Genomic DNA, 57,671 nt, shown 5'->3' with positions numbered 1-57,671 from the left:
AAATAACATCATTAGAAGCATAATTTTTATTTTGTTCATTTTGTTCACGGTAGTTAATTTGAATTTTTAAAAAGTAAGCTGCTTCTCGTAAGAATGGTAGAATAAGATGAAAATAGTGAAGTGTGAAATAGGGAGTAGATGTTATATGAAAACGAGAATTGAAGAGATTTATAGCTCTTATGAAGGAAAAGTAGAGGAGATTTTTATTAATGAATCTTCTTACGTATATGAATGGGAAAAATTACTGATGATCCGAAAAAATGACGGTGAGCTTAAAAAAATTGCAGTCGGGATTAGTGGAAATATAAGATTGGTAAATGTAGAAGTTGGACAGGAAATTAGTGCGGATACATTATTAGTTAAATTAGAAGATGATTTGTTAATTACAGGTTGCGAGTGATGAGAGATGTGTAGAAATAACTACACATCTTTTTTTGTTTCCTATATTACAAAAAGCACATTGTTTTTTCACAAATCTCACACAACCTTTTGGTATTCTTTTCGTGGAGTATACGGTTTCTAGGGAGGAATATTGATGAAAGTAAAATATGTCGTACTTGCTATATGTTTATGTTTCGTATTTACGGTAGTCGGGTGTGGGAAAAAGGAAACAGCAGCTGTTGCCATTGATGAGAAACATGATAAATGTGATATTTGCCAAATTGGGGTAACAGATAATCAATTTGCAACAGAAATTATTTTAGAAAATGGAAAAGCGTTAAAGTTTGATGATATCGGTTGTATGTATAAATGGATGGAGATCAACTCAGATGAAAAGACGAAAGAGAAATTTGTCCGAGATTATGATTCGAAAGATTGGATTTCGTTAGAAGACGCTACTTACGTATATGATAAAACAATAACGACACCGATGGCTTATAATGTCATTTCATTTAAAAATAAAAAAGGTGCAGAGAGCTTTGTATCTAACTATAAGGGGAAAGTTCTTTCGTATAAAGAGCTAGCAGAGCATAAATGGGAAATGAATAAAGAGATGATGGGGAAACCGAAAGCAGGAAATCATGGTGGACATCATTAATAGAAAAAGACAACTATGTAGTTGTCTTTTTCTATTATTACTCAGGTGCAAATATAGAAAAGGTGTAAAATTTTTAGCAGAACGGTTACAATGGAATATAGTAACCTAAAGCAATCATTTATGTACTTTTTAGAAATGTATACAAATGCGGTAAAAACGTGCTAAACTAATTGCTTCATAATGTTAATGATGGGGCCATCAGGCGTATCATTTCAATAGGTTGAGAAACATAGTATAAGCTTAAGATAATCCGATTAAAGAAGGAATCTAAAGGGCTTATGGATAAATGTACTCAAGAAGAGTTATTGTATGTGATGGAGGAATGGTTAAGAAAACATTATCTTTCATAGGAGCTGTAGTTGTGAGAAAACAAAAAATTTTATTATGTATTTTATTAGGACTTTTAATGACGGTAGTGGCTTGCGATAAGCAAGAAGAACCAGAATCGAAACCGGTTCATGTGAAAAATGAGAAGAAAAAAGAGAAGCATAAAGAACAGGAAGAATCTAAAGAAGAGAAAAGTATAAATTTAATGGACAAACAGTTGTTACTTTCAGCTACTCTTGGAGACACAGAGACAGCTATGAAGTTGATTCAGGATGGAGCGAATATAAACGTAGAAGGTGACAACGGAGAAACGCCTGTCCTTGCAGCGACGTACCAAAATCATGTAGAGACAGTTAAAGCATTAATTGGTGCAGGTGCTAATATTGAAATTAAAGATGAGAAAAAAAGTAATCCACTTCTTTATGCAAGTAGAGAAGGATATACGGATATTGTAAAAGTATTAATTAATGCAGGAGTTAATACGAAAGAAACGACTAGGTCAGGTGGGACAGCACTTATTTCTGCATCTGAGCGTGGCCATGTAGAGGTTGTTAAAGAATTATTAGAGCATACAGATATTGATGTGAATTATAAAAATGAACGTGGTGGAACAGCGTTATTAGAAGCAATTGTATTAGGAAATGGTAGTGAAAATCATAAGAAAGTAATTCAATTACTTATTGATCACGGTGCAGATGTAAACATGGCTAACAAGGAACATCTGACGCCACTGCAATACGCTGAAAAAAGAGGTTTTAAAGATATTGTAAATATGTTGAGGGTAGCTGGAGCGAATGAAGTAGTACAGCCACAACAACCAGTAGAGTAAAAAACGAAAAATAATCCCATTTAGATAGACAGAATGAAGAAATCAGTTAGTATGATGGATTCAGTAATGTGTATTTGAATGGGATTTTTATTTTGAACATGAAAAATAGATTATGAATGGATGGTAAATGGAGTAAATAAGGAGGCAACCTTATTTGGCAATTGTAAAAAATGAAAAAGTAGTTTCTGTTTGTTGCAGTGCCAGAAGTACGCCCGTAGCTGCTGAGGCAAGTGTGGAAACTTTAGCGGAGTTTCAAGGGAACGGATATGGTACTGATGTTGTTACAGCCTGGGCCATATCAATACAAGAGAAAAGGCGCATTCCACTTTATAGTACTGCTTGGGATAACTTTAGTTTGCAAGCAGTGGCAAGCAAACTAAAAATCATTAACTATGGAATGAATTTACATATTGATTGAATTTTAAGTATTGTTTCGTTCTATTTATTTATATTTTAATATCTAGATTAATGTAAATAATGATATGGTGAATATTAACATTCGATTAACACCTAATTAACAATCTATCAAAACTGACTTAATAAATGCGTAATATAGTAAAGGTAACAAAATAACTAGGGTAGAGAACATTTGAGAACACCCACTTACATATAATGTGCCACTTTCTTAGGTGTGCTCTATTCCCTAGAGTTCAAATAAGGAGAAAGGCGTTCTATGTAAGTAGGTGTTTTTAGTTTGGATAAAAATAGAACAGTTAGGTGGAATAAATGTTTAAAGAACCTTATATTGCGATGATAAAGGATTGGAAAGGATACAAAGCATACAAAAAATTGCCGAAAACAGTTTTTCTTATGACTGGTTCAATGCTGGAATTACCAGAGCGTGTATATGAATTGCAGAAACATGGACATGATGTATTTCTTCATTGTGATTTTATACAAGGCTTAAATACGAATACAGAGGAAGCGCTTTTGTATATTCAAGATGTTATCGGGGCACAAGGTATTATTTCAACAAAGGGTTCAACAATTCGAAATGCTAATAAAATTGGATTGAAAACAATTCAACGTATTTTTATTGTAGATACTTTATCTCTTACTAAATCAATTGAAAATTGTAAAACGACTAAACCAAATGCAGTAGAGATTATGCCGGGGATTATGCCTTCTATTATTAAGCAGCTAGTAGAGGAAATAGAGTTTCCTATTATTGCAGGAGGGCTGATTCAAACGCGAGAAGATGCGGAAATTGCAATTCGTGCAGGAGCAAGTGCGATTTCAACAAGTCATTATGAAGTATGGATACAAGAAGAAAAAAGGAGTGCAACCTTGTGATTGAATTGAAAAATGTTTCAAAGGTATATAAAAATGCAGAAGAGACAGCGGTTAAAGGCGTATCGGTTCATATTAAGAAGGGTGAATTTTTTGTTTTAGTTGGACCTTCGGGATGCGGGAAAAGCACATTATTACGAATGATCGCTGGCTTAGAAGAGATTTCTTCAGGAGATTTAATTATTAATGAACGTGTTGCAAATGATCTAGAGCCGAAAGACCGTAATCTATCAATGGTATTTCAAAATTATGCATTATATCCACACTTATCTGTAGAAGAAAATATTTTATTTGGACTTAAGGTAAGAAAAGTACAAAAAGAAGAGCGACAAAAGCGATTAATGGAAGCTATTGAAATGGTAGGACTGAAAGAGTATGTGAAAATGAAACCAGGCCAATTATCAGGCGGACAAAGACAGCGTGTTGCACTTGCCAGGGCAATTGTGAGTCAAGCGCCAATCTGTTTAATGGATGAACCACTTTCGAATTTGGATGCGAAATTACGTGCGCAAATGAGAATTGAAATTAGAGAAATTCAGCAGCGATTAGGAATTACGATGATTTACGTTACCCACGATCAAATAGAAGCGATGACTATGGGTGATCGTATCATGGTTTTAAATAAAGGAAGTATACAGCAAGTTGGAACACCACTTAACATATATAACGAACCAGCAAACGAATTTGTTGCAAGCTTTATAGGTTCTCCTTCTATGAATATAAATGATGGGGAAGTAAATAAAGAAAAAGGTGTATTACATATAGGACAATTGCAAATTCCATTATCTATTAGACAGTTAAAGCAATTACCAGAAGGAACAATTCGCATAGGCATGCGCCCTGAGCATATTGCACTGTCTGAGGAGGGACAAGAAGTGACGTTGCAATCTGTAGAAGTATTAGGGAATGAATCTATATTGAACTTTGCGGTAAATGGAACAACTTGGAGTGCGAAAGTTATCGGACAGTTACTCCTGAACAAAGGTGACAAAGTAAAATTATTATTCTCGCAAGAAAAGTTATGCTTCTTTAACGAAAACACGAATGAACGCTTAAAAGTGGTAGCTGAAGAAGAGTTGAAAGTGGTGGCGAAATAATGATCGAAGTAAGTAAGTTACCAGTTCAAACAAAGGTGTCAAAAAAGAAAAAATTATGGGAGAGAACGAAAGATTTAAGAATAGGATTATTGTTTTTGGCGCCATCTATTTTGCTATTTTCGATTTTTCTGTTCTATCCATTGTTTAGGACGATTTATTATAGTTTTTATTTAACCGATATACATGGAGAAGCTAATCTTTTCGTTGGCTTAGAAAATTATCAATATTTATTCTCTGATCCAGCCTTCTACAAAAGTATAAAATCAACTTTATTATTTGTTTTATATACAGTTCCTACGAGTATTATATTTGCTTTGTTTCTTGCATTGATTGCAAATGGAAAGGTAAGAGGTATTGGGTTATTCCGAGTTCTGTTTTCTTCGACGATGGGAATATCAGTAGCTGCTAGTGCAGTGATTTGGCTATTTTTATTTCATCCAAGTGTAGGATTATTTAATAATATATTAGCCTCTATGAACCTTCCTGCAATCGCATGGTTAACGAGTCCGGACTGGGCACTATTCTCTGTATCAGTTACAACAGTTTGGGTGAATACAGGTTTTGCATTTTTAGTTATATTAGGTGGTTTACAAAATATTGATACGTCTTTATATGAGAGTGCATCTATAGATGGTGCTAGTTATTTATATAAGCTTCGCCGTGTTACATTACCGATGCTATCACCAACTTTATTCTTTATTGTAACAGTAACATTAATTAGTGCGTTCCAAAGCTTTGGACAAATTGATATTTTAACGCACGGTGGACCAAATGATGCAACGAATTTAATTGTGTACTCGATTTACAAAGAGGCGTTTGTGAATCATCAATTTGGAACAGCAAGTGCACAAGCGATGGTATTATTTGTTTTCATTTTCGTTGCTACATTACTTCAATTTAAGTTTGCTGAGAGAAAGGTGCATTATAAATGATTGTTAAACAGTGGAAACAAAATTTCCTATTATACATGCTACTCATTATTAGTGCAGTGATGGTATTTTTTCCTGTACTGTATGCATTTTTAATAAGCTTTATGACACCAGACGATATTCAAATGAGAAGGTTATTTCCGACCCAGTTTACTTTTGATAATTTCATTAATATTTTTCAAAAAGTACCGCTTTTTACATACTTATATAACAGTTTAATTGTATCGACAGTCGTTATGATTGGACAACTTATCGTATCAAGTTTAGCAGCTTATGCTTTTGTTTTTCTTCAGTTTAAAGGGAGAAACTTAATTTTCTTCCTGTTTATTTCAACGATGCTTATTCCGTGGGAAGCAACGATGGTGCCTAACTTTTTAACGATTCAAAACTTTGGCTGGATCAATAGTTTCGCCGGGATGACAGTGCCGTTTTTTGCAACAGCTTTCGGTATTTTCTTGTTACGTCAACATTTTATGACACTCCCGAATGAACTGAAAGAAGCTGCTTTTATTGAAGGGATTGGAAATATAAGATTTTTATTCAGCGTTGTAATACCGTATTGTAAAACGAGTTTTATTACGCTTGGAGTATATAGCTTTTTAACAACATGGAATATGTATTTATGGCCACTTTTAGTGACCACTGATGAAAAAGTAAGAACAGTGCAAATCGGTGTAAAGCAGCTTCAGTCTCAAGAAGTTGCAACTGATTGGGGAAGCGTAATGGCCGGTGTTACGGTTATCGTTATTCCAACATTGATTTTACTATTTTTAGGGCAAAAGCAATTACAACAAGGATTAACAAAAGGTGCAATTAAATAACTAAGAGAAGGTGAGATTTAAATGAGTCTAGTTAAAAAAGGTGCTGCTCTATTAATGGTAGCAACAATGGCATTATCTAGTGCAGCTTGTTCAAATAGTAAAACAGAGGGAAAACCTGAAGTACAGGCAAAAGTAGCACCAGTTGAAAAAAATGGTGATAAAACTGTAATTCGCTTCTGGCATGCGATGGGTGGAAAAACACAAGGAGTATTAGATGGTCTTGTTGCAGACTATAATAAGTCGCAAAATAAATATGAGATAAAGGCAGAGTTCCAAGGGACATATGAAGAGTCTTTAACGAAATTTAGAACGATGTCTGCAACGAAAGAAGCGCCAGCTCTTGTTCAATCGAGTGAAATTACAACGAAATATATGATTGATAGCAAAAAAATCACACCAATTGATAGCTGGATAAAAAAAGATAAGTACGATACGTCAAAATTAGAAAAAGCAATTACAAATTATTATTCAGTTGATGGAAAAATGTATTCTATGCCATTTAATTCATCTACACCAGTATTAATTTATAATAAAGATGCTTTTGCAAAGGCGGGCTTAGATCCAGAGAAAGCTCCAAAAACATATGCGGAATTACAAGAAGCAGCGAAAAAGTTAACGATTAAAGAAGGCGGAAATGTAAAACAATATGGATTCTCCATGCTTAACTACGGTTGGTTCTTTGAAGAATTGTTAGCGACACAAGGTGCTTTATATGTAGATAACGAAAACGGCCGTAAAGATGCTGCAAAGAAGGCGGTATTTAACGGTAAAGAAGGACAGAAAGTATTTGGAATGTTAGATGATTTAAATAAAGCTGGCGCACTTGGAAAGTATGGAGCAAGTTGGGATGATATTCGTGCCGCGTTCCAATCTGGACAAGTTGCTATGTATTTAGATTCTTCAGCAGGTGTTCGTGATTTAATCGATGCATCTAAGTTTAATGTAGGTGTTTCATATATTCCGTATCCTGAGGATTCGAAACAAAATGGTGTTGTTATTGGTGGAGCATCATTATGGATGACGAATATGGTTTCAGAAGAAACGCAACAAGGTGCTTGGGACTTTATGAAATATTTAACGAAGCCAGACGTACAAGCAAAATGGCATACTGCAACAGGTTATTTCTCAATTAATCCAGATGCATATAATGAGCCATTAGTAAAAGAGCAATATGAAAAATATCCACAGTTGAAAGTAACAGTAGATCAATTGCAAGCGACGAAGCAATCTCCAGTAACACAAGGGGCTTTAATTAGTGTATTCCCAGAATCACGAGATGCAGTTGTAAAAGCATTAGAAGCGATGTATGACGGGAAGAATAGTAAAGAAGCGTTAGATGAAGCTGCCAAAGCAACAGATAGAGCAATTAGCATTTCAGCTCGTACGAGTCAAAAATAAGAGAAAGCCGTATCCTTAAAAGGGATACGGCTTTCTTTATAGGGAGATAAGGGATCAAAGAAATGATGAAGTCTTATCTCTTTTATATGAGTAAAGGGTCTAGAGTGAATGTTGTCCTTTTCATTATTTATTTAACTCCATTGCGACTTGTTTACCATTTACGAAAACCTCTACTACCGCTACTACAACTTCCATTACTTTTTGCATCTCTCATCTCTCCTTATTTTTTGTTTCATTTCTTACTCTCAGTATAAGGAAATACAGTAATTACAACTATCGAATTGGATGACAAGAGACTTACATTGTTGTAAGGATAATAGTTTAGTTTGTAATAAAGTGAAACTGTAATCAGTGGGGGGCTTACTGCCCGTTAATGCGGGATTTCAATTCTGAACTTTCTGTCGTTTTGAACTATAATTAGAAAGAGGGGGGATAATATGAAAAGAATTCTTGTTATTAGTGATATTCATGGAGAGATAGAAAAGTTCGAACATTTATTGGAAGAAGCTCAATATGATGCGAAACAGGATCAATTAATCTTACTGGGAGATTATGTAGATCGTGGTCCAAATGCGCGTGCTGTAATTGAAAAGGTAAGAGAATTGAAAAAAGATGGAGCACTCATTTTAAAAGGAAATCATGAAGATATGATGATTAAGGCGTTAACGACAAATGAGGAACGTTCATGGAACCATTGGGTAAAAAGAAATGGTGGAGATAAGACATTATATAGCTATGGATTTGTAGAAGAAGATATTGCGGTTAATGAGAAAGACTTCCAAAAACCGATTTTACACTCTCGTGTATTAGAGGAACATATAAAGTTTATTCAAGAATTAGATCATTACATTGAAACAGAAGAGTATATATTTGTACATGCTGGGGTTGAACCGATGAAACGAGTTTCTGAATCTGAACCATATACATTAATGTGGATCCGTAATGAATTTCATAATGGATATAGCGGTGAAAAGGTTATTGTATTTGGGCATACGGAAACAAAAACGCTTCATGGTAGTGAGGATTGCGGAGTGTATTTTGGTAGTAATCGTATTATTGGGATTGATGGCGGGGCTGTGTATGGCGGTCAGCTAAATTGTTTAGAGTTGCCGAGTAAAAAGGTATATGTAATAAAAAATTGAAAGAGATAAGAGGAATCTTATTTCTTTCAATTTTTTATTAAGCTAAATTTAAGACAAAGTTTTTATAATAAAACTTCAAAATTTTAGAAGGAAATAGTTAAAAATGAAATTACGTAATGTAACTACATTCTTTTGTTATGAAGAGAAGAAATGTAATAATAAATAGAATTGAACTATTTGATGGAAGGTGAGAGCATGCGTTTACTTGTAGTCGAAGATAATGCTTCGTTATTAGAGTCTATCGTACAAATTTTACGTGATGAATTTGAAGTAGATACGGCAATAAATGGAGAAGATGGATTGTTTTTAGCTCTTCAAAATATATATGATGCAATTTTGCTGGATGTGATGATGCCAGGGATGGACGGATTTGAAGTGATTCAAAAAATACGAGATGAAAAGATTGAAACACCAGTCCTGTTTTTGACAGCGAGAGATTCTTTAGAAGATCGGGTGAAGGGATTGGACTTTGGTGGAGATGACTATATTGTTAAGCCATTTCAGGCCCCTGAATTAAAAGCGAGAATTCGTGCTTTACTACGCAGAAGTGGTAGTTTAACAACGCAGCAAACAATTCGCTATAAAGGCATTGAATTGTTCGGAAAAGATAAAGATGTTCAAGTAGATGGAAAAGGTATGAAGTTATCATTAAAACAATATGAGCTTCTAGAGTACCTTGTTCAAAATAGCGGAAAGATTTTAATGCGTGAACAAATTTTTGATCGTGTTTGGGGATTTGATTCAGATACTACAGTAGCGATTGTAGAAGTGTATGTGCATCATTTACGTAAAAAATTAGAGCCATTCGGTTATCAGAAAGATATTCAAACCGTTCGAGGTATTGGATATATATTAAAAGAACAATGAAAAAAGGAAGTATGTTTCAAAAAACACGCATTCGTTTGACTATAGTGAACTCATTAGTATTTATTCTATTAATAGGTATATTAGGCAGTATTATTTATTCGTACACATACAAGCGTATTTATAGTGAAGTAGATCAATCTATAAAAATGATAGCTCAGTATAGAGAAAAATTAGATGTTAAAGTACCACCAAGAAAACGCATGGAGAATATCCAAATTGGAGATCCGCGAGTAACTAGAATAACTTGGAATGGGAAAATAGTGAAAATAGAGGGCGATAACCGTAAATTCCGTTCTATTTTTGAAGAGAATTTGGAAAGTTTTTCTCCCGAAAAATTAGAGGAGTTACAAGATATTGAAGTACAAGGACGATATTTTAGAGCATTTTCGCTTCAAAAAGATGGAGAAATAGTTCAAATCGTGCGAGATATAACAGCGGAAGAAGGAATGTTAAATACTTTATTTTTAATTCTCGTTATAGGTTGTAGCATAGGAAGCCTCTGTGCGATAGGTATTGGCTTTTTCCTAGCTGGTAGAGCACTCGTACCTATTCAAAGTTCATGGGAGAAACAGCAACAATTCGTTTCTGATGCATCACATGAACTCAGGACACCACTTGCAGTTATTCAATCAAAAACGGATGTTTTATTCCAGTCACCATCCGCTACGATAGAAGAAAAAGCGATGGATATTTCTACAATTTCAAAAGAATGTAGGCGGTTATCGAAACTCGTTAGTAATTTATTATTGCTAGCACGTTCTGATTCTAATCAAATTGAGATGGATAAGAAAACATTTGAACTTGATAAATTGTTAGAAGAAATAGTAGCTCCATATAAAGAGATTGCTTCTTATCAAGAAAAAGAAATGATGCTAAAAGTAGAACGTGGTGTATCTTTTATGGGGGATAGAGAGCGGATTCATCAAATGATGGTCATACTGTTAGATAATGCGATGAAATATACAAACGAAGGTGGGCATATTCAAATTGATTGCACGCAAACGAGTAGTTCAATTCGCATACAGGTGAAAGATGACGGGATAGGAGTGAAAGAAGAAGATATTCCGAAATTATTTGATCGTTTTTATCAAGGGGATAAAGCAAGAAGTACGTCAGAAGGAGCTGGATTAGGTCTTTCAATCGCAAATTGGATTGTAGAAAAGCATTACGGAAAAATATCAGTAGAGAGCAAATGGGGAGATGGCACTTGTTTTGAAGTGATTTTCCCTAAAAACCAAAAAATATAAGTAAGAAGACGACCTTGTTTTTACAAGGTCGTCTTTTTTTAAGGGAAAGTTAAGAAACTATTTATATTATGTATGGCATAAAGAAAGTTCGTTACATGAAGAAGAGACTAGGTGTATGTGAGTGGGGTTTATCAATCATAATGTTATCTCAAGCAGCGATGAGATGTATGTATAGTATTAAAAAAACTAGGGGAATGATGGGAAAGAAAGTATAAGAGGGAGGAATTAATTTTGAAAAAGAAAATGATGACGGTATTCACTATTGGAGTAATGAGTTTAAGTATATTAGGGGGTGCCTCTCCTTCTGAAACACAAAAAGGAAAGACAGATTACACGCAGCGCAGTAAAGAACAATTGAACAATGGTAAGATACATGCAGTGCATACAGAAGAAAAAGCAGAGAAACTAGGTATTGAAACGGAAGGAAAAGAACAAATTATACTAGAAAAAGAAATTCATGAAACAGAAGTAGGAAGGGAAGCAGAGCAGTTAGGCATATCGGTTGAAGGAAAAGATGTTGGGACGCTGTCAGAAGAAATCTATGAAACAAAAGTAAAGCAAGAAGCGTTAAAGCTAGGTATATCTATAGAGAATACATCAATTGTAGATTTAATTACTCAAATTAATGCGATTAAAATTAAAGATGAAGCAGATAAATTAGGTATTTCGACAGACGGAAAAGAAATCGAAGACATCGCGGAAGAAATCTACGGAAAGAAAGTAAGAGAAGAAGCAGAAAAGCTAGACATTTCTCAAAAAGGAAAAGAAATTGAAGAGTTAGCACAAGAAGTGTACGAACAAAAAGTACAAGAAGAAGCAAAAAAACATCATATTGATTTGTATGGTAAAGATATATATCAAATATTAAGAGAAATTAATGAACAAAAGGTGCTACAAATGGCAGATGAGCTTAATATGGATAAAATGAATATGAATATTCAAGAGTTAGCGGAAAAGATAAAAAAAGATCAGCCTGAAAAAGGAAAAGAACTAAATTTTGTACCGATGGTACGAACGGATGCTGACGCATTTTATTCTTATTTAACGAATTAATAAGGGTGTGAAAGCGATAAGAAAATTGAAGTGGTATATATGTACAGCTTTACTAGGTGCAGCAATATGGAGTGTATATACAAATGGAATTCCAAAGTATGTAGAGAAGTTAACATTCTCAAATATACAAAGAGGAAAAGAAACGGAGTTTAGTAATAACGATGAAAAAGTCATCTTATCAAATGTTCCCTTAATTCAGCAGTTACCAGAATTGGATAGAGGCTGTGAAGTGACGAGTTTAGCGATGATGTTACAATACGCTGGTGTTTCAGTGGATAAGATGACATTAGCAAATGAAATAAAAAAAGTTGATTTTATAGACGATGGTGTGCGCGGGAATCCAAATGAAGGATTTGTAGGTAATATTTATACATTTTCTGAATCGGGATATGGTGTATATCATGGGCCACTCTTTCAGTTAGCGGAAAAATATTTACCTAATAAAGCTGTAGACTTAACAGGGAAGAATATAGAAGAAATTTATAAGAGTATAAAAGCAGGGCAACCTGTAGTCATGATCACAAATGCAACATTTGCACCATTAGATGCAGATGAATTTACTACATGGGAAACAAATAGTGGAGATGTTTCTATTACGTATAATGAACATTGTATTGTACTTATCGGGTATGATCAGGAATCTGTATATATTCGAGATCCACTTGAGGGTAGCTTAGATGTAAAAGTACCGAGAGAAACCTTTGAACAGGCATGGGCGCAAATGGGAAGTCAGGCAATTAGTTATGTAAAGAGCGTCAAATAAATTAGGACGAAGAGTTTTAGTAATATGACTATAAGGCGAAGGATAAAGATTTGAGGATTATAAGAGAAGTTTTATAGAGTATAAGCTGTTAAGAAATAAGAGAACTTTAGTATATATAATGCTAAAGTTCTCTTATTTTTATGATTAAAATACGTATAAGGAGTGAATATGCAAAAATGCATAATTGACGAAAAATTTACATGTTATCATTATATATTGTTTTATATATGTTAATTGTATAAAATGACACAAGTATCCACATTACATAAAGGAGGCTTATTATGCAAAAAATATTTAACTGGGTTAAATGTATGAGTATCAATAAAAAATTAATCATTTCATTTTTTATTATTTTAACTATACCAGGAATTATTATCGGTGGTGTTTCATATCAAACTGCCAAAACAAATTTTGAGCATCAAATGACAGATAAGGCAAAGGAGAATATTTCGATTTTAAATACTGTTATTTCTCAAAATATAGAAGAGAAATTTGTTGATGCGACGTACTTTGCAGACATCTTAACAGAGGATACATATCTAAATGGACAAGAAGAAATAGTAAGAACGAAGTTAGCACAATATATAAAGCTTCATCCAGAAGTAGAAGGTATTTATATTGGAACAGAGACGGGAAAGTTTATAAGAGAACCATTTATTCAAATGGCTGATGGGTATAATCCAACAGATAGATCTTGGTATAAAGAAGCACATGAAAATAAAGGGAAAGTAATTGTTACTGCGCCATATCAGTCAGCATCTACAAAAAATATGGTAGTGACGATTGCGAAAGAAGTAAAAGATGGTAAAGGTGTTATAGGAATTAATTTAAATTTAGATAACATCTTAAAAATTTCCAAAATGATTAACATTGGTGAAAAAGGTTATGCAGTTATTTTAGATCAAAATAAGCAAATTGTTAGTCATCCATCTAGAAAACCAGGTGCAAAAGTTACTGATCCTTGGATTAAACCAATTTATGAAGATAAACAAGGAAATGTGTCTTATACAGAACAAGATGATAAAAAGAATTTAATCTTTGCAACAAATGAGAAAACGGGCTGGAAAGTAGTTGGCGTTATGTTTGATGAAGAAATTACCCAAGCTGCGAATCCAGTATTTTACAAGACTTTTATTGTTATTGCTATCGCTATTGCATTTGGTAGTGTATTAATTTATTTCATTACAAAGTCTATTACAAGGCCATTACGAAAAATAGCCGAATCGGCATATAAAATTAGTAAGGGAGATTTAACAGAGAAAATTACAATCCATTCCAAGGATGACATAGGGAAATTAGGGAATTCATTTAATGAAATGTCTACGTCTTTACAAGATGTTATTACCCAAATTAGCTTTTCAGCAGAACATGTTGCAGCATCGGCAGAAGAGTTAACAGCGAGCGTACAGCAAGCAAATGATGCGACAGATCAAATTACAATTGCAATGGAACAAGTATCAGGTGGGGCTGAATCACAAAGTCAAGGTGTTGAAGAAGGTGCGGCTACATTGCAACAAGTAAATACAGCAATTCAAGATGTAACTGGAAGCGCAGAGTCAATTTCTATTTCTTCATTACATGCGCGAGAAAGAGCTGAAGAGGGAGAAGATTTAGTTGAACAAACTGCAAAACAAATGCAGTCTATTTCTAGGTCGGTATCCGAGTCAGATGCTATTATTAAACTGCTTGATGAGAAATCAAAGCAAGTAGGAACTATTTCTGAAGCAATTCAAAACATCGCAACTCAAACAAACTTATTAGCTTTAAATGCGGCTATTGAAGCAGCAAGAGCAGGTGAACAGGGACGAGGATTTGCTATTGTAGCAGATGAGGTTAGAAAATTAGCAGAGCAATCAGGAGAGTCATCTGGAGAGATTGCAAATTTAATTGCAGAAATTAAGGCGGATATTGAACATACTGTTAAGGCAATGGATAATGTGAATGGAGAAGTTCAACAAGGCCTTGATGTTGTAACAAAAACGAAAGTAAGTTTTACGGAAATTTTAAGTTCTACTACACATATTGTTTCTCAAGTTAATCAAATGGTAGAAACAACGAAGAGAATTGCTGGAGATGCAAATGAAGTGACAAATGCTATTGATGAAATTGCAGCTGCTGCAGAAGAAAATACAGCTAGTATGCAAAGTGTTGCAGCTTCAACAGAAGAACAGGTTAATTCCATGGAGGAAATTAGTTCAGCTTCGCAAAACTTAGCTGAGATGGCAGAAGAACTACAAGCGATGACTAGTAAATTTAAAGTATAATAACAGCAGATAAGTAAGGTGAAAATAATATCACCTTACTTATTTTTCTATTCAGCAATTAGGGGAGTCATTAACGGGATGAAAAAAAGAAGAAGACTATGGAATTTATGGAAAACGATTACATTGTTAGTTTGTACAGTTGTAATTTTTTCTTTACTTGTGACAGATATATTAATTAGTCATAATGTAGAACGGACGACGGAGGATAGCCAAGCAGAGAAGGCAAAAACAATTGCACACATTGTGGCGAATGATTCGATTGTAATCGATGGTTTGGTTGGGAAAGCAGATACCTCTGCAATCCAAACGTATACAAATAGAATATTACAAAACACAGGTGTTCAGTTTATTGTAGTTATGGACATGAATGGAATAAGAAAGTCACATCCAAATCCTCAAAAAATAGGGCATCATTTTATTGGGGGAGATGAAGGGCCTGCATTGAAAGGAAAAGAACATGTATCGTTAGCAGAAGGAACTTTAGGTATTTCCATGCGAGTGTTTGTACCAATATTTTCTGAAACAGGTGAACAACTTGGAGCTGTGGCTGTTGGTATTTCAGCAGATAATGTAAAAGAGAGAGTTAAGGAAAGTAGACATATCATTTATATTGGTGTCGGAGTTGGTGTATTAGTCGGAATTATAGGAGCAATATTGCTAGCTAGACATATAAAGAAAAGTTTATTCGGTCTTGAGCCGCACAGGATAGCAAAAATTCTTGAAGAAAGAAATACGATGCTACAATCTGTAAAGGAAGGTATTATTGCTGTAGATAAAGAGGCTAGAGTAACATTAATTAATAATGAAGCGAAACGTCTATTTAAAAAAAGCGGACTTGAAGAAGATTTTATCGGTAAAGATGTTGAGTTGTATATGCCAAATTCACGTATAAAAGAAGTATTGCAAACGGGAGAAGTACAATTAAACGAAGAACAAAATATTTATGGAATTACGATTGTGACGAATCGAGTTCCTTTATATGTAAAAGGAGAAATAGTTGGTGCAATTGCAACATTTCGTGATAAAACAGAGATTAGAAAACTAGCAGAGGAACTAACTGGTATTAGACTATATGCAGAAGCATTACGGGCACAATCTCATGAGTTTATGAATAAGATGCATGTCGTATTAGGGCTTACACATATGAAGCAGTATGAAGAATTACAGAAGTATATAAGCGGCATGGTATCAGAGCATCAATATGAAATTGGTGGAGTTATGAAAAGAATAAAAAGTCCAGTATTTGCTGGTTTTTTACTAGGTAAGCTCAGCTATGCTAGAGAGAAAAATATAAAATTAATTATAAGTGAAGATTCTTATATGCCGGAAATAGATGATGAAAGTATTACTCATGAACTTATTACGATTGTCGGAAATTTAATTGATAATGCATTAGAGGCAGTTACGAATTGTGAAAAGAAGCAAGTTGAAGTTAAGATACAACATGGGGATATACTAACTATTACAGTACAAGATACGGGAAAAGGTATACAAGAAAAAGAAATAGAGCAATTATTTACGAAAGGTTATTCCACAAAGGGAGATAACCGCGGTTATGGTTTGTATCTTGTAAAAGAAAGTATACAGCGAATAAATGGGGAAATTCATATGCATTCATTAGTAGGTAAGGGAACAACGATAACAATTGAAATACCTAAAGGTAGGGATGAGAGGCAAATATGATTAAAGTTTTAATTGTAGAAGATGACCCGATGGTAGCAATGCTAAATACGCATTATTTAGAGCAAGTAGGAGGATTTGAACTTGTTCAAGCAGTTAACTCAGTAAAGTCGGCGATCGAAATATTAGAGAAATCACGAGTAGATTTAGTATTACTTGATATTTTTATGCCTGAAGAGACTGGTTTTGAGCTTTTAATGTATATCCGGAACCAAGAAAAAGAAATTGATATTATAATGATTTCAGCTGTACATGATATGGGAAGTATTAAAAAAGCATTACAATATGGTGTAGTAGATTATTTAATTAAACCATTTACATTTGAACGATTTAAAGAGGCATTAACTATATATCGAGAAAAACTTACTTTCATGAAAGAACAACAAAAAATTAGTCAATCGGAATTAGATTCGTTAATTTTACAAAAAGAAAAAAGGGAGCCTACTGTCACGAAAGAGCTTCCGAAAGGGTTAACGAAGCAAACGTTGCAATTAATTTGGCAGAAGATCGAGTCGTTGAATGGAAGAGTGTTTACAACAGATGAAATGGCACAATTAGTTGGAATTTCAAGAGTTTCTATTCGAAAATATGTAATGTTTTTGACTGACATTGGAGTGTTAGAAAACGAAATGATGTACCAACATGTGGGCAGACCTGTAAGTAAATTAAGATGTGTTGATCAAAAGAAAATAGAGTTTTACGTATAAGCGACTTAATATAAGTCGCTTATACTTTTTTTAATTACAAAATCAATTACAAAACTTACAAAAACTATTTTTACTATTGAAAGCGTTTTAATATTGTTATTAAGAAAACGAGGGGGTGCCATATGGGAATTCAAAAGAATGTGGAAGCGGTATCATTTTCTGAAGGAAATGAAGTACAAAGAGAATCTTTCGCTTCTAAAATTATGAATGTAAAAATCGGTGTTATACCTTTACCGTTATATGTAGTATTGGCTGCTATTATTTATGGGGCATCTGTATATAATAAATTGCCAGCAGATATGATTGGTGGATTTGCAGTTATTATGATCATGGGGATTTTCTTAGGCGATATTGGGATGAGAATTCCAATTTTAAAAAATATCGGCGGTCCAGCAATACTTTCGTTATTTATTCCATCATTACTTGTATTTTTTAACTGGATGAATCCAGCTTCAATGGAAGCTGCGACTATGTTAATGAAAAAATCGAACTTTTTATATTTATATATTTCTTGTTTAGTAGTCGGAAGTATTTTAGGAATGAACCGTAAAGTGTTAGTACAAGGTTTCGTTCGCATGTTTATTCCTTTAGTAGTAGGGACGTTAGCTTCTGTAGCAGTAGGGTTATTGGTCGGTTCATTATTTGGATTTGAAATGAAGCACACATTCTTCTTTATCATCGTACCAATTGTGAGTGGTGGTATCGGGGAAGGGATTTTACCATTGTCGCTAGCTTATAGTGATATTTTAAATGAATCATCAGCGACGTTTGTATCACAGCTTATTCCAGCAGCTATTATTGGAAATATGTTCGCAATTGTAAGTGCAGGGTATATGAAGCGTTTAGGTGAGAAGAAACCGGAGCTTAGTGGTAACGGTGTATTAGTGAAAACAGACAATCAAGCAGAATTATTAAAAGAACAAAATACAGAGAAGCCAATTGACTTCTCATTAATGGGAGCAGGTTTATTAATTGCGTGTACGTTCTTCATCTTTGGAGGATTTGCTTCTAAGTTCATCGGTATTCCTGGGGCAATCATTATGATTTTTTCAGCAGCACTTGTGAAATACTTTAAATTAATGCCAGCAAAAATGGAGCAAGGAGCATTCCATTTATATAAATTTATTTCGAAGAATTTAACTTGGCCTTTAATGGTTGGATTAGGATTGCTATATATTCCGTTAAAAGACGTAGCAGCAGTTCTTTCAGTAGGATATGTTGTTGTGTGCGCATCGGTTGTTCTTACAATGGTAGCATCAGGTTTTCTTGTAGGGAAAGTGATGAAGATGTATCCAGTTGAATCGGCGATTGTAACTGGATGTCATAGCGGTTTAGGCGGAACTGGAGATGTTGCTATTTTATCGGCTTCAAATCGTATGGAATTAATGCCGTTCGCGCAAATTTCAACTCGTTTAGGCGGGGCGGCAATGGTTGTAACGGCGACAATATTATTAAAAATGTTTTCATGATCAAACAAGCTAGCTATATTCGTATAGCTAGCTTGTCAAATTAAGGGGAGATTATAAGTATGTTAGCAAATGAAATTAATGAAAGATCATTGTTATTGCATAAAGAATTAGTAGGGAAAATTGAAATTACAAGTAAAGTGGAGGTAAATTCAGCGGATGATTTAAGCCTGACGTATACACCAGGTGTAGCGGAGTCGTGTAAAGCGATTGCGGCAGATGAAGAAACAGTGTATGACTATACAGCACGTGGCAATATGGTGGCAGTTGTTTCAGATGGAACAGCGGTACTCGGTTTAGGAAACATTGGACCGAAAGCCGCTATGCCTGTTATGGAAGGAAAAAGTATTTTGTTTAAGAAGTTTGCGAATGTAGATGCTTTCCCATTATGTTTAGGCACAACGGATGTAGATGAAATCGTTACCCTTGTAAAAAATTTAGAGCCTACATTTGCAGGGATTAATTTAGAAGATATTGCAGCACCGCGTTGTTTTGAAATTGAAAAACGATTAAAAGAAGAAACGAATATTCCTGTATTCCATGATGATCAACATGGAACAGCTATTGTCGTTTTAGCAGCTGTTATTAATGCATTAAAAGTTGTTAGCAAACAAATGGATAATGTGAAAATCGTTATTAACGGTGCGGGTTCGGCAGGAATTGCAATTGGAAAATTATTATTAAAGGCTGGTGCAAAGCACATTACGCTAGTTAGCCTAGAAGGTATTGTTTGTGAAGGTGAAACATGGATGAACGAAGCACAAATTGAAGTTTCAAAAAAGACAAATCGTGAACATGTGCGTGGAACGTTAAAAGAAGCAATTCACCAAGCTGATATTTTTATTGGCGTATCTGCTCCTAACGTATTAACGAAAGAACTTGTACAGACGATGAATGAGAAAGCAATTGTGTTTGCAATGGCGAATCCAATTCCAGAAATCTTCCCTGAGGATGCATTAGAGGCTGGGGCAGCTGTAGTAGGAACTGGACGCTCGGATTATGCGAATCAAGTAAATAATGTATTGGCGTTTCCCGGAATATTCCGCGGTGCGTTAGATGTGCGCGCAACTGATATTACAAAAGAGATGAAATTAGCGGCAGCATATGGGATCGCTAACATCATTACTGATGAAGAACGTAATGCGAATTATGTAATCCCGAATCCATTAGATAAAAGAGTTGTTCCAAGTGTTGCAGAAGCAGTAGCGAAAGCAGCTATTGATTCAGGCGTGGCACAAATTACGAAAATACCACGTTATTAATAGCGAAAAGCAGTGCCTAAAAGGCACTGCTTTTTTGAGATAAGAAATCAAAATAATGAAGAAGTGTAGAATTATTTATGTTTCTTCACTATTTATTTAATTCCATTGCAACTTGTTTACCATTCACTAAAACCTCAGTTACTGCTACGATCACTTCTATCATTTTTTTCATCTCTCATCTCTCCTCGTTTCATTTCTTACTTTAAGTATAAGAGAAGAGAGATAATTCAACTATCGAAGTACATGACGTAGAAATTACATTGTTGTAAGAAAGTGGTTTATTTTTGTCACTTTACTCAGCAGTGATTACAAACTGATCATAATATTTTTCATTCACATATATATTTAATAACCATAATCCAGATGAAGGTAGTGACATAGTGAGAGGGAGTTCGTTTGTAGTAGAATCGATTGTATTTGAAGTAGTCCAAGTTTGTTTGGAAGTTTCTTTTTGAAAGAGTACTTGTGTCGGAGTTACAGATCCTTGTTTTAGCGCAATAATAGACAATTTTCCAGTTGGTATTTCAGAATCTAGAAAGTGCCACATTATTTCATTTTGTTCATTTGCGATAATAGGACTATCAGCCATTGCGACTTTACCTTCGATGCCTTTTAAAGGCATTTTTCCTTCTACGAAAGAAGGTGTTTCTTCCCAATTTACATCTTTTAAAACACTAAGGTGAAAGAAGGAAGGTGCGTTCACTTGAGTGGATGACGTTGCTATTACGTCTTTTTTTTGTTCTTTTGAATCCGGTTGCGTTTGTGTGCATCCAGTGATGAGGAAGGAGAGAAGTAGCATAGTTCCGATTTTTTTCATGGTGCCACACTCCTAGTTTTTATTGTTAGTGTAATTGTATTTGCTAGAAGGCGGGACAATTCCTTTAAAGTATAAAAAGAGGTCGTAAGTTTTGTACGACCTCTTTTGACATTTTTATCCCGTAAAAGCCCGATTGGTGTAGGTTAATAATTAGTGGGAGATAGTCCCCACTAATTAAAGTTTCATTTTATATTTGTTCCGTTGTATAGGTTGGTTCGGTTTCTTTTTGAGGCATCGTCAAAAAAATAACGGACAGAACGATACATACGCCGCCTAATAATTGATATGTTCCAAAAGATTCATTTAGCCAAGTGATTGAAACGATGGCAGCTACAAGGGGTTCAATGCTAGATAAAATGCTTGTTTCTGTTGCTGCTAAATATTTAAGACTACCGATATATAGAAGGAAAGAAAGGGTACCACTAATAATGATAAGAATAAGCATAGAAAAAGTTTTTAGTGTAAGGGTTTGTGAAAATTGATTCCACCCGAATGAACGATTATAAATAAGTAGTGCAATTCCTCCGATTAACATCCCCCAACCAATTACTACAGTTGTCCCGCATTCTTTAATGAGAGAAGCCGGATGAAGGGTATAAAATGCAAATCCGATTGCTGTTAATAGTCCAAAAATAATAGCTTCTTTGGATAAAACAATATTTTCAATTGAGCCATTTGTAATAATAAAGTATGTTCCTATTAGCGCGGCTATAATTGCGAATAGTTGCATGGAAGCAGGGAATTTTCTTTGTTCAAATGCAACATACATGGTAATAAGAACAGGACCTAGAAATTGAAATAGCGTTGCTGTGACTGCATTACTAATATGAACCGTTTCGATAAAGGCGTATTGCGCACCGAGCATGCCGAGAATAGAGAAAATAATAAGTTGTATAGAATATCTAGGGTGTTTCCAAATTTGAAATATGTTTTGTTTCTTTATAAGTAAGAAAGACAAAATAAATATTCCTGCAAGCAACAATCGAATTGTTAAAAAATCAATTGAGGATACATTAGTATGTTGAAATAGCCACTGAATCATTGGACCAGATAATCCCCATAATGTAGCCCCTGTAATAATCATAATGAGTCCGATACGTCTACCATTGTTCATTATCATGTTTCTCCTCTCCAGTATTTGATTTTTTATGTGTGACATGATAAAAGGAATTATATATAACTTCTGGTACTGTAAAAAGTATCAGATTTTAGTTTTATTAAGGGGTCAGATATTATGTTAGAATTAACGCCTAATTTAAATGTGAATAGTAAAAAGGCATTGTATGTGCAATTGTATGAGTATATAAAAAAAGAAATTAAAGATGGATCGATTGTCCCTTTTACGAAATTACCGGCTAAGCGAAAGTTAGCGATACATTTACAAGTAAGTAAAAATACAGTAGAGGCAGCGTACGAACAATTACTTGCAGAAGGTTATATTGAGTCGATATCGAGAAAAGGTTATTTTGTATGCAAGATTGAGCAAATGGTTCATATAGAGGATAGCGGAGATAGAATAGAAGAAGTACCGTTTCAGGAGAAGAGTTATAAATTTGATTTTACACAAACAGGAATTGATACAAATGCTTTTCCATTCAATATGTATCGGAAAATTGTAAATGAAATATGGCAGCCGCATAATAACGAACTTCTCTTTCTAGGACACCCTCAAGGAGAAGCGAGCTTAAGAGAAGAGATTACGAATTATTTGTATGAATCTAGAGGTGTACGTTGTTCAGCTAGTCAAATTGTATTAGGAGCGGGAACACAAATATTAGTGAAACTATTGTTTCAATTGTTAAAGGGAAGCAATTATGCAGTTGAAAACCCAGGATATCATAGAAAGATGGTTGTTTTTGAACAGGGAGAAGCAAGAGTCCAAATGTTATCTTTAGATAGAGATGGAATTTGTATTGCAGATTTAGAAAATAGCAATGCGAATGTTGTATTTGTTACACCTTCCCATCAGTTTCCATATGGAATGATTATGCCTATTACGAGAAGGATGCAGCTTTTACAATGGGCAAAGAAAGAAGAGAGCAGGTATATTATTGAAGATGATTACGATAGTGAATTTCGCTATTCTGGAAAGCCTATACCGGCGCTGCAAGGGTTAGATACAGAGGGGAAAGTTATTTATATGGGGACGCTATCTAAAGCATTATTGCCATCGCTACGGATGAGCTATATGGTGTTGCCGAAGAAATTAATTAAAAAGTATCAACAGCAATATTTATTTTATACACAAAGTGTTTCAAGAATGGACCAAGAAGTGATTAGAAGATTTTTAAATGAAGGCTATTGGGAAAAACATATTCATAAAATGCGTGTCGTCTACCGAAAGAAGAGAGATCGACTTGTTTTTGAAATAGAGAAATATTTCTCTAATCGTGTTGAAGTGATAGGAGAAGATTCGGGATTACACATTTTATTAAAAGTGCATAATAGAATGCGGGAAGAAGAATTAATTCAAGAAGCTGCGAAACATAGTATCAAAATATATCCTGTGTCTACGTACTATAAAGACGGTACGGCGCCTGAGAATGTAGTTTTACTTGGGTTTGCGATATTATCAGAGGAAGAAATTGCGAAAGCGATTCAATTATTACACACGGCATGGTTTACAAGAAAGTAAAAAACATCCTCCAAACATGAGGATGTTTTTTATTATTTATTTTCATCTAAGAATAAGACCATATGCTCTTCGTCCCAATATTGTCCGTTATATTTTAATGAACGTTCTTGTACACCGAATGTTTTAAAACCTAATGATTCATAAAGTTTTTTCGCTCCATCGTTGCCAACAACAACATCAAGCATAACTTGTTCTACTTCTAAAGATTTAGCAAGCTCAAGACATTCTTTAATAAGTGCTTTTCCTGCTCCAAGTCCGCGCGCTTTTGGAGATACATATACAGAACCGATTTTAGCTTTATGTTCTTGTTTTACATATGGTTTCGTTTCCAGTGTTGCAACCCCGATTAATTTTCCATCTTTAAATGCACCTAGCGTATAGTTTTCATCTTGTGCTAATTTTTGTGCTTTATATTCAATCGCACACTCTTTATTAATAATATCTTCATAAGAAGAGCTGAATGCTTCAGGGTTTTGCTTTAATCCTTCTACGCGAAGTTCTAAGTAAATTTCTGCTTCGTCTTTTGTTAATACATGGATATCCAATTATATCACCCTCCAAATCTTTGCAAATGTACCTTTATTTTATATTGAAATAAGAATAATTTCAAAAGCTTAGCTTATATGAGCTGTTTTTATGAACAAAATAACACCAGTAGTGTTTACTACTACTGGTGTTTTCACACGCATATTATTCAAAAGGTAGCTCGATTATAAAGTTTGTTCCCGCTCCTAATTGGCTTGTTACTAGAATAGAACCGTTATGCAATTCTACAATTTCCTTTGCAACAGCTAGCCCGATACCTTTTCCGCCTGTAGCTCGTGTTCTAGATTTATCGACACGATAAAAACGGTCAAATATATGCGGGATATCTTCTTCAGGAATACCTTCACCTTCATCTTGTACACTTATTGTAAAAGAATCTGTTTTTGTAAGTACACGTATCGTAATGGCTGTGTTTTCTGGCGAATGTTGATAAGCGTTGTGTAATAAATTTAACATAACTTGTTCCATACGTCTTTCGTCTATACAAACTTCTAAATCATCTTTGCAATATACATGAAGTTGCATTTGCTTATTTGTTAATGTTGTTTTTGTTTTTTCTACCATTCGTTCTAAAAATGGCTGAAGAAGCACTTTTTGTTTTTTTATAACAAATTGGTGTTGTTCTAATTGTACAAGCATAAATAAATCTTGGACGAGATCGGTTACACTATCCGTTTCATCCTCAATAATTTGTAAGTATTCTTCTCGCTCCTCTTTGGTTAAAGAGTCTCTCTTTGCTACCTTCGCATAACCTTTCATATAGGTCAATGGAGTTAATAGTTCATGAGCGACACTAGCGAGAAATTCATTGCGCTCTTTTTTCATATACGTAAGTTCACTCGATAAATCTTCAATTGTTTTTGCTAAACTTCCGAGTTCATCATTTCGTTTAATACCTAATTGAATTGGCTTGTTTAATTTTGACATTTTTTCTGTCGCTCTCTTCATTTTTACAAGTGGTTCTGTAATAACGCGTGAAAAAACAAAGACAGAAATTGTTGTTAAAATAATTGTTAAAACGCTAATGATAAGAAATTGGTTCATGAGTTTAAGTAACATATTTTCTAGGAAAGATGTTTTTAATAACATATATAGCTTTCCTTGAAACTTTGTTGTGTTAAGTGGGCTTACTGTTGTGATGAACTTTGATTTTTTCCAGTTCCTTTCAACGACCAATCCGCCGTCTGGGACAGTTTCTGTTTTACAAGTAAGTTGTTTTTGCATATCTTTTGTTACGGGTTCTGAGGTGGAAATAATTTTGCCGTTATGGTCAGTAATAATGATAGCTATATCGGAGTTAGAAATTGATTCCGATTCAACTAAGTGTGCAGCCTCATTCGTAATATCGAACTCAGGGTACACAGGACGTTTAGGATTTTTATTATGTTCAGCGTGTTTCATTTCTTTATAATATTCATCCCGTCTCTCGCGGCTTTTAATTTTTTTACTATAGCGATTACCTTTCTCTAAAAGAGCATCTGTTTCCTCTACAATACGCATTTTTGAAAGGCTTTTATAAAAAGATACGAAAGCAATTGTTTCAATACATAAAGCTAATATTAAAAAGTATGTCCCAATTTTAAGGGAAAGTTTACTCATTTTTTCACCATACCTTATTCATAATAAAGAGTCAGTGGTATACGATTTCCCACTGACCGAAGTAATTATTCACTTTTCCATTTATATCCGACTTTATAGACCGTTTCTAGGTAATCTTCAATAGGAAATCCTTTTTTGCGTAGTTTATCACGGATATTACGAATGTGTGAATCAATTGTTCTATATTCGATATCTGTTTCATAGCCCCAAATTTTTTCGATTAAATCATCTCGGCTATAAGCACGGTTTGTATTTTGTAAAAATAGTCCGAGTAACGAAAATTCGATAGGAGTTAATGAGATTTTTTCATCATAAACTGTGACAGTATGTTTCGTTTTATCCCACTCAATACCATTGAAACTAACAAAGCCATCTTTTTTTGTACGGCGTAATATAGCCTCGATTCGTGCGACTAATACATGCTCATCAAATGGTTTTGTAATATAATCATCTGCGCCCATCGTGAGGCCTTTCACCATATCGTAGTTTTGGTTGCGAGCTGTTAACATAATGATAGGAACGTTGGAAATTTGACGAATTTGATAGCAAGTATCCCATCCATCCATACTTGGCATCATAACATCTAATAAAATAATATCGAATTCTTTTTGTTCGATTAATTTTAGTGCTTCAAGGCCAGAGGTAGCTTTCATACAAAAATAGCCGCGAGGGCTTAAGAACAGATCTAATAATCGTAACATACGTTCTTCATCGTCTACTAATAAAATTTTTACCATAATCTTGTGCACCCCAAACTGTTCATTCTACTTGTATAGTTTACATGAAAATAATAAAAAACTCTTTTTATGTGATTGAATGGAGGGCTGATTTTTTCGCTCAGAGTAATTGACATAAAAAATGCACTAGTTTTGCACAACTATTTTTTATAATAGAAAACGTAGCGACACAAAATACCCTATGTTGCGACATAACGTCATGTCATTTTATTTATAAAATGACAATTCCATTCTATTGTGTATGTGAGATAGAGAGGGTTTTCGTATTCACCTCGCATCGGATAAGAAAAATTTCCTATCTCACACTTTTTTTAAAAGGAGATCATACACATGAATTCAAAAGAAGAAATTTCAAAAAAAGAAAAGCAAGATCGTAATACGGTTGTCATGTGCGTTGCCGTATCTATGGTTATTATTATAAGTTGCGTAAATAAAATTTTGGGGATTTTATAATATAAAAAAAGCTGATTGCTTCTTAAGAAGCAATCAGCTTTTTTCATTGTTAGGGGGAGTGTTCATATAATAAACCAAGGTAAAATTGCTAATCCAGAAGTTACAATTGCTGTAGTAAATATTAAAAGCATAGCTCGTTTGTTTTGTTTCATGTCACATTCTCCTCTACATATCAAGTACATGCGATCAGCGTGGGATGTAGTTCCACACTGAGTAAAGTTTCACTTTATATTTTTAGTATAATGAATGGAAAGGTTTGGTACGATCGATAAAGGTGACATGAAGATTACATTGTTGTAATGAAAAAAGCATCTTTCTTAATAAAAAGATGCTTTTGGAAAACTATATTGAAGTATTAATCATTTAAGAACAGAACCATATGTTCCTCGTCCCAATATTGACCGTTATGTTTTAATGAACGCTCTTGTACGCCGTAAGTTTGGAAACCTAATGACTCATATAATTTTTTTGCTGCATCGTTACCAACTACAACATCGAGCATAAGTTGTTCTACATGTAATTTATCGGCATTTTCAATAATTGCTTTAATTAGAGCTCGTCCTGCTCCAAGGCCACGCGCTTTTGGGGAAACAAAAACGGAGCCAATTTTTGCTTTATGTTCTTGTTTAATGAAAGGCTTTGTTTCTAAAGTAGCGATACCAATTAAATCGTTATCTTTGAAGACCCCTAGAGTATACTTATCCGGATTGCTTAATCGTTTTGCCATAGCAGCTACAGGATCCTCATGTTTCAAAACATCTTCATAGGAAGAGCTAAAAGCTTCCGGGTTCTTCGTTAAACCTTCCATACAAACTTTTAAATATATTTCTGCGTCCTCTGTCGTTAATAAGCGAATTTCCATAGTTGTAACCTCCTTGGTCGATTTCAAATAAAATAAATCCATTACTTTTATAAGAGTGTGTATGTGTTTTGTTAGCAGTCTCTTTTAATTTGTAAAAGAATGAAAAGATATATGCTACAATGTTTTGTTTTTTAATATGTAATGAAATTATATATTAACTTTATTAACTATTCAAGTCTTTAATATATTACATTTTCATAACTAAAATAACTCCTCAATTGAGGAGTTATTTTAGTTATTCGATTGATAACCATCAATTCGATGTGGATGTGTGTAAATATTGCAGGATTCATTTCTGATAAATCCTACGACTGTAATGCCTAAATCGTGAGCGAGTTGCAATGCTAGTTTTGTTGGGGCAGATTTAGATAGAACAATTTCACATCCGATTTTTGAAACTTTGAGTAAAATTTCAGATGAAATACGTCCGCTAAATGCGATAATTTTTCCTTTAACAGATATATCGTTGCGTAAACAATGACCATATATTTTATCTAATGCATTATGTCTGCCAATATCCATTCTTGATAGGAGGATTTTGTTTCGATCACAGAGCGCGGTATTGTGAACACCGCCGGTTTGGCGAAAGGTAGTGGAAGATTGTTGTAACGTATTCATTAAGTAAAAACATTCTTCAGGAGTAATTTTTACATGTATATCATGTAAGTCTTTTGCTTTTGCTGCATCGTTTACGAAAATAAAACCTTGTCTACCTTTTCCGCAGCAAGAAGTGACGTATCGTTTATTATATAAAGTTTGATAGAGCGGATTCACTTTTGATGATTTTACATGGACAATTCCGTTATCTTTTTGAACCCATAGTTCTTCAACATCGTTATAGGAAGAAATAATCCCCTCAGAAATTAAAAAACCAATTACCATATCTTCAATATAATTTGGTGTGCATACGACTGTTACATATTCTTCACCATTCAATTTAATAGTAATAGGAGATTCTGTAACAATCTCATCAAGTTGTTTTGAAAATGTACCAGATTGATAACGTACAATTGTATAAGTCTCTTGCGTAGGCCCCATATTTAATTCCCCTTTTATATGTATTTCTCTCCCACATTTATCATAAAACAATGGGAAAAATAAAAACACCTATTAGCAAGAAGATCACAGATTATTTTGGTTATTATTGTATATGTACGATATAATAGAACTGTAGAATAGTGATATTTTCAAGCTTTCGTAGTTATACCTTATAACATCTAGAATCGACTTCATAAGAAAGTATTTGGGTAGAGCGTTTCAAAAATATGTACAGTAATGCGATTTTGAAAACGGATTCATGATTGTGTTGTACAGTTGGTTGTAAGGAGAGGGGAAACTATGGCAGAACAGACAGTCCGTGTAACCGTCGATGGTAAAGAATTTTCTGCATCAGGTGAAAAGACGATACTACAATTATTTAACGAGAGTAATTTGGAACATCCTCAAATTTGTCATGTACCAGAAGTAGATCCAATTCAAACTTGTGATACGTGTATTGTAGAAGTAAATGGAAAGTTATTGCGTGCTTGTTCAACGAAATTAGAGAACGGTATGCATATCGAAAGACAGTCCCAGCGTGCAAAAGAGGCACAGACTGAGGCAATGGATCGAATATTAGAGAATCATCTACTGTATTGTACCGTTTGTGATAACAATAATGGTAACTGTAAAGTCCACAATACAGTACATATGATGGGAATTGAGGAACAGAAATATCCGTATGAGCCAAAAGTAAGTGCGTGTGAAGTGGATATGTCACATCCGTTTTATCGATATGATCCAAATCAATGTATTGCTTGTGGACAGTGTGTAGAAGTATGTCAAAACTTACAAGTGAATGAAACTATATCGATAGACTGGAGCTTAGACCGTCCACGTGTTATATGGGACAATGGTGTAAGTATAAATGACTCATCTTGTGTAAGTTGCGGGCAATGTGTAACAGTATGTCCATGTAATGCGTTGATGGAGAAATCAATGTTAGGTGAAGCTGGATTCATGACAGGATTGAAACCGGATGTGTTAGATCCGATGATTGATTTTGTAAAGGATGTAGAGCCGGGATATAGTAGTATTTTAGCAGTTTCAGAAGTAGAGGCTGCGATGCGTAAGACGAAAGTGAATAAAACAAAAACAGTTTGTACATTTTGTGGTGTAGGTTGTTCATTTGAAGTATGGACGAAAGACCGCCACATTTTGAAAGTGCAGCCTGTTTCAGATGCGCCGGTTAACGGTATTTCAACATGTGTAAAAGGCAAATTTGGATGGGATTTTGTAAACAGTGAAGATCGTATTACAAAGCCATTAATTCGCCAAGGGGATATGTTTGTTGAAGCTTCATGGGAAGAGGCTCTTGAAGTTGTTGCATCCAATATGCAGCATATTAAATCAGAATATGGAAGTGATGCATTTGGGTTTATTTCTTCTTCGAAAGTAACGAATGAAGAAAATTATCTTATGCAAAAACTAGCCCGTCAAATATATGGAACGAATAATGTAGACAACTGTTCCCGTTATTGTCAATCTCCAGCAACAGACGGTTTATTTAAAACTGTCGGTATGGGCGGGGACGCTGGAACAGTGAAAGATATTGCGGAAGCAGGCCTTGTCATTATCGTTGGAGCAAATCCGACAGAAGGACATCCTGTACTTGCAACGCGTGTAAAACGTGCTCATAAATTACATGACCAAAAATTAATTGTGGCGGATCTTCGTAAACATGAAATGGCAGAGCGTGCGGATTTATTCATTCATCCGCGCCAAGGAACTGATTATGTATGGCTCGCTGGTATTACGAAATATATTATTGATCAAGATTGGCACGATAAAAAGTTCATAGCTGAAAATGTGAAGAATTTTGATGAATATAGCAAAATGGTAGAAAAGTATACGCTTGATTATACAGAAGAAATTACGGGGATTTCGAAAGAAAATCTGAAAGAAATGGCTCGTATGGTATATGAAGCAGATGGTACTTGTGTACTTTGGGGAATGGGTGTAACGCAAAATACTGGAGGAAGTACAACTTCAGCAGCAATTTCAAATCTATTGCTTGTTACGGGTAATTATCGTCGTCCTGGTGCAGGAGCATATCCATTACGCGGACATAATAACGTACAAGGCGCTTGTGATATGGCAACATTACCAAACTGGCTTCCAGGTTACCAAGCGGTTTCAGATGATGCGCTCCGTGCGAAATTTGAAAAAGCATACGGTACTACAATTCCGAAAGCACCAGGCTTAAATAATATTGCAATGTTACTTGCGGCAGATGAAGGAAAACTGCGTGGTATGTATGTTATGGGTGAAGAAATGGCTTTAGTAGATTCGAATGCCAACCATGTACAACATATTTTAGCGAATTTAGATTTCCTTGTTGTTCAAGATATGTTCTTATCGAAAACAGCTCGTTTTGCTGATGTTATTTTACCGGCAGCACCAAGCTTAGAAAAAGAGGGAACATTTACGAATACAGAGCGCCGTATTCAAAGATTATATGAAGTATTGAAGCCGCTTGGTGATTCAAAGCCAGACTGGTGGATTTTACAAAAAGTAGCTCGTGCGCTTGGCGGGGACTGGAATTATGAAAGTCCAAGTGAAATCATGGATGAAATTGCATCGCTTGCACCTTTATATTCTCAGGCAACATACGATCGTTTAGAAGGATGGAATAGTTTATGTTGGGGTAGCCATGATGGTAGCGATACACCGCTATTATATGTGGACGGATTTAACTTCCCGGATAAACTAGCTCGTCTATCATTAGATGAATGGGTACCACCAGTTGTAGCGCCAGATGAGTATGATTTACTTTTAAATAATGGTCGTATGTTAGAACATTTCCACGAAGGGAATATGACGAATAAATCGGCTGGTATTTTATCTAAAGTATCTGAAGTGTTCGTTGAAATCTCGCCTGAACTTGCCCTAGAGCGCAATGTGAAAGATGGTGGCCTTGTAGAATTAGCATCACCATTTGGGAAAATTAAAGTACAGGCACTTGTTACAGAGCGTGTAACGGGGAAAGAGCTATATTTACCGATGCATGCAACGGTAAATGAAGAGGCAATCAATATTTTAACTGGAACGGCGACAGATCTTTATACGTGTACACCAGCGTACAAACAAACGATGGTAAAGATGCGTGTACTACGTGAAAAAGGGAATCGTCCGTTACCATCTTCAAACCCGAGAGATAAAAAGCGTAATCCGCAAAACGGTGTTGAAATCCAGCAAAAATGGCAAAGAAAACAATACGTATCACTTGTGGACTAGGGGGCGGAGATAGTGGCGAAAGAAATTACTGTAATTAAAAAGAAAGTTGTAACAGAGGAAGAACAGAAACAGCAAGTAGCAGATGAACTTCTAAATGAGCTATCTAATAATCGTGAAGCAGTAGAAGAAACGATGCAGCTTTTAGCACAGTTGCAGAAGGCTGGTATATTAGATGCGGCAATTAGTTTACTTGCTGCGAAGGAAGATGTTTCAAAAATCGCTGTGGAGCAATTAAATCGTGAACCCGTTAAAAATGCGTTAAATAATATGATGGGGGCAGGAGAAGCGTTATCTTCAGTTGACCCAGAAATAATGAAGCAAATTACGTCAAGTTTAGTTACAGGATTGCAATTTGCAACAGATGAATTAAATAGTGGTAAAAAAACAAAAGTGATGGATTTCTTTAAAGTATTAAAAGATCCAGATATCAATAGAGCTATTACATTCGGTTTTAGCTTCTTGAAAGCATTTGGACAAGGGCTAGAGAAAAAATAGAATAAATGAAAAAGTGATGGGAAGTAGCCATCACTTTTTTCATTATATGTATAAGTGTGTTCATGTTAAGCGGAATATATTATTATTAAAAAGATGGATTAGAACTGGAAATATGGAATCCATCTCAAATACCGTTTTAGAATTTGGAGGAATATATGCAACACCGTAAAAAACTATCTATACCAGGAGTAATGAGACATTCCTTTCAAACAGTTAAATTTGCCTTTTGGAATGTATTAACTTTTCAACTTGCTTATAAATTATTAGCAGCGATTGTGTTTGTTCCGCTATTTGGAATCATTTTTAATAAGTTATTGTATTTTGGTGGTTATGCAAATGCGACAAATGATGAATTATTAGCGTTTTTAAAGACGCCTTATGGCATCTTAGCAATCGTAATTTTATCATTGTTAGCACTGTTTCTTATCTTTACAGAATTTGCGGTGCTTATTATTATTTCGTATTTCGCTCATAAAAGACAGAAGGTGAAATTACGTCCGATTTTATATAAAACGGTAACGTATTTACCTACTCTTTTCACATATTGCTTACCAGGATTTATTTTATATGCTGTCGTATTGTTGCCTCTTTTAAATATGGGATATGAAACGGCATTAATCCCGCAAATTCAAATTCCTAACTTTATTACAGGAGAGCTGTTTAAGACAACGATGGGACAAGTTGGTTATTACACGTTCTTTGCTGTAGTCGCGTATTTGAATCTTAGATGGATTTTCGTTCTACCTATTGTTGTTTTAGAGCAAAAACCATTTCGCGTGGCAGCACGTAAAAGTGCAACTTTAGTAAAGGAAAGCTTTTTTAAAGTACTATTCTTTTTAGTAGGATTTTTTATTTCAATTGGAATTGTATATGTCATGTTTTTGGGAATGTATTTATTGTGCCTATGGGGTGTTTATGAATTTACAAACCCGAAAGGAACATTTGCATTATTAGCTGAATCAACGATTTCTGTATTTTTAACGAGTACATTGTATTTATTCAGCTTTATCGTGACGCCATTTTATATTATGGCGATTACGCGATTATACTTACAAAAGGTTCCAGTTGAGGATGTTTTATTAGAAGAAGGATTAGATTATTCGAAAACGAAAGCAGATAAATGTTTCTTCCAAAAACATCGTTGGAAATTCATTGGCGTATACATTGTAGGGATTATTACTGCGGGAATGGTCGTTGCCTTCATTGTAACGTTTATTTCAAATTCGTATAAAGAACCGATTATTATGGCGCACCGCGGGTATATATCAAAAGGCGTAGAAAATACGAAAGAAGCTGTGCAAGGTGCTATTGATGCAAAAGCAGACTACGCTGAAATAGATGTATTACAAACGAAAGACGGTGAGCTAGCGGTTATACATGATTTGAAGCTGAAACGTCTCGCAAATGCTAATGTGCATGTGTCAGATTTAACGATGGCGGAGTTAAGGCAGCTTACCCTTAGTCAAGATGGATTTTCAGGACAAATAAGTACACTTGATGAAATCATTAAGCTAGCAAATGGCAAAATCAAACTTAATATAGAAGTGAAGCTTCATGGGGGCGAAAAAGATTTTGTAAACAAAGTCTTAAAAACGATTAAAGATAATGAATTTGAGAAGCAATGTGTAATTCAAACGTTACACTATCCACTTATTAAAGAGTTTAAGCGTGCAAATCCAGATATAAAAGTAGGGTATATACTGTATGCAAGTAGAGCTAACTTAAAGAATGTGAAGGCTGACTTTTACGTAGCAGAAGAATATATGTTAAATAAGAAATTAGTAAAAGAAGCAAGGAAGTTAAACAAACCAATTTACGTATGGACAGTAAATGATATGGAAAATTTAAAGGCATATTATAAGTTAAACGTAGATGGTATTATAACCGATTACCCTGAAGATGCACGTGAAACAATTAAGATGTTAAAAGAGCAAGAAGCGGAAGAAAGTGATCTGTTTGATAAAATTACTGAAACGACAGATGATTTATTTTCTAAGTTATTTATAAGTTACCCAGCTGCTAGCTAAATGCTAGCAGCTGTTTTTTTGTGAAAAGAATATATCTCTAAAGTATTGAGTAAAGTAATAACTGTATATGTATACGTTATCGCTTAGGTTTCTTACATTGTTAAATTATTGTCAAATAATAAATGATTGCTGTTTATTTTGAAGCAGTATAATAAAAATAGAGTGAAAGATAATGGAATGACACGAAACCCCTAATAGAATCAATGTTTTATATATTTACACTATTCTAAATATAAAAACTTTAGGAAAATGATATGTTAGCGTTTTCATAACTTTTAAGTTATGCTAGAATAAGGACATAAGTTATTAATTATTACAAAAAGAAAAAAGAATCTCTTTTTTCTGTTAATTATAAGGGGGCATTTCATTATGCGTATTGGGGTACCAGCAGAAATTAAAAACAACGAAAACCGTGTGGCAATGACACCAGCAGGTGTTGTACATTTAATTCGTAACAATCACGAAGTATTCATTCAAAAGGGTGCAGGTTTAGGGTCTGGTTTCACAGATGCTCAGTATGTTGAAGCGGGAGCAAAAATTGTTGATACAGCTGAAGAAGCTTGGAATATGGAAATGGTTATGAAAGTTAAGGAACCAATTGAAAGCGAATACAAACACTTCAGTGAAGGCTTAATCTTGTTCACATACTTACACTTAGCTCCAGAGCCAGAATTAACAAAAGCTTTAATCGAGAAAAAAGTTGTTTCTATCGCATATGAAACAGTACAATTAGAAAACCGTTCATTACCATTACTTGCACCTATGAGTGAAGTAGCTGGTCGTATGGCTGCACAAATTGGTGCACAATTCCTTGAGAAAAACAAAGGCGGTAAAGGTATCTTACTTGCAGGTGTTCCAGGGGTTAAACGTGGTAAAGTAACAATCATCGGTGGTGGACAAGCTGGTACAAATGCTGCTAAAATTGCAGTTGGACTAGGTGCGGATGTAACAATCATCGACTTAAGTGCAGAACGTCTTCGTCAATTAGATGACATTTTCGGAAACCAAGTAAAAACTTTAATGTCTAATCCTTACAATATTGCAGAAGCTGTTAAAGAGTCTGATCTTGTAATCGGTGCAGTATTAATCCCAGGTGCAAAAGCTCCAAAACTTGTAACAGAAGAAATGATTAAATCAATGGAACCAGGTTCTGTTGTTGTAGATATCGCGATTGACCAAGGTGGTATTTTCGAAACAACTGACCGTATTACAACTCATGATAACCCAACTTACGAAAAACACGGCGTTGTTCATTATGCAGTTGCAAACATGCCAGGTGCGGTTCCACGTACATCAACTCTTGCATTAACAAACGTAACAGTACCATATGCAGTACAAATTGCTAACAAAGGCTACAAAGAAGCTTGCCTAGGCAACTCTGCATTACTAAAAGGTATTAACACATTAGATGGCTATGTAACATTCGAAGCAGTTGCAGAAGCTCACGGTGTAGAGTACAAAGGTGCTAAAGAATTATTAGAAGCAGAAACAGTATCTTGCTAATAGAAGCATTATACAAAACAAAATCGAACAATATATAAAACAACATGATAAGAGCTAAGAGTGAAGATCTCTTAGCTCTTCTTGGCAAAAGGGGGCATACATCGTGGCCAACCTATTTAAAAAGAAATCCGTTACGCAATTGTTAGGGGAAAGTAAAAGTAAAACTTTGACGAAAACGCTAGGGGCATTTGACCTAACAATGCTAGGGATTGGTGCGATAATTGGTACAGGAGTTCTAGTATTAACTGGATTAGTAGCAGCAAGAGATGCTGGTCCAGCAGTTATTTTTTCATTCATGATTGCAGCCATCGTTTGTGGATTTGCAGCATTATGTTACGCAGAGGTTGCTTCTACACTTCCTGTTTCAGGTAGTGTGTACACATACTCATATGCAACAATTGGTGAGTTTGTAGCTCATTTAATGGGATGGACATTACTATCCGTATATGTTGTAACGACTGCCGCAGTAGCTGGCGGATGGACTGGTTACTTCCATAACTTAGTGAGTGGATTAGGGCTTGAAATTCCAAAAGCACTGCTAACGATTCCGTCTCAAGGTGGTATGGTGAATTTACCAGCAGTTATCGTTACATTAGTTATAACTTGGTTATTATCAAGAGGTACGAAAGAAAGTAAACGCGTGAATAACATAATGGTATTAATTAAAATTGGTATCGTTGTTTTATTCATTGCAGTTGGTGTATTCTACGTGAAACCAGAAAACTGGATACCATTTGCACCGTACGGTTTAAGTGGAGTTTTCGCGGGGGGAGCAGCAGTATTCTTTGCTTTCTTAGGATTTGATGCATTAGCAACTTCTGCTGAAGAGGTAAAAAATCCGCAACGTGATCTACCGATTGGTATTATCGCTTCGTTAGTCATTTGTACAATCATTTATGTTGTAGTTTGTCTCGTTATGACGGGTATGGTTTCTTATAAAGAATTAGATGTACCAGAAGCTATGGCATATGTGTTAGAAGTTGTAGGACAAGATAAAGTAGCAGGTGTAATCGCAATTGGAGCTGTAATTGGTATTATGGCAGTAATTTTTGCTTACATTTATGCAACGACACGTGTATTCTTTGCGATGAGCCGTGACGGTTTATTGCCAGAATCTTTCGCGAAAATTAATAAAAAGACAGAAGCGCCAACATTTACAGTTTGGTTAACAGGAATTGGTAGTGCTTTAATTGCTGGATTTATCGATTTAAAAGAATTGTCGAATTTAGCGAATATTGGAGCGTTGTTAACATTTGCGATGGTTGGTGTGTCAGTTATTATTCTTCGTAAAACACATCCAAAATTACAACGTGGATTTATGGTACCACTTGTACCGATCTTGCCGATTATTTCGATTGCATGTTGTCTATTCTTAATGGTAAATCTACCATTAAAAACATGGATGTACTTCGGTGCTTGGTTAGCAATTGGAGTAGTTGTATACTTTGTTTATTCGAAAAAACATAGTCATTTAAAAGACGATGGAAGTTCGCAGGATAATTTAGAACAAGCTAATTAAAAGGGATATAAGTATAGTAAGCCTTGTGCGTCTAGGGAGCGCGCAAGGCTTTTTCTTTTGTTGAAATAAAGGGAATGTATATTACTTTGTTGAATTTTTATGTCGGAATATGAAAAAGGGTGTGCGAATTGTGCATCCTTTTTTGTATGAGAATATAGAGGATGCGAAAAATATGTATATGACTTATTAAAATGTGAACGGAAAGTTCATAAAAAAAAATCAGATTTCATTGACACATATGAGTAGGCGCTCATATAATAAGAGTATAAGATATATGAATGATTGTTCATATGTTCAATTAAAGAGGTGAGCTATAATGGCTGGAAATAAAGTAGAAACACCACAAGAGACATGTTCTCAAACGATAATTCATGAAGAAGTTGTAGAGCAAGTAAAACAAACAATTCCAACTGATGAAAGTTTAAGTAAAGTAGCAGAACTATTTAAAGTGTTAGGTGACCGTACACGTACGAGAATATTACATGCGCTATTTGAAGCTGAAATGTGCGTTTGTGATTTAGCTTATTTATTAGGAATGACACAATCATCTATTTCGCATCAGCTTCGTGTGTTAAAGCAAGCGAAACTTGTGAAGAATCGTAAAGAAGGAAAGGTTGTTTATTATTCGTTAGCTGACCAGCACGTAATTCATATCTTCGAGCAAGCGTTTGAACACGTAAACGAAGAAGAATAAAAAGAACGCGAGGAGGGAGAACGATGGCTGAAGCGTTAGTGAAAAAGAAACTGATGTTAGAAGGTTTAGATTGTGCGAATTGTGCAATGAAAATTGAAAAAGGTGTTGGGAATATAGAAGGAGTAAATTCTTGCTCTGTAAACTTTGCAACAAAGACAATGATTTTAGAAACGGCACAAAATAAAGAAAACGAAGTTGTTACGGAAGCAAAACAACTCGTTACAAAATTAGAACCGCATATTAAAGTGCAAGAAGAACAAAAAAATAAAATTGCTAAAGAAGTATTTATATTAGAAGGTTTAGATTGCGCGAACTGTGCAATGAAAATTGAAAATAAAGTTAAGGAAATGCCAGCTGTCTCAGAAGCAACTGTTGATTTCGTATCGAAGAAACTACGAGTAGAAGTTGCGAATAAAAGAGAACTAGAAGCGACTGTAGCAAATATAACAAATGTCGTTCAAAAGTTAGAGCCAGACGTGAAAGTTGTTCGTGAAGAGAAGAACGGTCATGACCACGGGCATAGTCATGATCATGGTGAAGCAAATGTGAAAAAGATGGTAGGGAGATTAGTGGTCGGCGGAATTTTGACAGCAATTGCTGCATTAGCGGGCTTACCACAAATGGTAACAATTCCGTTATTCGTCCTTGCTTATTTATTAATAGGTGGAGATATCGTTTGGAGAGCGGTAAGAAACATAACTCGTGGCCAAGTATTTGATGAAAACTTCTTAATGGCAATTGCAACTGTAGGAGCTTTTGCAATTCAACAATACTCAGAAGCTGTAGCAGTAATGCTATTTTATCAAGTAGGAGAACTATTCCAAAGCATTGCGGTAAACCGCTCTCGAAAATCAATTACTTCATTAATGGATATTCGTCCTGATTATGCGAATGTAAAGGTTGGAAATGAAACGAAACAAGTATCACCAGAAGATGTACAAATTGGCGATTATATTATCGTTAAGCCAGGTGAGAAAGTGCCGTTAGACGGAAAAGTAATTGAAGGAACATCAATGGTAGATACTTCAGCATTAACAGGTGAATCTGTACCACGTGAAGTTGAAGTTGGAAATGATGTATTAAGTGGCTTTGTGAACCAAAACGGTGTGTTGACAATTGAAGTTACAAAAGAATTCGGTGAATCAACTGTATCGAAAATTTTAGATTTAGTTCAAAATGCAAGCAGTAAAAAAGCACCAACGGAAAACTTTATTACGAAGTTTGCACGTTACTACACTCCAGTTGTAGTTATTACAGCGGCAATCATGGCGTTTATTCCACCACTTATTTTAGAAGGAGCTACATTCTCTGAGTGGATTTATAGAGCTTTAGTGTTCTTAGTAATCTCTTGTCCATGTGCGTTAGTTGTATCCATTCCTCTTGGATTCTTTGGAGGTATTGGTGGTGCATCTAAAAGTGGTGTGTTAGTAAAAGGTAGTAACTATTTAGAAGCTTTAAATGATGTGAAATATATTGTTTTTGACAAAACAGGAACATTAACAAAAGGTGTTTTCAAAGTTACAAAAATGGAACCGAGCGAAGGTACTACAAGTGAAGAGTTATTAGAGTATGCGGCATTTGCTGAAGTATATTCTAACCATCCAATTGCCCAATCTATTCGAAAGGCATATGGAAAATCAATTGATGAAAAAATAATCGATGATTATAACGAAATTTCTGGTCACGGTACAGTCGTAAAAGTACAAGGAAAAGAAATTTTTGCAGGTAATGCAAAATTAATGAGAAAAGAAAATATTGAATTTAAGCAACCAGAAACAGTAGGTACATTAGTTCACGTTGCTGTAGATGGAAGATATGCAGGTTATATTGTTATCTCTGATGAGGTAAAAGAGGATTCGAAACAAGCGATTCAAAAGTTAAAAGAACTAGGTATTAAAAAGACAGTAATGTTAACTGGTGATGCAAAACCAGTTGGTGAAGCTGTTGGTAAAGAATTAGGCTTAGATGAAGTTCATGCGGAATTACTACCGCAACAAAAAGTAGAAGAGATTGAAAAAATTGATGCAGCGAAGCACGGAAAAGAAAAAATTGCCTTCGTTGGTGACGGTATTAACGATACACCAGTATTAGCCCGTGCAGACGTTGGTATTGCGATGGGTGGTTTAGGGTCAGATGCAGCAATTGAAGCGGCAGACATCGTTATTATGACTGATGAGCCTTCAAAAATTGCGACAGCTGTAAAAATTGCAAAACGCACAAGAAGTATAGTGTGGCAAAATATCATCTTTGCTCTAGGTGTAAAAGGGATCGTTTTATTACTTGGTGCCTTTGGTATTGCAACAATGTGGGAAGCTGTTTTCTCAGATGTTGGTGTGACACTACTTGCAGTGTTAAATGCAATGCGTGTATTACGAGTGAAAGATTTATAAAAAAGAGGACGCGAACCGCGTCCTCTTTTTTATTGGTGATTTTGTTGAAATTGACTCAATAAAATAATATCAAATATTATTTTACTTTAAAATAGTATAATATTAAAATTTGCAAATAAGATACATTCGTCTTATTATTTTAATATATTTTTTACAAATATCCATATAGTATTGAAAAAACAGAGAAGGGGAAACTTCTCTGTTTACTTTTGTATGTTTTTTTCAACTTGTTCTCGAACTGTTTGAATGTAATTCATTTTATGATCCCAGCACTCTTGGCTTAAATCGACAGGGTATTCTTCAGGGTTTAAAGTTCGCATATATTCTTCCCAAAATAGAGAGAGGCTCTGTTCATTATATTTTTGAATATCTAATATACTTGGTAGTTCATATGTTCTTTCACCGTTAACGAAAATGTCTTTATGCAGTTCACGGGCTTCAAAGTTTGTTACGAATTTACTTATATATGTGTGAACTGGATGGAACATTTTTAAGCGCTCTTCTTTTCCTGGTTCTTCAGAATCTAACGCAATATAATCGCCTTCTGCATGATCGTTAACCCGATTGATAATACGATAAATTCGTTTCAGTCCTGGAGTGGTAATTTTTTCAGGGTTAGATGAAATTTTAATTGTATCATTTAATTTTCCGTCAGTATCTTCAATCGCAACGAGTTTGTAAACAGCCCCCAATGCAGGTTGCTCAAAGGACGTAATTAATTTCGTTCCAACGCCCCATACGTCAATTTTTGCTCCTTGAGATTTAAGGTGCATAATTGTGTATTCATCTAAATCGCTAGAAGCGATAATTTTTGTATTTGTAAACCCTGCTTCATCTAGTAGTTTTCGTGCCTTTTTCGATAAATAAGCCATATCACCACTATCAAGACGTATGCCATAGAAATCAATACGATCCCCAAATTCTTTTGCAACACGAATCGCATTTGGAACACCAGATTTCAATGTGTCATATGTATCAACGAGAAAGACGCACTTTTTATGAGTTTCAGCGTATTTTTTAAACGCGACGTATTCATCGCGATATGCTTGAACGAAAGAGTGAGCGTGTGTGCCAGCTACAGGAATCCCAAAGCGTTTCCCAGCACGAACGTTGCTTGTAGAGGAGAAACCACCAATAAAGGCAGCACGCGTCCCCCAAAGGGCAGCATCGAACTCATGGGCACGTCTTGTGCCGAACTCTAAAAGCTCATCATTACTTGCAGCATGTTTCATACGTGCTGCTTTTGTGGCAATTAATGTTTGGTAATTCACAATATTTAAGAGGGCAGTCTCAATAATTTGTGCTTCACCAAGTGGTGCATCAACACGTAATAAAGGCTCGTTATTAAATACAACTTCACCTTCTTGCATACTGCGAATCGTCCCAGTGAATTTCATATTTTGTAAATAATGAAGGAATTCTTCTTCGAATTGTAATTCTGCTAAGTAAGCGATATCGCTTTCAGTAAAACTGAAATTTTCTATGTACTCTACAATTTTCTCAAGGCCAGCAAAAACAGCGTAGCCGTTCTCAAATGGAAGCTTTCGAAAATATAAATCAAAAACAGAACGGCGATTATGAATACCATCTTTCCAATATGTATAAGCCATGTTGATTTGATATAGGTCTGTATGTAAGGCATAACTATCGTCTTTATAATGAGTCATCGCGAGAACACCTCCATAATTTGGTTATAGTATACCAATTTTTCACCATTCGTAGCAAAGAAGAGATATTGATGTGAAGTCAAGAGAGAAAAAAATGAAATTATGCATATTTTTTAGAAAATTTATATTTATCAATTTATATTTCTCCAAATTTTATGTATTATTAGAGTAATGGGGGTAATGAGAATGGAGGAGGACAATGCAACAAACATTAGAAAAAATAGGCAAACAAGTCTTTTATAAACGGCTCCAGCAAAAAATGACACAAGAAGAATTATGTCAGGGCATTTGTTCTGTCTCATACTTAAGTAAGATCGAAAATGGAAAGATCGAAGCATCAGAAGAAATTCTACAATTGCTCTGCACAAGACTAGAAATTGCTGTGACGGATTTGAGAGATGTAGAAGAAGATGTGAAGGGGAAGCTAGATGAATGGTTAAATGCACTAGTTCATTTAGACAAGCAACAAGTAGAACGTATATATGAAGAGTTGCAAGGTGAAATGAAGCATGTGTTGGATTTTGAAATTATAAATTATTATAAACTGCTGTATACACGTTATTTAATTATGAAAAGGGATATTTCTGCACTCGAAGAAGAATTAGATAAGTTGAAGAAGGTATATAAAAAATATTCTCCATTTCAGAAGTTGTTATATATGTATAGTAGAGGATTATTGTGCTGTTTACAGTATAGATGGAAGGATGGGCTAGATTACTTATTAAAAACAGAAGTAATGGCCAAAGAACAAGGGTATCATGAAACAGGCTTGTATTATAATATAGCGCTTGCATATACTCATTTAGATATTCATCATCTTGCAATTCATTTTGTAAATATGGCATTAGAAGGATTTCGTAGTGAATATAAGTTTAGAAATATAATTAATTGCCAAATCCTTATTGCGGTAAGTTATACAGAAAAAGGTCAGTATGAAGAAGCTTTAAAAATGTATGAGAGTATATTGAGAGAGGCCACATCTTTTGCTGATAAGGATGTACTATTAGCTATTACTTTAAGTAATATGGGAAGTATCTATTATAAAAAAGGTAAATATCAGCAAGCGAAAAAATATTATTTAGATAGTCTACAACTTCAAAAACAAATAGATTTAAACTATTTAGATACAATATACGAAATGGCATTAGTATGCATTAAATTAGAAGAATTGGAAGAGGCAAGGACATTAATTGATAAGGGAATTGATGCAGCAAAACAGGAAGAGAGATTTAATGCAAAATTATATTTGCTTTTAATGCTTAGATATAAATATTTTGAAGAAGCAAAAGATTATAAAGCATTTTTGGAAAATGAGGCTATCCCGTTGTATAAATCTGCAGGAAATAAAATAGAATTAAAGAAAGTATACGTTGAACTAGCAGAACATTTTTCCAGTTTATCGAGATTTGAAGAAAGTAATCGATATTATAGGTTAGTTATTGATTTAATGAATGATAATAAGGAGGAATAAACATGAAAAAGATGGTATTTGGAGTATTGGCGTTTATATTGACTCTTACAGTTGCTGGAGGAATACATCAATATAGCAGTAAACCTGATATTGTTGGTCAACAAGCTAAAACTGTTGAACAAGTTAATTTATAATCTCCACCCTTTCCAATCGGAAAGGGTTTTTTCAATATTTGTTCCTCAAAATTCTACAAAACTTGAGAAAATAATTATTTGAATTTTTAGTATATTAATAGTGGAAACATAATGCTAATATAAAACTACTCTTTTTCAAAAAAAATTTTTATTAGGGGGAAGGTTCATGAAAAAGAAAAGTTTAGCGTTAGTGTTAGCGACAGGAATGGCAGTTACAACATTTGGAGGGACAGGCTCTGCATTTGCGGATTCTAAAAATGTACTCTCTACGAAGAAGTACAATGAGACAGTACAGTCACCTGAGTTTATTTCTGGTGATCTAACTGGAGCGACTGGTAAGAAAGCGGAATCTGTTGTGTTTGATTACTTAAATGCAGCAAAAGGTGATTACAAGCTAGGGGAAAAGAGTGCGCAAGATTCTTTCAAAGTGAAACAAGTGAAGAAAGATGCTGTAACTGATTCAACAGTAGTACGTATGCAACAAGTTTACGAAGGAGTGCCTGTATGGGGTTCTACTCAAGTGGCTCACGTAAGTAAAGACGGTTCTTTAAAAGTATTGTCTGGAACAGTTGCACCTGATTTAGACAAAAAGGAAAAGTTGAAAAATAAAAATAAGATTGAAGGCGCAAAAGCAATTGAAATCGCGCAACAAGATTTAGGGGTAACACCGAAATATGAGGTAGAACCAAAAGCGGACTTATATGTATATCAAAATGGTGAAGAAACAACATATGCATACGTTGTAAATCTAAACTTCTTAGATCCAAGTCCAGGAAACTACTACTATTTCATTGAAGCAGACAGCGGTAAAGTATTAAATAAATATAATAAATTGGATCATGTAACAAATGAAGATAAATCACCAGTTAAGCAAGAGGCTCCTAAACAGGATGCGAAAGCAGTAGTAAAACCTGTAACAGGAACAAATAAAGTAGGAACTGGTAAAGGTGTATTAGGAGATACGAAATCACTTAATACAACGTTATCTGGTTCATCTTACTACTTACAAGATAATACGCGCGGGGCAACAATTTTCACATATGATGCGAAAAATCGTACTACATTGCCAGGAACTTTATGGGTAGATGCAGATAATGTTTTCAATGCAGCGTATGATGCAGCAGCAGTAGATGCTCATTACTATGCAGGTAGAACATATGATTATTATAAAGCTACATTTAACAGAAACTCTATTAATGATGCAGGAGCTCCGTTAAAATCGACAGTTCATTACGGAAGTAAGTATAATAATGCATTCTGGAATGGCTCACAAATGGTATACGGAGATGGTGATGGTGTAACATTCACTTCATTATCTGGTGGAATTGATGTAATTGGTCACGAATTAACGCATGCTGTTACTGAAAATAGCTCGGACTTAATTTATCAAAATGAATCAGGAGCGCTAAATGAAGCAATTTCTGATATTTTTGGTACTTTAGTAGAATTCTATGATAACCGTAACCCGGATTGGGAGATTGGTGAAGATATTTATACGCCTGGTAAAGCAGGAGATGCGCTTCGCTCTATGAGTGATCCAGCGAAATACGGTGATCCAGACCATTATTCTAAGCGTTACACTGGTACTAGTGATAACGGTGGGGTTCATACAAACAGTGGTATCATTAACAAACAAGCTTATTTATTAGCAAATGGTGGTACGCATTCGGGTGTAACTGTAACGGGCATTGGTAAAGATAAGTTAGGTGCAATTTATTACCGTGCAAACACACAATATTTCACGCAATCTACTACATTTAGCCAAGCTCGTGCTGGTGCAGTACAAGCTGCAGCTGATTTATATGGTGCGACTTCTGCGGAAGTAGCAGCAGTTAAGCAATCATTTAGTGCTGTTGGTATTAACTAAGGATTTAAAGGATAGCTATTAATAAAATACCTCAAAAATAAAGAAGGAGCCTATGCTCCTTCTTTATTTTTTTCTCCATTTTTTCCACAAATAATATAATCCGATACAACCTGCAATTGTCACAATCCACTTTGCTTCATTTGTTCCGTTGATGACATGATAGGCAGAATATACTTCGATTAACAATGCCGGTATTTTCCCTATTGTGCTGGCAATACTGAAGGAGAGTAATGACATCTTACCTAGAGCCGCAAATAAAGTCACGATACTTGATGGGATGAAAGGTATCAAGCGAAACGATAGAACGAGTAGAAAGGCCTCTCTACCTTCTACATAAAGAAGACGCTCTACCTTTGGGTATTTATTTACTTTATCGTGAGTGAACTTTTGAAGGCCCATGCGGTAAATATAAAACGAGATAATAGCCCCTAATGCTTCGCCTACGATCGAAATAACAGTACCATTTGTTACGCCAAAGAGCTGTATATTAATGGCGGTTAAAAAAATACTAGGAATAAAACCTAAAAGACTAATGATGATGTTAATTAAGATACTAAGTGGAATTGCGATTGAATAGTATTCTGTTAAGAAATTTTGAATCGTTTCAGCCATTGTTTAAAATCCTTTATCTTTTTTTGCATTACACCACATTTCGTTTGTATAGGCAAGGGGAAATTTACATAATGTAGAAAAACGTTGATAAGAAGGGTGTTTTATACCTTATATGGGTATTGGGTATGTAAAAATAGGGGTATTTTAAAATATTTTTAAAAATACTATAAAAACCTTTGTATAAAAGAGTTTTATAGTTATGTTATCGGTGATTTTATCTGGGAAATAAACGAAAAATATAGGGGGTATATATTATAAAAGGCGAAAAATAGAGGGTTGATGAATTTGCTGGAGTAAATATGGAAAAATAGATAAAAAAATGAAAACTGATAGATTTTTTCGTTGTGAAATTGACTTTTAGTGAAGTTGCGATAATAATCATGGAAGAGGTGATATGATGAAACGAATAAGTAGTCTTTTCTTCAGTAGTTTATTGGCATTAATGCTGATCTTAAGCGGATGTGCAGGAAAAGAACAAAAAACAGAGAAACAGACAGGGAATCAAGCTACATCGGTAGAAAAAATTAGTGATAATATTTTAGATGAAATGGAAGGACCACCTAAAAATGGTCATACGATTGAAAGACATGTAGGCAAGTCAGAAGAGGATTTGAAGAATCGCTTGAAGACAGATAAAGTGTCAGCCGCAAGTACATACTATGATAAAGAAACAGCGACGAAAGCTGTAAAAGATAGCTTGAAGCAACATGACAAGGAAATTCAAGATTGGTTAAAAAATTCTAAAGAGGCTCGTCTCGTATTAAATACAACTCATTCATTTCCTGTTGGAAAAACGGTAATAAAGAAAAATATGAGTGTAAAAGACAAGTTAGTAAAAACTGTTACTGTTTTAGCAAGAGATAAGTCAGGAGAATTAGGGTTTAAGATTATTACTTCTTATCCATCTGATAAATAAGAAGGGGGAGTACATTATGTATACGACATTACAATACTTTCTTAAATCGTACTGTACGTTAAGTATTCATGAGGATGAAATAGTAAGCGTGATGGAAGAGTTTATTGAACAAGAAGATGAAGAAATTGTTTTGAAATTACGTGATGAATTAATAAATATGAAGAAAAAGAACGCGTGGGAAGAGGCGTGTGTATTAGCTGCGAAGCAAGGAAATCGTATGTGGTCTTTAGAAGAAACGAAAGACCATCTTGAAACTTTTTTACTATTACTGCAAAAGAAAAAGGCGTGATTAAATCACGCCTTTTTCTTTATGTTATTCGGTTGATATTATCTATTCTTTTGGAGCGCTTTTATATACGCTTTTTGAAATTTGTCCATTTGATATTACTTCCCCGTTTTGTGTTACTTTTTTATACGTAACCGCGGTGATTTTATCACTAGTTCTACTAATTACTTGAGAAGAAACTTCAACATTTTTACCAGTATTTGTACCGAAAATGCGTGTAGTAATACTACCTCCATTTGAAAATGCTTGAATATAAATATGATTGCCTGTATTATTTTTAAATTTTAAATCTGGACCATAATCTGCTACTGCTGCATCTTGCCCAAGTGGTAAATAATTTACTGGCATAGAATGATTGCTTCGAGAAACAATGCCTAAATCTGCCCTTAAAGCTGCACTGTATAATGTACTACTGACTTGGCAAACTCCTCCGCCTGCACTTTGTATTACTTTACCTTGTGAATATACTGCTGCAGATTTATAACCATGTGCAGCATCAGTTACGCCAACGCGACCGTTAAAACTAAATGTTTCATCAGGTGCGACAATAACCCCACTTAAAGTATTAGCTGACTTATTTACGTTAAATGATTGATTTCCGTTACGGCCAGCCATTGGAGTAGAATATTCAGCAATGACTTCTTTAATACCCATTTTCTGTATGTCTTCTGTAGAACGTTCTGGTTTTATGAATGTAACTGGTAATGTAACATCTGATTTACCAGTAGTAATAGCTTCATTTGTTAAACCGCTTAGTTTCCCTTTATCAATTTTTTCTCCGTTTTGGCTTTGACTAATATTTACTGTTGAGCCTTCAATACTTAATTCTGCGTTAACAGGATTTTTTAATGTTTCATTATATTTATCTTTTATAAAGGTTTCATAAGCTGTTGCATTTAATTGTGGTGTTAATTTATAGTCACGTTTTAATTCACCGTTTTCAGCTTGCTTACGCATTTTGTAACGATTCATTACGTTTCCTTCTTGTTCTTTGAAGATTTTGTCAATAATATCTTTCTCTTTATAATTTATTCCTAAATCTTTCCATGTGTAAGTTTGTTTATCGTTTTGGAATATGTAGGTAAGGGATTTTTGATCTAACTCAGTTACCTTTTGATTAATAATTGCTTGAATATCCTTCTTATTTTTTCCGTCGAGAGAAATACCTTCAAATGTAGTATTTGGTAATGCAGTAGTATCTAATTGATTATTTAATTTGGATACATATTGATATCCCCCAACACCGCCTACACAAAGTAATATGCCCCCAGCAATTGCAGAACCAATCAGTATTTTACTTAGCTTCATTTATTTCCCCCCAGAAATTTATGTATAAATATATGTATTACATTTTTTGTATAAAAATGATGAAAATAACATTATGTACGTACTAGTATACTATTATTTTCACTGTGTGTGTAATGTTTTCATAAAAAATGTTACACCGCTGTAATAATTGTCACTTCTTGTCACAATGTGTATGAAAAATATGTTGAAAAATATAATAAAAAGGCTGTCTAGAAAGATCTAGCAGCCTTTTTATTATAATTTTTTATGTTCATTTTTATTCGTAACACCGAGATGTTTTTGAAGGGTAGTTGAAATAGTATCGACGCTTTTTTCATTTGGAACGTAATAATAAATACCACCTATATATTTATCTGTACCCTCTACTTGCATTTTTTCCATTTTTAAATTTGAATCCATTGAATTTTTTGTAATTGTCATCATATCATCAAAAGTTAAATTAGTTTTTAAATCTTTATCGACAGCGTCTAGTAGGCCACCGATTTTATTAATGGAATTAAGAGATAGTGCCTTTTCAGCAATGGCCTCTAATACAAGCTGTTGACGTTGACCACGCATATAATCACTATCGATATGACGAGTTCTAGCTAGTGCCAGTGCCTCTTCTCCATTTAAATGTTGACGTCCTTTTTTTAGATGAATGGCATCTGCTTCATCTTTACTATTTTGCTCTGTGAACTCAACTGGAACGTCTACAGTAATACCACCAAGAGAATCAACAATTTTAATAAAGGATTTAAAATTGAATTTTACATAGTAGTCAACTGGAACATCTAAAAAGTTCTCTACCGTATCAATTGTGCTGTCTACACCACCGAATACGTGCGCATGTGTGATTTTATCGTATTTATCACGTGATTTAATGTAGACGCGTGAGTCACGTGGAATGCTTACAAGTTTAACGGATTTATCGTTTTTATTAATTGTTGCAAGTAATAACGCATCTGTTCGAGTTGCTTTTCCATAACCTTTTTCCCTAATATCACTTTCATCAACACCCATAATTAGTACGGAAATATTGTCGGTCATAGGTTTAACAGCTTTTTCACGTTTACTGGACTTATCTCCTCGACCTAGTTCAGCATAAGCATTATTTAAGACGGACTTTGCTTTACTGTATATATGGAAGGAGTAGCCTCCTGCTCCAAGTGCTACAATTAGTAATGGAATAAGAAGGAACCAAAGTAGGCGTTTTTTCTTTGAGCGTCCTTTTTTGGCTCGCGTATTGTTGTTCGTGTCGGATTTCATCATTTTTTCTCCTTTAAAACTATCAAAGTGTATACATTTAGAAGTGTATTCAAACACATAAAAAATATTTTACGCTAAATAAAAGCGATTGTACATGTATAAAAAATAGATGTCTTGATTATTTATAAGACACCTATTCGTTATTGTATACAAAAGATAGGGATAAGAAAATGATAAAATTTTACCTAATTACAACATAATGCTTACGATAATTGCAGATAAAATACTAACGAGAGTAGCTCCATATAGTAATTTAAGGCCAAACCTCGCAACAACGTTTCCTTGTTCTTCGTTTAGTCCTTTTACCGCACCTGAAATAATACCAATGGAAGAAAAATTGGCAAAAGATACAAGGAAAACAGAAATAATACCAACTGTACGGGGAGAAAGGCTATTAGAAATTTTACTAAGGTCCATCATTGCGACAAATTCATTCGTTACAAGCTTCGTTGCCATAATGCTGCCAGCCGCGACAATTTCAGAACTGGGTACACCGATAAGGAATGCGATAGGTGCAAATACATAGCCGATTAATTGTTGGAACGTAATACCGAATATAATGAGGAACAGGTCATTAATACAACTAATTAATGCGACGAATCCGATGAGCATAGCGCCGACAACAATGGCTACACGAAAACCATCAAGAATGTATTCTCCAAGCATTTCAAAAAAGCTTTGTTTTTCACCTTTGATTTCTAAAATATCTTCGTCATCTTTAACGTCGTAAGGGTTAATGATGAGTATGATAATAAAACCGCTAAATAAATTGAGAACGAGTGCAGTTACTACATATTTAGGTTCAATCATTGTCATATAGGCACCTACGATAGACATAGATACGGTTGACATAGCAGAGGCACAAAGTGTATAAAGACGGTGTTTTGGAATTTGAGCTAATTGTTTTTTCACTGTAATAAAAACTTCTGATTGGCCGACAATGGCAGAGGCGATAGCGTTGTAAGATTCTAATTTACCAAGACCATTTATTTTACTAAGAAAGTACCCGATCCAACGAATAAAAAATGGTAATATTTTGAAATGTTGTAATATACCAATTAAAACAGAAATAAAGACGATTGGTAATAATACAGTAAGGAAAAATGGCATTTCACCTTTATTTGCAAGACCACCAAATACGAAATTTATTCCATCAGCAGCATACTCGAGTAGCTTGGTAAACAAACTGGAAATGATTCTAATAAGTATGAGGCCGATTTCTGTATTTAATAGTAAATAGGTTAAAATTAACTGTATAATAAGCATGATAAAAATTGGTTTAAATTTAATATGCTTCTTATTATTGCTAGCAATATAAGCGAGCAAGAAAACAACAATTAGTCCGACGAAAAAAGTAATGAATTTCATGGTAAGCCCCCTAAAAGAGATATTCTGCTATATATGTTTTTCATTTCAAGGGAGAATATGCATCTTTGGTAAAGAAAGGAATAGAGAGAGCATGAATATATGTAGAGTGCATCACGTTGCAATTATTTGTTCGAATTATGAGACGTCAAAGGATTTTTATACTAGGATATTAGGGTTTAAAGAGATAAATGAAGTATATAGAAAGGAACGAGATTCTTATAAATTAGATTTATGTGTAGGAGAAGAGTATCAAATCGAATTATTTTCATTTCCAAATCCGCCTGAGCGTAAAAGTTTTCCAGAAGCAGCCGGTCTTAGACATTTAGCATTTGCTGTTACAAATATAGAAGAAGCTGTGAAGCATTTAAACCAATGTGGTGTTGAGACGGAACCGATCCGTATTGATGAAATAACGGCGAAGAAATTCGTCTTTTTCCAAGATCCTGATGGTTTACCTTTAGAATTGTATGAGGTTTGAAAATTGGTGGATTTTATATAGAGTTGCTTTCCAATAATTGAAGAAACTAAAGTGAAACTTCTTTTTAAAAGGAGGTGTAACTTTAGCTAAGAAAGCTAAAGAGCATATGTGGATATTTTAAAATTATTGATGGTAGTCATTCTTATTGGGTTAACAGCATTTTTTGTGGCTGTTGAATTTGCAATTATTAAGGTACGTAGCAGTCGTATTGATCAACTCGTTAGCGAAAAAAGACGAGGTGCACTGGCAGCTAAAAAGGTAACTTCAAATTTAGATGAATATTTATCGGCCTGTCAGCTAGGTATTACAATTACTGCTTTAGGGCTTGGGTGGTTAGGGGAACCAACCATTAAACATTTACTCGAGCCGTTGTTTTTAAAATTAAAATTCTCACCTGCAATTTCCAGTACAGTTTCATTTATTATTGCCTTTGCAGTAATTACATTTTTACATGTTGTCATTGGGGAACTTGCTCCAAAGACATTTGCTATACAAAAAGCAGAACAAGTTAGCTTATTGTTATCGAAACCACTTATTTATTTTTACCGAGTTATGTATCCGTTTATTTGGGCTTTGAATGGTTCAGCGAGGGTTGTAACTGGTTTATTCGGATTACATCCAGCTTCTGAACATGAAGTAGCTCATTCAGAAGAAGAATTAAGGTTAATCTTATCTGAGAGCTATGAGAGCGGAGAGATTAACCAAAGGGAATTTAAATATGTAAATAATATTTTTGAATTTGATAATAGAGTAGCAAAAGAAATTATGGTACCTCGTACGGAAGTTGTAGGCTTATATGAGGACGAACCATTTGAAACACATATTAAAGTAATCGCGCAAGAAAAGTACACGAGATATCCTGTATTTGGTGAAGATAAAGATGAAATTATTGGGATGGTTAATGTAAAAGATTTATTTATTCGTTATATGGATGGTAATCGGGATGAGGAGTGCTCAATTATGCCATATACAAGGCCAGTTATTGAAGTGCTAGAAAATATTCCAATTCATGATTTACTATTACAAATGCAAAGAAAACACATTCCATTAGCTGTATTGTATGATGAATATGGTGGTACAGCTGGGATTGTTACACTAGAAGATATTTTAGAAGAAATTGTTGGAGAAATTCGAGATGAATACGATGAAGATGAGAATCCCCCTATAGAGCATATAAGTGAAGGTTATAAAATCGTAGAAGGAAAAGTGCTTATTAGTGAAGTAAATGATTTGCTTGGCATACATTTAATTGCTGATGATGTAGATACAATTGGTGGCTGGATTATGGTACAAAAACAAATCGTTGCTGAAGGAGATATTATTGAGAAACACGGTTTTTATTTTAAAGTCCTTGAAAAGGATATGCATCAAATTAAACGAGTGGAAATAAGGAAAGTAGAAGAATGATTTTCTATAAACTTTAATAAAAAGGATATACAGAAAAATAAATGTTTGCGCTTTCAAAAAAGGTGCTATATAGTGAAGGTGGATACTGAAAAATTCTTCTGAATGATACTCGTGTTTTTAGAGGGCGGATTTTTTGGATAAGGATTTAGAATGAAAAAGTATAGGTGATAAAAATGATAGCAACGAAGGATATACGTATAGAAAAAGATTTTTTAGGTGAAAAAGAAGTACCAAGTGCAGCTTATTATGGTGTACAAACATTACGTGCCGTAGAAAACTTCCCAATTACAGGATATCGCATTCATCCATCACTCATTACAGCAATGGCAATTGTGAAAAAAGCGGCGGCGCTTGCGAATATAGATACTGGTTACTTAGCTAAAGACATTGGACATGAAATTGCAGAAGCAGCGCAAGAAATTGTTGATGGAAAGTTTCATGATCAATTTATCGTGGATCCTATTCAAGGTGGAGCCGGAACTTCTATTAATATGAATACAAATGAAGTAATTGCGAATAGAGCGTTAGAACGTATGGGATATGAAAAAGGGGCGTATGCGAAAATTAGCCCAAACACTCATGTGAACATGGCCCAATCAACGAACGATGCGTTTCCAACAGGGATTCATATTGCAACTCTTATGATGTTAGAAAAGCTTCTTATTACAATGGAAGAACTTCATTCTGCTTTTCGTAAAAAAGCAAAAGAGTTTGATCATGTTATTAAAATGGGACGCACACATTTACAAGATGCAGTTCCAATTCGCCTTGGACAAGAATTTGAAGCGTATAGCCGAGTGCTTGCGCGTGATATAAAAAGAATTAAACAGTCTCGTCAACATTTATATGAAGTGAATATGGGCGCGACAGCTGTTGGTACAGGATTAAATGCAAATCCTATGTATATTGAACAAGTGGTAAAACATTTAAGAACGTTTAGTGGATTCCCACTTGTTGGTGCAGAGCATTTAGTTGATGCAACGCAAAATACAGATGCATACACAGAGGTATCTGCAGCACTTAAAGTATGTATGATGAACATGTCTAAAATTGCAAACGATCTTCGTATTATGGCGTCTGGTCCACGTGTTGGGTTAGCTGAAATTCAATTGCCAGCACGTCAGCCAGGTTCATCGATTATGCCAGGAAAAGTAAATCCAGTTATGGCAGAAGTGATTAACCAAGTCGCATTCCAAGTAATCGGAAACGATCATACAATTTGCTTAGCATCAGAAGCAGGACAATTAGAGTTAAACGTAATGGAGCCTGTGCTTGTATTTAATTTAATTCAATCTATTAGTATTATGAATAATGGATTCCGTGTATTCCGTGAATATTGTATTGAAGGAATTACGGCAAATGAAGAATTGCTGAAGCAATATGTTGAGAAAAGTGTTGGAATTATTACAGCAGTTAATCCTCATATTGGTTATGAAGTAGCATCTCGTATTGCACGTGAAGCAATTGAAACAGGGAAATCTGTTAGGGAGTTATGTTTAGAACATGGTGTACTGACAGAAGAGGAATTGGATATTATTTTAGATCCATTCGAAATGACTCACCCTGAAATTGCTGGAGCTTCTTTATTAAAAAATAAAAAAATGTAATGTGAAAAACACCGATCCACTTGGATCGGTGTTTTATTTTTAAAAGATATTAAATACAGCGTTTAATTGAAGTAAGCTAATAACAGCTAAGAAGATTAAACTGTATTTCATTGCTGTTTTAAATAGAGCAGATTCTTTACCAACTAGTCCAACTGCGGCACAAGCAACTGCTACAGATTGTGGTGAAACCATTTTTGCCATTGTACCACCTACTACGTTTAAGGCAACGAGTGTAGAAGGAACGATGTTTAACTGGTCTGCTGTTACTGCTTGAAGTGGTGCGAATAAAGAACCACTTGAAACTACTGAACCTGTAATGAATACGCCAATCCATCCTAAGATTGGAGAAAGAACTGGGAATGCATTACCAGTAGAAGAGAATGCAAGTCCGAGTGTAGATGACATACCAGAGTAGTTTTCTACGTAAGCTAAAGCGATAACGCTACAAATTGTATATACTGGAGCTTTTAATTCTTTCATTGTTTCAATCATTAATTCTTTAACCATTTTACCTTTTACGCGGTAAACGATAAGTGAAACGATAATTGCTAGTACAATCGCAGTAGTTGTAGAAGAGAATACATCAAATTTGAAAACAGCTGCGAAAGGTGTATCAGCTTTTGTAATTGGTGTAGTTTTCATAACAGCATTATGAAGACCAGGGAACTGAATGTTAAATACTAAGTTTGCTAACGCACCATCTGGAGCAAATAAAGCTTTAATCGGTTTTAAGTTAAAGATTGTTACAAATGCAGTTAAGAATACGAATGGAGACCAAGCGTATAAAATTTGATTGAATGTATGTGATACTTTAGTTTCTTGTTTTTCTTCTTTAGTAGAAGATTTTGGTTGCCAAACACGTAAGAATAATGCAAGAGCAATCATACTTACAACTGCTGCGAAAATATTAGTAAGTTCTGCACCTAAGAAGTAAGTCACAGCGAATTGAGTAATAGCGAAAGAAACACCACTTACAAGAATACCTTGCCAAGTTTCTTTAATACCTTTAATTCCATCGACCATTGAAACAAGTAAGAAAGGTAAAATAATACTAATGAAAGGTAAAATAAGAACAGTTTGACGACCAATAGTTAATGCGTCAAGTTGAGTTAATTGTGCTGGCACTGTAACTGGAATACCCATAGCACCCATAGCACCACCAGCAATATTAGCTACTAAACAAATACCTGCTGCTTTTAATGGATTAAAGCCCATACCTACAAGTAGTGCGGCTGTAATAGCAACTGGAACCCCTAGACCAGCTGCACCTTCTAAGAAAGCACCGAAAGAATAAGCGATTAATAATACTTGTAAACGTTGATCATTTGTAATGCTTGAAATACTATCGCGAATAATATTGAATTGCTCTGTTTTAACAGTTAATTTGTAAAGGAAAATTGCGGCGATAACGATAGTACAAATTGGATAAAATCCAGATAAAACACCGAATCCAGCAGATGCTACAGCTACTGTTGCTGGCATTTTATAAACAAATATTGCAAGGATAATAGCGACAATCACACTATAAAGACCAGCCATGTAACTTTTCATTTTGAATCCCATTAAACAAATGATGAAACAAAAGATTGGAAGTGCTGCGATTAGTGCAGATAACCAAATATTGTTTAATGGGTCATAAATTTGTGTCCAAGTACTCATAATAATGACAACTCCTATCTATTATATGTGAAGAAATTCACATTATTTGTGAAACTATTCACAATCAACTTACATGCTTAGTATATTCTCCTTCAACACTATTGTCAACGTAAAAAAGTATAATTATTCCATAATAGTGTTAAAAGAAAAGCTTTGTTCATAAAGTAGACAAAAAACACACTCAAATGAATTTAAGTGTGCTGTATAAACTATTTGCATATTATTTTGCTTATTCAGATGGCGTGTTTCCTATAAGTGTATATTAGATGCCGTCTTTTATATCGAGTATAAAGTTTAATATATGCACCTATCTGTCCTATTTGATCTAGTGTGAGGGAGGATTGGTGAGTGGATTTAAATAGGAAGTTTTGCACAACAGTCCAACCGCTTGCAATACGAATAAAAAATTAGAAACAAACTTTTAATATCACATCATCTCTTTTTACTGAAAATTCCTTTTAGCGTAACAAAGAGGTTAATTATAGTTCAACTACATTACGATAGGTTATCAATTATAGACGGTATTTTACAATACCGTTACTGTGCGTTTCAATGAGGTGAAAATATAACAAAAAGCTTGATAAAACAACGTTTGCAAGCAAAGTATTCGTAGGCCATTATTTTGCTTTTTCGTTATATCATATAGTATAATATTCAAAATCAGCAAGGATTTTTTCCTGAATTTTTGCTGATAAAGATGGAAAAATTTTTCGGCTTTATAGGTTGATAAAGTTATGTCGTAACAGGAAATATAAGAACAGATATATAAATAAATAAAAAGAACATAAAAACGCAAATAAAAACGAAAATGAGGGGAACTTTATGAGCCAAAATCAATTCGAATGTCGTATTTCAGAAGAAGATGTACAAATGTTAAGAGCGTTAGCTCACCCACTTCGTCTACGTCTAG

49 protein-coding genes and 2 pseudogenes (1 of these 51 cut by a window edge) are annotated in these 57,671 nt (G+C 34.6%); 38 read left to right on the top strand and 13 right to left on the bottom strand.

All coding sequences use genetic code 11. The annotated features are described in order from the left end of the window. Nucleotides 1-145: 145 nt before the first annotated feature. From ACTFN4_RS25670 to ACTFN4_RS25575, 20 genes and pseudogenes are all read left to right on the top strand, one after another. Nucleotides 146-400: a hypothetical protein gene (locus ACTFN4_RS25670; RefSeq protein ID WP_000857376.1), complete on the top strand. Its 255-nt coding sequence runs from the start codon at nucleotides 146-148 to the stop codon at nucleotides 398-400. Between the two features lie 135 nt (nucleotides 401-535). Next, nucleotides 536-1,039 (top strand): nitrous oxide reductase accessory protein NosL, encoded by a 504-nt coding sequence (locus ACTFN4_RS25665; RefSeq protein WP_439962958.1) that lies wholly within the window; start codon nucleotides 536-538, stop codon nucleotides 1,037-1,039. Nucleotides 1,040-1,325: 286 nt separating this feature from the next. Beyond that, entirely contained in the window at nucleotides 1,326-2,195 is an 870-nt protein-coding gene (locus ACTFN4_RS25660; protein ID WP_000287336.1) for an ankyrin repeat domain-containing protein, read from the top strand. Between the two features lie 142 nt (nucleotides 2,196-2,337). Beyond that, nucleotides 2,338-2,613: pseudogene (locus ACTFN4_RS25655) on the top strand (GNAT family N-acetyltransferase); the annotation flags it as partial. Between the two features lie 308 nt (nucleotides 2,614-2,921). Further along, on the top strand, nucleotides 2,922-3,488 hold the full coding sequence (locus ACTFN4_RS25650; RefSeq protein WP_000472003.1) for a glycerol-3-phosphate responsive antiterminator: 567 nt from the start codon (nucleotides 2,922-2,924) through the stop codon (nucleotides 3,486-3,488). Further along, nucleotides 3,485-4,582 carry an ABC transporter ATP-binding protein gene (locus tag ACTFN4_RS25645; RefSeq protein ID WP_000571390.1) on the top strand — a complete coding sequence of 366 codons (1,098 nt, stop codon included), beginning with the start codon at nucleotides 3,485-3,487 and terminating at the stop codon, nucleotides 4,580-4,582. The genes ACTFN4_RS25650 and ACTFN4_RS25645 overlap by 4 nt, the downstream gene beginning before the upstream one ends. Next, nucleotides 4,582-5,514 (top strand): carbohydrate ABC transporter permease, encoded by a 933-nt coding sequence (locus ACTFN4_RS25640; RefSeq protein ID WP_000573797.1) that lies wholly within the window; start codon nucleotides 4,582-4,584, stop codon nucleotides 5,512-5,514. The genes ACTFN4_RS25645 and ACTFN4_RS25640 overlap by 1 nt, the downstream gene beginning before the upstream one ends. Beyond that, on the top strand, nucleotides 5,511-6,332 hold the full coding sequence (locus tag ACTFN4_RS25635; protein WP_000635946.1) for a carbohydrate ABC transporter permease: 822 nt from the start codon (nucleotides 5,511-5,513) through the stop codon (nucleotides 6,330-6,332). The genes ACTFN4_RS25640 and ACTFN4_RS25635 overlap by 4 nt, the downstream gene beginning before the upstream one ends. 21 nt (nucleotides 6,333-6,353) lie before the next feature. Further along, entirely contained in the window at nucleotides 6,354-7,730 is a 1,377-nt protein-coding gene (locus tag ACTFN4_RS25630; protein ID WP_086404037.1) for an ABC transporter substrate-binding protein, read from the top strand. Nucleotides 7,731-8,167: 437 nt separating this feature from the next. After that, a complete protein-coding gene (locus ACTFN4_RS25625; RefSeq protein WP_000821949.1) occupies nucleotides 8,168-8,872 on the top strand; it encodes a metallophosphoesterase family protein in 705 nt (234 codons plus the stop codon). 195 nt (nucleotides 8,873-9,067) lie between these two features. Further along, a complete protein-coding gene (locus ACTFN4_RS25620; protein ID WP_001238621.1) occupies nucleotides 9,068-9,739 on the top strand; it encodes a response regulator transcription factor in 672 nt (223 codons plus the stop codon). Further along, nucleotides 9,736-10,986, top strand: a complete 1,251-nt coding sequence (locus ACTFN4_RS25615; RefSeq protein ID WP_086404038.1) for a sensor histidine kinase — start codon at nucleotides 9,736-9,738, stop codon at nucleotides 10,984-10,986. Before ACTFN4_RS25620 ends, ACTFN4_RS25615 begins: the two co-directional genes overlap by 4 nt. A 231-nt stretch (nucleotides 10,987-11,217) precedes the next feature. Further along, entirely contained in the window at nucleotides 11,218-12,039 is an 822-nt protein-coding gene (locus ACTFN4_RS25610; protein ID WP_025687624.1) for a hypothetical protein, read from the top strand. A gap of 7 nt (nucleotides 12,040-12,046) precedes the next feature. Further along, the gene (locus ACTFN4_RS25605; RefSeq protein WP_002023225.1) at nucleotides 12,047-12,802 is read left to right on the top strand and encodes a C39 family peptidase; all 756 of its coding nucleotides are present in this window, start codon (nucleotides 12,047-12,049) and stop codon (nucleotides 12,800-12,802) included. A gap of 281 nt (nucleotides 12,803-13,083) precedes the next feature. Beyond that, nucleotides 13,084-14,127, top strand: a pseudogene (locus ACTFN4_RS25600) (HAMP domain-containing protein); the annotation flags it as partial. After that, nucleotides 14,119-15,066, top strand: coding sequence for a methyl-accepting chemotaxis protein (locus tag ACTFN4_RS25595; RefSeq protein ID WP_439962961.1), 948 nt, complete (start codon nucleotides 14,119-14,121; stop codon nucleotides 15,064-15,066). The pseudogene ACTFN4_RS25600 and the gene ACTFN4_RS25595, both read left to right, overlap by 9 nt. A 78-nt stretch (nucleotides 15,067-15,144) precedes the next feature. Then, nucleotides 15,145-16,749, top strand: a complete 1,605-nt coding sequence (locus ACTFN4_RS25590) for a sensor histidine kinase (protein ID WP_025687626.1) — start codon at nucleotides 15,145-15,147, stop codon at nucleotides 16,747-16,749. Beyond that, complete coding sequence (locus ACTFN4_RS25585) at nucleotides 16,746-17,453, top strand: response regulator (protein WP_000598666.1); 708 nt, start codon at nucleotides 16,746-16,748, stop codon at nucleotides 17,451-17,453. The genes ACTFN4_RS25590 and ACTFN4_RS25585 overlap by 4 nt, the downstream gene beginning before the upstream one ends. Before the next feature lie 122 nt (nucleotides 17,454-17,575). Continuing rightward, complete coding sequence (locus ACTFN4_RS25580) at nucleotides 17,576-18,922, top strand: 2-hydroxycarboxylate transporter family protein (protein ID WP_000512722.1); 1,347 nt, start codon at nucleotides 17,576-17,578, stop codon at nucleotides 18,920-18,922. A gap of 59 nt (nucleotides 18,923-18,981) precedes the next feature. Beyond that, on the top strand, nucleotides 18,982-20,181 hold the full coding sequence (locus ACTFN4_RS25575; RefSeq protein ID WP_439962957.1) for an NAD(P)-dependent malic enzyme: 1,200 nt from the start codon (nucleotides 18,982-18,984) through the stop codon (nucleotides 20,179-20,181). Between the two features lie 292 nt (nucleotides 20,182-20,473). Here the strand turns inward: ACTFN4_RS25575 and ACTFN4_RS25570 are convergent, their stop codons facing one another. Together ACTFN4_RS25570 and ACTFN4_RS25565 are read right to left on the bottom strand one after the other, a co-directional pair. Then, nucleotides 20,474-20,998 (bottom strand): DUF4871 domain-containing protein, encoded by a 525-nt coding sequence (locus ACTFN4_RS25570; RefSeq protein WP_000719692.1) that lies wholly within the window; start codon nucleotides 20,996-20,998, stop codon nucleotides 20,474-20,476. A 187-nt stretch (nucleotides 20,999-21,185) separates the two neighbouring features. Then, nucleotides 21,186-22,112 carry a DMT family transporter gene (locus ACTFN4_RS25565; protein ID WP_001059054.1) on the bottom strand — a complete coding sequence of 309 codons (927 nt, stop codon included), beginning with the start codon at nucleotides 22,110-22,112 and terminating at the stop codon, nucleotides 21,186-21,188. 120 nt (nucleotides 22,113-22,232) lie between these two features. Between ACTFN4_RS25565 and pdxR the strand changes: the two genes are divergently transcribed. Further along, nucleotides 22,233-23,633 carry a MocR-like pyridoxine biosynthesis transcription factor PdxR gene (gene pdxR / locus ACTFN4_RS25560; RefSeq protein ID WP_000891920.1) on the top strand — a complete coding sequence of 467 codons (1,401 nt, stop codon included), beginning with the start codon at nucleotides 22,233-22,235 and terminating at the stop codon, nucleotides 23,631-23,633. A 32-nt stretch (nucleotides 23,634-23,665) separates the two neighbouring features. Here pdxR and ACTFN4_RS25555 read toward each other — a convergent pair whose 3' ends face one another. From ACTFN4_RS25555 to ACTFN4_RS25545, 3 genes are all read right to left on the bottom strand, one after another. After that, complete coding sequence (locus ACTFN4_RS25555; RefSeq protein WP_000351212.1) at nucleotides 23,666-24,178, bottom strand: GNAT family N-acetyltransferase; 513 nt, start codon at nucleotides 24,176-24,178, stop codon at nucleotides 23,666-23,668. 145 nt (nucleotides 24,179-24,323) lie between these two features. Further along, nucleotides 24,324-25,778, bottom strand: coding sequence for a HAMP domain-containing sensor histidine kinase (locus ACTFN4_RS25550; RefSeq protein WP_000041023.1), 1,455 nt, complete (start codon nucleotides 25,776-25,778; stop codon nucleotides 24,324-24,326). A 65-nt stretch (nucleotides 25,779-25,843) separates the two neighbouring features. Beyond that, nucleotides 25,844-26,515 (bottom strand): response regulator transcription factor, encoded by a 672-nt coding sequence (locus tag ACTFN4_RS25545; RefSeq protein ID WP_000238957.1) that lies wholly within the window; start codon nucleotides 26,513-26,515, stop codon nucleotides 25,844-25,846. A gap of 330 nt (nucleotides 26,516-26,845) precedes the next feature. Here ACTFN4_RS25545 and ACTFN4_RS25540 point away from each other — a divergent pair, with 330 nt between their 5' ends. Beyond that, complete coding sequence (locus ACTFN4_RS25540; RefSeq protein ID WP_001085006.1) at nucleotides 26,846-26,968, top strand: hypothetical protein; 123 nt, start codon at nucleotides 26,846-26,848, stop codon at nucleotides 26,966-26,968. Between the two features lie 355 nt (nucleotides 26,969-27,323). Here the strand turns inward: ACTFN4_RS25540 and ACTFN4_RS25535 are convergent, their stop codons facing one another. Together ACTFN4_RS25535 and fdhD are read right to left on the bottom strand one after the other, a co-directional pair. Continuing rightward, the gene (locus tag ACTFN4_RS25535) at nucleotides 27,324-27,830 is read right to left on the bottom strand and encodes a GNAT family N-acetyltransferase (protein ID WP_000405875.1); all 507 of its coding nucleotides are present in this window, start codon (nucleotides 27,828-27,830) and stop codon (nucleotides 27,324-27,326) included. Nucleotides 27,831-28,061: 231 nt separating this feature from the next. Continuing rightward, entirely contained in the window at nucleotides 28,062-28,868 is an 807-nt protein-coding gene (fdhD, locus tag ACTFN4_RS25530) for a formate dehydrogenase accessory sulfurtransferase FdhD (RefSeq protein ID WP_000529239.1), read from the bottom strand. 300 nt (nucleotides 28,869-29,168) lie between these two features. Here fdhD and fdhF point away from each other — a divergent pair, with 300 nt between their 5' ends. The 7 genes from fdhF to ACTFN4_RS25495 all read left to right on the top strand — a co-directional run bounded on the left by fdhF (nucleotide 29,169) and on the right by ACTFN4_RS25495 (nucleotide 40,733). Then, entirely contained in the window at nucleotides 29,169-32,105 is a 2,937-nt protein-coding gene (fdhF, locus tag ACTFN4_RS25525) for a formate dehydrogenase subunit alpha (protein WP_017657303.1), read from the top strand. 12 nt (nucleotides 32,106-32,117) lie between these two features. Further along, nucleotides 32,118-32,600, top strand: coding sequence for a DUF1641 domain-containing protein (locus ACTFN4_RS25520; RefSeq protein ID WP_439962955.1), 483 nt, complete (start codon nucleotides 32,118-32,120; stop codon nucleotides 32,598-32,600). A 155-nt stretch (nucleotides 32,601-32,755) separates the two neighbouring features. Continuing rightward, on the top strand, nucleotides 32,756-34,627 hold the full coding sequence (locus tag ACTFN4_RS25515) for a glycerophosphoryl diester phosphodiesterase membrane domain-containing protein (RefSeq protein ID WP_439962954.1): 1,872 nt from the start codon (nucleotides 32,756-32,758) through the stop codon (nucleotides 34,625-34,627). Nucleotides 34,628-34,996: 369 nt separating this feature from the next. Continuing rightward, on the top strand, nucleotides 34,997-36,130 hold the full coding sequence (gene ald / locus ACTFN4_RS25510) for an alanine dehydrogenase (protein WP_001219742.1): 1,134 nt from the start codon (nucleotides 34,997-34,999) through the stop codon (nucleotides 36,128-36,130). A gap of 103 nt (nucleotides 36,131-36,233) precedes the next feature. Beyond that, nucleotides 36,234-37,649, top strand: coding sequence for an amino acid permease (locus ACTFN4_RS25505; protein WP_001284893.1), 1,416 nt, complete (start codon nucleotides 36,234-36,236; stop codon nucleotides 37,647-37,649). A gap of 316 nt (nucleotides 37,650-37,965) precedes the next feature. Continuing rightward, on the top strand, nucleotides 37,966-38,343 hold the full coding sequence (locus ACTFN4_RS25500) for an ArsR/SmtB family transcription factor (RefSeq protein WP_000918378.1): 378 nt from the start codon (nucleotides 37,966-37,968) through the stop codon (nucleotides 38,341-38,343). Nucleotides 38,344-38,366: 23 nt separating this feature from the next. Then, on the top strand, nucleotides 38,367-40,733 hold the full coding sequence (locus tag ACTFN4_RS25495) for a heavy metal translocating P-type ATPase (RefSeq protein WP_000796569.1): 2,367 nt from the start codon (nucleotides 38,367-38,369) through the stop codon (nucleotides 40,731-40,733). A 203-nt stretch (nucleotides 40,734-40,936) separates the two neighbouring features. Here ACTFN4_RS25495 and ACTFN4_RS25490 read toward each other — a convergent pair whose 3' ends face one another. Then, nucleotides 40,937-42,400 (bottom strand): nicotinate phosphoribosyltransferase, encoded by a 1,464-nt coding sequence (locus tag ACTFN4_RS25490; RefSeq protein ID WP_000150184.1) that lies wholly within the window; start codon nucleotides 42,398-42,400, stop codon nucleotides 40,937-40,939. Between the two features lie 199 nt (nucleotides 42,401-42,599). Here ACTFN4_RS25490 and ACTFN4_RS25485 point away from each other — a divergent pair, with 199 nt between their 5' ends. From ACTFN4_RS25485 to ACTFN4_RS25475, 3 genes are all read left to right on the top strand, one after another. Then, nucleotides 42,600-43,871 (top strand): tetratricopeptide repeat protein, encoded by a 1,272-nt coding sequence (locus ACTFN4_RS25485; protein ID WP_001187961.1) that lies wholly within the window; start codon nucleotides 42,600-42,602, stop codon nucleotides 43,869-43,871. Nucleotides 43,872-43,873: 2 nt separating this feature from the next. Further along, nucleotides 43,874-44,005 carry a quorum-signaling peptide NprX gene (nprX, locus tag ACTFN4_RS25480; protein WP_000738910.1) on the top strand — a complete coding sequence of 44 codons (132 nt, stop codon included), beginning with the start codon at nucleotides 43,874-43,876 and terminating at the stop codon, nucleotides 44,003-44,005. 166 nt (nucleotides 44,006-44,171) lie between these two features. Further along, on the top strand, nucleotides 44,172-45,872 hold the full coding sequence (locus tag ACTFN4_RS25475) for a M4 family metallopeptidase (RefSeq protein ID WP_000730383.1): 1,701 nt from the start codon (nucleotides 44,172-44,174) through the stop codon (nucleotides 45,870-45,872). 63 nt (nucleotides 45,873-45,935) lie between these two features. On the opposite strand, the gene ACTFN4_RS25470 is transcribed toward ACTFN4_RS25475, so the two are convergent. Then, entirely contained in the window at nucleotides 45,936-46,484 is a 549-nt protein-coding gene (locus ACTFN4_RS25470; protein WP_000852224.1) for a TVP38/TMEM64 family protein, read from the bottom strand. A 397-nt stretch (nucleotides 46,485-46,881) separates the two neighbouring features. Here ACTFN4_RS25470 and ACTFN4_RS25465 point away from each other — a divergent pair, with 397 nt between their 5' ends. Further along, nucleotides 46,882-47,400 (top strand): RNase A-like domain-containing lipoprotein, encoded by a 519-nt coding sequence (locus ACTFN4_RS25465; protein WP_000822694.1) that lies wholly within the window; start codon nucleotides 46,882-46,884, stop codon nucleotides 47,398-47,400. Between the two features lie 16 nt (nucleotides 47,401-47,416). Continuing rightward, nucleotides 47,417-47,689: a hypothetical protein gene (locus ACTFN4_RS25460; protein WP_000288803.1), complete on the top strand. Its 273-nt coding sequence runs from the start codon at nucleotides 47,417-47,419 to the stop codon at nucleotides 47,687-47,689. 42 nt (nucleotides 47,690-47,731) lie between these two features. Here ACTFN4_RS25460 and ACTFN4_RS25455 read toward each other — a convergent pair whose 3' ends face one another. The 3 genes from ACTFN4_RS25455 to ACTFN4_RS25445 form a co-directional block, all read right to left on the bottom strand. Continuing rightward, nucleotides 47,732-48,994: a VanW family protein gene (locus ACTFN4_RS25455; RefSeq protein WP_000777355.1), complete on the bottom strand. Its 1,263-nt coding sequence runs from the start codon at nucleotides 48,992-48,994 to the stop codon at nucleotides 47,732-47,734. 234 nt (nucleotides 48,995-49,228) lie between these two features. Next, entirely contained in the window at nucleotides 49,229-50,245 is a 1,017-nt protein-coding gene (locus ACTFN4_RS25450; RefSeq protein WP_002163841.1) for an LCP family protein, read from the bottom strand. A 186-nt stretch (nucleotides 50,246-50,431) separates the two neighbouring features. Then, the gene (locus tag ACTFN4_RS25445) at nucleotides 50,432-51,610 is read right to left on the bottom strand and encodes a NupC/NupG family nucleoside CNT transporter (protein ID WP_000668866.1); all 1,179 of its coding nucleotides are present in this window, start codon (nucleotides 51,608-51,610) and stop codon (nucleotides 50,432-50,434) included. A gap of 91 nt (nucleotides 51,611-51,701) precedes the next feature. Between ACTFN4_RS25445 and gloA2 the strand changes: the two genes are divergently transcribed. From gloA2 to aspA, 3 genes are all read left to right on the top strand, one after another. Then, on the top strand, nucleotides 51,702-52,088 hold the full coding sequence (gene gloA2, locus ACTFN4_RS25440) for an SMU1112c/YaeR family gloxylase I-like metalloprotein (RefSeq protein WP_086692372.1): 387 nt from the start codon (nucleotides 51,702-51,704) through the stop codon (nucleotides 52,086-52,088). A 108-nt stretch (nucleotides 52,089-52,196) separates the two neighbouring features. Continuing rightward, entirely contained in the window at nucleotides 52,197-53,495 is a 1,299-nt protein-coding gene (locus tag ACTFN4_RS25435) for a hemolysin family protein (RefSeq protein WP_000353313.1), read from the top strand. A gap of 173 nt (nucleotides 53,496-53,668) precedes the next feature. Continuing rightward, a complete protein-coding gene (gene aspA, locus ACTFN4_RS25430) occupies nucleotides 53,669-55,102 on the top strand; it encodes an aspartate ammonia-lyase (RefSeq protein WP_000562128.1) in 1,434 nt (477 codons plus the stop codon). A gap of 39 nt (nucleotides 55,103-55,141) precedes the next feature. On the opposite strand, the gene ACTFN4_RS25425 is transcribed toward aspA, so the two are convergent. Beyond that, nucleotides 55,142-56,761, bottom strand: coding sequence for an L-lactate permease (locus ACTFN4_RS25425; RefSeq protein WP_000109096.1), 1,620 nt, complete (start codon nucleotides 56,759-56,761; stop codon nucleotides 55,142-55,144). A gap of 822 nt (nucleotides 56,762-57,583) precedes the next feature. Here ACTFN4_RS25425 and ACTFN4_RS25420 point away from each other — a divergent pair. Then, on the top strand, nucleotides 57,584-57,671 hold the 5' end (the start) of the coding sequence (locus ACTFN4_RS25420; RefSeq protein ID WP_000081428.1) for an ArsR/SmtB family transcription factor. The gene runs 200 nt beyond the window's last position; 88 of the gene's 288 nt are visible here — the first part of the coding sequence; it begins with the start codon at nucleotides 57,584-57,586; the stop codon falls past the right edge of the window.

The organism is Bacillus cereus group sp. MYBK95-2 (assembly GCF_051915225.1).
GTDB classification, from domain to species: Bacteria; Bacillota; Bacilli; order Bacillales; family Bacillaceae_G; genus Bacillus_A; species Bacillus_A cereus.
Note: the sequence above shows the minus strand (reverse complement) of the source record. Positions and strands in the feature narration are given on the sequence as shown.

Coding starts and splice junctions, on each gene's coding strand:
- ACTFN4_RS25670 (WP_000857376.1), top strand. CDS start 146: ATGAAAACGAGAATTGAAGAGATTTATAGCTCTTATGAAGGAAAAGTA.
- ACTFN4_RS25665 (WP_439962958.1), top strand. CDS start 536: ATGAAAGTAAAATATGTCGTACTTGCTATATGTTTATGTTTCGTATTT.
- ACTFN4_RS25660 (WP_000287336.1), top strand. CDS start 1,326: ATGTACTCAAGAAGAGTTATTGTATGTGATGGAGGAATGGTTAAGAAA.
- ACTFN4_RS25650 (WP_000472003.1), top strand. CDS start 2,922: ATGTTTAAAGAACCTTATATTGCGATGATAAAGGATTGGAAAGGATAC.
- ACTFN4_RS25640 (WP_000573797.1), top strand. CDS start 4,582: ATGATCGAAGTAAGTAAGTTACCAGTTCAAACAAAGGTGTCAAAAAAG.
- ACTFN4_RS25635 (WP_000635946.1), top strand. CDS start 5,511: ATGATTGTTAAACAGTGGAAACAAAATTTCCTATTATACATGCTACTC.
- ACTFN4_RS25630 (WP_086404037.1), top strand. CDS start 6,354: ATGAGTCTAGTTAAAAAAGGTGCTGCTCTATTAATGGTAGCAACAATG.
- ACTFN4_RS25625 (WP_000821949.1), top strand. CDS start 8,168: ATGAAAAGAATTCTTGTTATTAGTGATATTCATGGAGAGATAGAAAAG.
- ACTFN4_RS25620 (WP_001238621.1), top strand. CDS start 9,068: ATGCGTTTACTTGTAGTCGAAGATAATGCTTCGTTATTAGAGTCTATC.
- ACTFN4_RS25615 (WP_086404038.1), top strand. CDS start 9,736: ATGAAAAAAGGAAGTATGTTTCAAAAAACACGCATTCGTTTGACTATA.
- ACTFN4_RS25595 (WP_439962961.1), top strand. CDS start 14,119: ATGTCTACGTCTTTACAAGATGTTATTACCCAAATTAGCTTTTCAGCA.
- ACTFN4_RS25590 (WP_025687626.1), top strand. CDS start 15,145: ATGAAAAAAAGAAGAAGACTATGGAATTTATGGAAAACGATTACATTG.
- ACTFN4_RS25585 (WP_000598666.1), top strand. CDS start 16,746: ATGATTAAAGTTTTAATTGTAGAAGATGACCCGATGGTAGCAATGCTA.
- ACTFN4_RS25580 (WP_000512722.1), top strand. CDS start 17,576: ATGGGAATTCAAAAGAATGTGGAAGCGGTATCATTTTCTGAAGGAAAT.
- ACTFN4_RS25575 (WP_439962957.1), top strand. CDS start 18,982: ATGTTAGCAAATGAAATTAATGAAAGATCATTGTTATTGCATAAAGAA.
- ACTFN4_RS25570 (WP_000719692.1), bottom strand. CDS start 20,998: ATGAAAAAAATCGGAACTATGCTACTTCTCTCCTTCCTCATCACTGGA.
- ACTFN4_RS25565 (WP_001059054.1), bottom strand. CDS start 22,112: ATGAACAATGGTAGACGTATCGGACTCATTATGATTATTACAGGGGCT.
- pdxR (WP_000891920.1), top strand. CDS start 22,233: ATGTTAGAATTAACGCCTAATTTAAATGTGAATAGTAAAAAGGCATTG.
- ACTFN4_RS25550 (WP_000041023.1), bottom strand. CDS start 25,778: ATGAGTAAACTTTCCCTTAAAATTGGGACATACTTTTTAATATTAGCT.
- ACTFN4_RS25545 (WP_000238957.1), bottom strand. CDS start 26,515: ATGGTAAAAATTTTATTAGTAGACGATGAAGAACGTATGTTACGATTA.
- ACTFN4_RS25540 (WP_001085006.1), top strand. CDS start 26,846: ATGAATTCAAAAGAAGAAATTTCAAAAAAAGAAAAGCAAGATCGTAAT.
- ACTFN4_RS25535 (WP_000405875.1), bottom strand. CDS start 27,830: ATGGAAATTCGCTTATTAACGACAGAGGACGCAGAAATATATTTAAAA.
- fdhD (WP_000529239.1), bottom strand. CDS start 28,868: ATGGGGCCTACGCAAGAGACTTATACAATTGTACGTTATCAATCTGGT.
- fdhF (WP_017657303.1), top strand. CDS start 29,169: ATGGCAGAACAGACAGTCCGTGTAACCGTCGATGGTAAAGAATTTTCT.
- ACTFN4_RS25515 (WP_439962954.1), top strand. CDS start 32,756: ATGCAACACCGTAAAAAACTATCTATACCAGGAGTAATGAGACATTCC.
- ald (WP_001219742.1), top strand. CDS start 34,997: ATGCGTATTGGGGTACCAGCAGAAATTAAAAACAACGAAAACCGTGTG.
- ACTFN4_RS25500 (WP_000918378.1), top strand. CDS start 37,966: ATGGCTGGAAATAAAGTAGAAACACCACAAGAGACATGTTCTCAAACG.
- ACTFN4_RS25495 (WP_000796569.1), top strand. CDS start 38,367: ATGGCTGAAGCGTTAGTGAAAAAGAAACTGATGTTAGAAGGTTTAGAT.
- ACTFN4_RS25490 (WP_000150184.1), bottom strand. CDS start 42,400: ATGACTCATTATAAAGACGATAGTTATGCCTTACATACAGACCTATAT.
- ACTFN4_RS25485 (WP_001187961.1), top strand. CDS start 42,600: ATGCAACAAACATTAGAAAAAATAGGCAAACAAGTCTTTTATAAACGG.
- nprX (WP_000738910.1), top strand. CDS start 43,874: ATGAAAAAGATGGTATTTGGAGTATTGGCGTTTATATTGACTCTTACA.
- ACTFN4_RS25475 (WP_000730383.1), top strand. CDS start 44,172: ATGAAAAAGAAAAGTTTAGCGTTAGTGTTAGCGACAGGAATGGCAGTT.
- ACTFN4_RS25470 (WP_000852224.1), bottom strand. CDS start 46,484: ATGGCTGAAACGATTCAAAATTTCTTAACAGAATACTATTCAATCGCA.
- ACTFN4_RS25465 (WP_000822694.1), top strand. CDS start 46,882: ATGAAACGAATAAGTAGTCTTTTCTTCAGTAGTTTATTGGCATTAATG.
- ACTFN4_RS25460 (WP_000288803.1), top strand. CDS start 47,417: ATGTATACGACATTACAATACTTTCTTAAATCGTACTGTACGTTAAGT.
- ACTFN4_RS25455 (WP_000777355.1), bottom strand. CDS start 48,994: ATGAAGCTAAGTAAAATACTGATTGGTTCTGCAATTGCTGGGGGCATA.
- ACTFN4_RS25450 (WP_002163841.1), bottom strand. CDS start 50,245: ATGATGAAATCCGACACGAACAACAATACGCGAGCCAAAAAAGGACGC.
- ACTFN4_RS25445 (WP_000668866.1), bottom strand. CDS start 51,610: ATGAAATTCATTACTTTTTTCGTCGGACTAATTGTTGTTTTCTTGCTC.
- gloA2 (WP_086692372.1), top strand. CDS start 51,702: ATGAATATATGTAGAGTGCATCACGTTGCAATTATTTGTTCGAATTAT.
- aspA (WP_000562128.1), top strand. CDS start 53,669: ATGATAGCAACGAAGGATATACGTATAGAAAAAGATTTTTTAGGTGAA.
- ACTFN4_RS25425 (WP_000109096.1), bottom strand. CDS start 56,761: ATGAGTACTTGGACACAAATTTATGACCCATTAAACAATATTTGGTTA.